The organism is Gilliamella sp. G0441, assembly GCF_050589305.1.
GTDB lineage: Bacteria > Pseudomonadota > Gammaproteobacteria > Enterobacterales > Orbaceae > Gilliamella.
Map to the genome: position 1 here is coordinate 173,015 of NZ_JBNRJF010000004.1, position 49,850 is coordinate 222,864.

The window sequence follows — 49,850 nt, forward strand, 5'->3', positions numbered from 1 at the left end:
CCATACTATCACCTAATTTATATAAGAAAATAAAGGCTAAAATCAAAAGCGCTTTAATCACTCCATTACGTGTAATAAATTCACTAAAGGGTTTAATAATAATATCTTCAATGGAATGGGTTTTAGGGGTATAACTCTGAGGTTCTTTAACTAAAAGCGTCATAATAACAGCCGGAATCATAAAGAGTGCTGTAATAATAAAAACACTGCTCCAAGGCAAATAGCTGGATAAAATTAATGATAGCGAGCCAGGGACTAGACCTGCTATACGATAAGCATTAGTATGAATACTATTACCTAATCCTAACTCTTGGTCTGACAATAATTCACGTCGAAAAGCATCAAGTGAAATATCTTGCGTGGCAGAAAAGAGAGCAATAATGAATGAAATACTTGCAATCAACCAGATGTTTAACGAAGGAGAAAAGCATCCTAAACTGGCAATGGAAATCACTAATATAATTTGTGAGATAAACATCCATCCACGGCGTCGTCCCAAATTAAATAAAGCAATGTTATCCATAAAGGGAGCCCAAACAAACTTAAAAATATAAGGTATTTGAGTTAACGTAAATGCGCCAATTGTTTTGATATTGACACCTTCACTATCAAGCCAAGCGGGTAATAATTGCAATAAAAGATAAAAAGGTAGACCTGATGCGAATCCAGTAAAAATACATATCAGCATTTTAGTCGTAAAAATGGTCTTAACAATGGAGTCTTGCTTTCTATTCATTATTCAACATTATTGGTTAGTTTTTTAGCAAAGTGCTATCATAACATATCATTGTCAAAATAATCACTAAGGTCAAAGCAAACAATTCATCCATTTTGGCATTTGGCTGAAATTATTTTATTTAGGTTTACAATGTCTGTATAGTTTTAATGAAACTATAAAAAACAGAGACAACTAAACATGCGTTAATCACCATGAACAGAGGTGCAACAAAATGAAACATTCAATCAAAATTGCGGTTTTCAGTAGCAAACACTACGACAAAGAACATTTAGAGATTGCCAATAAAAAATTTGGTTTTAATATCGAATACTATGACCATAAACTCAGTCATAAAACAGCGGTAACAGCCCAAGGTTATGATGCCGTGTGTGTATTTGTTAATGATGAAGTTGATAAAACCGTTTTACAAAAACTTGCGCATTGTGGGGTAAAAATCTTAGCGTTACGTTGTGCAGGATTTGATAATGTTGATATTGCTGAAGCCAAAAAATTAGGCATTACCGTTGTCCGTGTACCAGCTTACTCACCTGAAGCAGTAGCCGAACATGCCGTTGCACTCATGATGACGCTCAATCGACGTACACATAAAGCCTATCAACGTACTCGTGATGCAAATTTTGCCCTTGATGGCTTAACTGGATTCAATATGCATAATCGTACTGCAGGCGTGATTGGTACCGGAAAAATTGGACAAGCAGTTATCCGAATTCTAAAAGGTTTTGGCATGAATATTTTAGCTTATGATCCTTTTCCAAATGATATTGCTGTCGAATTAGGTGCGCAATATGTTCAACTTGATGAACTCTATGCCAAATCTGATGTGATTACGCTTCACTGTCCAATGAGCCCAGAAAACTATCATCTACTTAATAAAGCTTCATTTGAAAAAATGAAAAATGGCGTCATGATTATTAACACCAGTCGTGGTGGATTACTGGATGCCACAGCAGCAATCGATGCCTTAAAGCAAACCAAAATTGGTGCATTAGGGATGGATGTTTATGAAAATGAACGAGACCTCTTTTTTGAAGATAAATCGAATGATGTTATTTTAGATGATGTATTCCGCCGATTATCATCGTGTCATAATGTCATCTTTACGGGACATCAAGCATTTTTAACTCAAGAAGCACTGCTGAATATTTCTGAAACCACCCTGAATAATATAAAACTCATTACAAGTGGTGAATCTTGTCAAAATATTGTTTAATAAAATAAAATACATTATCATGTTGTCTAATTTTTAACTCTTTAAATATGGATAGATTATGCGACGTATTGTGATTTTATTTAGCATGTTATGTTTGCTTGTTGCGTGTCATAGTAATAAGTCAACAACATCTCCAATGCAACAACATCGAGGTCATTCAAATGTAAAAGGTGGTGTTTATCTCGAAAAAGAGCATGATCTTGTTATTGTTAATAATGCACCATTAGCTATTGAGCAGGAAAAGTTTATTGATAAAATGGTCAATAAACATCGGTTTGACCGAGAACAACTTCGAGAAGTACTAGCACAAACCACCAAACTCGATTGGGTTATAAACTTAATGGATAAACAAGCACCACAATCAGGGCCTTCGACTGGCCCTAATGGTGCATGGCTGCGTTATAAAAATAAATTTATCACGCCAAGTAATCTGCCAAAAGGGGTAGAGTTCTGGCATAAATATGAAAAAGAGTTAGCACGAGCTTATAAAGAGTATGGTGTCCCACCTGAAATTATTGTTGGAATTATTGGCGTTGAAACAGGCTGGGGCAGAGTCATGGGAAAAACAAAAATTATCGACGCACTCTCGACACTTGCCTTTTATTATCCAAGACGTTCAGCTTATTTTGCTAAAGAACTGGAAGACTACTTAATCATGTGTCGAGATGAAGGCGTAGATCCGTTTGATTTGACAGGATCATTTGCTGGGGCAATGGGGTATGGTCAATTCATGCCATCAGCATTTAGAAATCATGCGGTGGATTTTAACCATGACGGTCATATCGATTTGTGGGATCCTGTAGACGCGATTGGTAGTGTTGCTAACTATTTTAAAGCCTATGGTTGGCAAAAAGGAAAAAAAGTGGCTGTAAAAGCGGATGGGGAAGCATTATCGCTTGAAACAGGGTTTAGTACCAAATATTCGATCGAAAGATTGGCCAATGCAGGATTGAAACCAGAAAGCACATTAGATGGCAATAAACAAGTTAGCTTATTACGGCTTGATATGGGCGATCGTTATCAATACTGGTATGGATTACCTAATTTTTATGTCATTACGCGTTATAATCACAGTAGCTATTATGCCATGGCGGTATGGCAGTTAGGCTTAGCCGTAAAAGCGGCAAAATAAGATTACAACCTAAAGACAAATATAAATGTTTTGCTATATTCAGGTCACCAAAGGGTGACCATTTTTAATGGGTAAAGATAGCCAAGAATGAAAATATGATTAGACTTATCAAGAATCATTAAAGAATTTGCATGAAATATTCCTTAAATTTATTGATATCAAACAATTATCATCAGTATTAGCCCGATACAAAAATTTATTAAACTTAACATATTCATTTGTCAATTATGGTCAGTTGATATATAATGCCCCGTCGATTTCAACCGCCAAATTTTCATGTTCCTTGCTTTCAATGGGTTGCGGTTGCCCCGACAGAAAGCTGATTAATCCGTAGGGAGCGATAATGCGTCATTACGAAATTGTTTTTATGGTTCACCCAGATCAAAGTGAACAAGTACCGGGTATGATCGAACGTTATACTGGTACATTAACGACTGACGGTGGAAAAATTCATCGTTTAGAAGATTGGGGTCGTCGTCAATTAGCCTATCCTATCGAAAAACTGCACAAAGCACATTATGTGTTAATGAATGTTGAAGCGACTCAAGAAGCTGTTAACGAGCTTGAAGATAACTTCCGTTTCAATGATGCAGTCATTCGCAGTTTAATTATGCGTACTAAACATGCTGTAACTGAAACTTCACCAATGTTAAAAGCTAAAGATGAGCGTCGTAACGCTGAAGAAGATTTTAGCGAAGTAAACATGGACGATGATTCCGAAGAATAATCGTTTGGTGTTATCGGGTATTGTTACCAAGACCCCGATAAGAAAGATCAGTCCAAGTGGAGTGTCACACTGCCAATTTTATTTAGAACATGTTTCTGAACAAATTGAAGCAGAACTCACAAGGCAAGCATGGTGCGTAATGCCCGTTATTGCCAGCGGACAACAAGAGTTAAGTTACATAAAAAAAGGCAGCAAAGTATTAGTGAGTGGCTTTATTAGTACACACACTAAACGTAATCAAACAAGTCAACTTGTGTTACATGCTGACCAAATTAAACTATTAGGAGAATAGCCAAATGGCACGTTATTTCCGTCGTCGCAAATTCTGCCGTTTTACTGCAGAAGGCGTTAAAGAAATTGATTATAAAGATGTTTCTTTATTAAAAAGCTATATCACAGAAAGTGGTAAAATCGTACCAAGTCGTATTACTGGTACTAGCGCAAAATATCAACGTCAATTAGCTCGCGCTATCAAACGCGCTCGTTACTTGGCATTATTACCATATACTGACAACCATCAGTAATTAGCAACAGAGGGAACATATAATGCAAATTATTCTACTCGATAAAGTTGCTAATTTAGGCAGCTTAGGTGATCAAGTTAATGTTAAAGCGGGTTATGCGCGTAACTTTTTGATTCCACAAGGTAAAGCAGTACCTGCGACTAAAAAGAATATCGAATTCTTTGAAGCGCGTCGTGCTGAATTAGAAGCAAAACTTGCTGAGACATTAAAAGCGGCTGAACAACGCGTTGCTGAAATTAATGCACTTGGTAAAGTGACTATTACTTCTAAAGCTGGTGATGAAGGTCGTTTATTTGGTTCTATTGGTACACGTGATATCGCTGATGCGGTTAAAGCTCGTGGTATTAACGTATCAAAAAGCGAAGTTCGCTTACCAAATGGTGTATTACGTAACACAGGTGAATTTGAAGTGTTATTCCAAGTACACAGCGAAGCTTTTGCTAAAGTTATTGTTGAAATTATTGCAGAATAATTATCTTTAAATCGCGATAAAAAGCCTGTCAATTAGACGGGCTTTTTATTGACTTAATTCAATGATAATCTTGATAAAATCGAAATACAATTCTAATCATTTAATAGCAAAATTGAACCAACTCATTTATTGTCAACATTACTTTGATGTTCAATCTATCATTTAGTTAACGATAATCGATTGACCTCTACCACGAATATCTGACACTGCTTCGGGTTTATTATCGTGAATTTTAATTACTTGAATATCACCGCTAAAATCTTGTTGCACAAAGCGATATCCCATGTTTTCTAACTCTTTTTTAAACGCTTTCGGTACTGTTTTTTGAAAACGTTCAACATAAATCACATTATCGGGCAATAATTGATGATGATAACGTACTGTATCGACTGCATCTTTTAATGACATATGATTATCAAAAACATTAGCCACAACTTGAAAAATAGAGGTAAAGATGCGCGAACCACCAGGGGTGCCTATCACCATTTCTACATTATTATTTTTGATAAATAGAGTTGGAGACATGGATGACAATGGGCGTTTATTGGGTTCGATGGCATTTGCATCATTACCGACCACACCAAATTGATTGGCAATACCAGACTTGCTACTAAAATCATCCATTTCATTATTGAGTAAAATACCTGTACCCTTAACAACAATAGCCGAACCGAACCAACCATTTAAGGTATAAGTATTTGATACTGCATTGCCCCACTTATCAACAATTGAAAAATGCGTAGTTTGTAACTTTTCATGTTCCCAATCTAAACCAGGTTTCACTTGCTCAGTATTCGAAATCACAATAGGATTAACTTGTTTGGCTCGTTCAACTAAATATTGTTGATCGATAAGTTTTGCAACGGGGACACTGACAAAATCAGGATCGCCCATATATTCAGCGCGATCAGCAAAAACACGTTTTTCAATTTCAGCTAATAAATGGATATATTGCGCAGAATTGGGTTTCACATCTTTAAACTTGTCTGCTAATGTTTGCTTCATTAATAATAGTTGGATTAATCCAATACCACCTGAACTTGGTGGAGGAGCGGTTATGATTTGCATATCATGCCAATTGGCAATCAAAGGATCACGCCATTTAATCTGATAATTTGCTAAGTCAGTTTCAGTAATTAAACCGTTATTATCTGCCATTTGATTGGCAATCAGTTTGGCTATTTCACCTTTATAAAAACCATCACGTCCATATTGAGCAATTTTATTTAAAACATGACCCAATTCAGGTTGTTGAAATAGTTTATTGGCTTTCATACTACCAAAATATTGCTTGAAATGACCATTGTTTGGCGCAGACACAGCCGCTTCTTGATAACGTTCAATAAGTTGTGGTGGGACAATAAAACCATCATTAGCAAGGCGGATTGCTGGTGCCATCACTTCTTGCCAGGTTAATTGACCAAAGCGTTGATGAACAGCCCACATACCGGCAACCGTACCCGGTACACCAGAAGCTTGATGAGAATAAAGACTTAAACCAGGGATCACTTCATTATTACTATCTAAAAACATGGTTTTATAGGCATTATGGGGGGCAACTTCACGATAATCGATAAAATAAGGTTTTCCATCCATCCAAAGTGTCATAAATCCACCACCGCCAATATTGCCAGCCTCAGGATAGGTCACGGCAAGGGTAAATGCAGTAGCCACGGCGGCATCGGCTGCATTTCCGCCTTTTTCAAGTATTTCCTTTGCTGCCATAGCGCCATAATTATCCGGTGAAGCAACGGCGCCTGCTTTAAATGTTTGTTGATGAGTCTCAACAGCAAGCACTTGCTGATAGACCAATAAACACAAAGTAAAACAGAAATACTTAATGAACAGATTTTTCAAATAGGACATACAACACCTCCTGCTAAATACATGATAACTTCCCCCACTTTTGTCGCTAGGCATCGTTATTATTAATGTGAAAAGCGAGTCAAAAATTGAAGAGGAGGAATAGATGAATATAGCATAGAAGATTTATACATTGAGTAAATTATGTTCAGTGATTGTTAATGGACGTATTGATAATTCAACACAATTTTTAGTTTGCAAAACCTCATCAAAAAAAATCACGATTAATGAATGATTAATCGTGACTTAAATTAACACTTATAAATTGATAAAACGGTTATACTTGTTTATTTTTAATGGGCTTCGCCAACTTCTTGAACATCATCAACAGGTTTGCCTTGTTCTTCTTTAAATAATTTATTGTCATAAAGTTTAACAAACGGAAGATAGATAAATAGCGCTAAAATAGCAGACAGTATCGCAACAATGGCCGCCTTATAATCTCCACCTGTCCCGATAAAGGCGCCTAATCCCATTGGTGACGGCCAAGGAACTAAAGCAATAATGGGATTCATAATACCCGAACTAATAGCAAAGTATCCTAACGTTCCACATGCCATTGGCGCTAAAAAGAAAGGTAAAGCTAAATAGGGATTATAAACAATGGGCATACCAAAAATAATCGGCTCATTAATATTAAATATGGCAGGAACAGCGGACGCACGACCTAAAATTTTTAACTGGCTTGATTTAGCAAAAAAAGCAATAAAAAACGTCATTAACAGTGTCGAACCTGAGCCACCTAAAATGACTAATGAATTATTAAATTCACCCGCGAATGGAATATGTGCACCTGCGGTATTTTCGGTCATATTGGCTAACATAATTGGCGTAATAAACGCCCCAATAATGCTTGCCCCGTGAATCCCTACAACCCATAATGCATGGATTAAAAAAAGAATAACCATAATCCCTAACCAACTTTTGGTTAAGTTAGTCACAAACGTAAACGGAATACTGACAATATCAAAGATATCTGTCCCCATAAACACTAAAAAGCCATTTAAAATAATGATACAAAAAGCAATAACAAACGTTGGAATCAACGCCGTAAAGGAGCGTGAAACACCTAATGGTACGGTTTCGGGCATTTTAACAACCCAATTTCGTCTGACACATAAAAAATAAAGATGCGTGGCGACTATTGCCATGACAATAGCAATAAAGATCCCCGATGTGCCTAAGCGAAACACGAAAGGCGTTAAACGTAGACCATTAAACACAAGGTTACTTTGATCACTGAGTAATGTAATCACTCCATTTTGCATGACTAATTCCGGTAAAGTCATAAAAAATGCAAAAGCCGATAACATTGCACCGTTAAGGGCATTTACTTTTAAGCCTGTCTCTTCAGCTTCAATTTTTGTTAATTCATAGCCCACAACAAAATTAAAATAGAGCGCTAAAATACCGATTGTAGCGGTATTGGCAATCATATACAGATCACTGACCCGAAAAAACGTATTTTCAAAAAAACCTTCTAAACCCGTGAATGTCATTGGCAAGGTATTAAAAACTAAAAACATAGAGCCAACAATTGAAAAAGGTACTGATGCCATACCGGCAGCCATTACCGCGCGCACAATTTTAAATTGTGATATTTTTGCCATTGGTGTCATTAAATACTTTTGTAAAAACACAAATCCGGTATTCATTTTGTTTTCCTCATCTAATTAATAATTTCTTCATAAGCTTGGATTCGTTTAAAATGTTTATCCTCGTTACGTTGAATTTTTGCCAATCTTTTAAGCATTAAAAAAGCCATTACACCACTCCCAATTAGTAGCCCCATGATCGTATTTAAAACAGGTTGCGAATCTTTTAAAAATGGAAAAAAGAGATGAAATAAAGATGTATAAAGGGTGATAACTAACACGCCACACATTAAAAGCATCATTTGAAAAAATAACTTAGCAAATGGCAGAAAGTTATCATGATTGCGATAAAGCTTTACTTGTTCAAAAGCGGTTAATGCACCCAAAATAAAAAGCGTAATAGGTAAAATAGCGGTGTAAGACTTCGAGCCAAGCAAAAAAACAGCCCAGTAAAGATTCAAAAATAGCAAAAAAGCAGTCGAGTAACGAATCGCTAAAAAACGATTAAAATAAAGATTGGTTAAACTCAATTTTTTAGACTTATCTAATTGGGCGTTTATCATCATTGCTTAACCTCTTTAGTTAGCCGATAGCTGATCACATCTTTGGTATAAAAATGACATCTCAATTGCAATTTCACGCATTGTCATGGTTGTCATTAAATGGTCTTGAGCATGCACCATAATAATTTCCATTTCGATTTGCATACCATTGGCATAAGATTGCAGTAATTCGGTTTGAGATTGATGGGCTGCTAAAATTTCATGATTAGCCTCTTCAAGAAGTTGATTAGCCTGGTCAAACTTGGCTGTTCGCATTGCCTGAAAGGCTTCATGGATTTTGGTTTTGGCATTGCCACTATGCAAAATAATATTAAAAGCGACTAGTTGAATATCTTCTGAGCTCATTTTTGAAATCATTGTTACGCTCCCTTTTCTATAAGTTTAATAAACAGTGATTTAAATTCGGAAAAAGTTTGGCATTGTAATAACTGGTTTTGCATCGCTGAATCATCAATCAAATTAACGATTGCTTTTGTCATCATTGCTAAAGAAGGATTTTGATAAACAGACGGTGAAATAAGAAAAATAAAGCGAATATCAGGGTGATATTTATCCCAATAGACACCATGAGGAATCAGCGCAATCCCCATTTTAGATAATCTTCCGACAGGAACAGCAGGATGCGGTACCACAATGTTAGGACTAAAAAAGATATCCCCCAACGCCATTCGTTTAGCCATTTGTTTAATCATCTTTGATTTATAACAACAGGCTTCATTGACCGCTAAACGCTCCAATAAAAGATCTAAAATATCGTCTTTCGTTAATGGACATTGGCAATAATAAAAGTAATCAGCAGTCACCTCTTCAACGACTTGCTCAAGATAGGACAAATGACTTTTTTCATTGACGATATGAGTCGATGACATCGTGTTCAGATTGGATGAAGTTATGACATGACGTGAAGAAAGATAACGCCGAATTTTTTGCACATCTTCTTCAGTAAAAAAAACAGAAACATGAAAAACCGGAATTTTAAAGACTTTAGCAGAAAGATCGACTGAAGAGATAATAAAATCCACTTCGTTTAACATGTCGGGTTCAATTTCATAATAGCCTCGGGTATCAATAATTTTAATACGCTCATCAAATTCACACTCGACCCGATTTTTTAAAAGCTGAGCGCTACCCAATCCGGTTGCACAAATAATTAATACTCTCATTTTTTGCGCATTTTTCAGTTTTTCAACGGAAGCCAAAAAGTGCAGGGCTAAATAACCCCATTCATCATCAGAAACAGTTAACTTAGTTAAATTAGGGAGTTGTTTAAAATAGTGCTTAACTAAGTCAAATAATTCGGGCGAGCAGGTTTTGATCTCATTCAGTAATGGATTTTCAAGTTTGATATTTTGCGCTAACCTTACTAACATCGGTTTTAAATGTTGAACCAAGCCATTTTTTAATTGCTCATCTTTCAAAAATTGATAGCCTGTTTCAAGCTGAATCTTAAGTAATAAATCGGTTAACATTAAGCTGAGTTGCGCATCTAAATCTTGTTGGATAAAGTTAGATTTACTCATCAAATGCAAGGTTAAATACATCTGTTCTTCTTTCGGAAAAGCAAAACCAATTACTGTCTCAATGCGATCAATTATTTTTTTCGCAACGTGAAATTCCAATGAACTTTTAGTTGTTTCTGGCATATCCAGATTTTGAATGGTCAGACCCGATTGTAAACGTTTAATGCTTAAAGAAAGATGCAACACAATATTTTGCATCATCACATCGGACAATTTTATGTTTGCTTCACGACACTCATCTAAAATAATAATGGTTAACGTGTCAAAACTGATTGCATCACTAAACTTATTTAAATAAGTTAAACGCTGCAAAAAGTTCATGGATTCCTCGTGAAAAAAATAGCTCATAATAAAATGACGTTTGGCTTTTTCTGCACCGTCCACATAAAACAACTGTTTATTTTTCTTTAAAGTCAGTTCGAAGGGTTGAAGCTGATTTTTTATTTCCAGCATATCTTTATTGAGTTGTGATGAACTAATAAATAACTGTTCGGATAATGCTTCAATATCGATTTTTTGACATTCCAGTAATAGCAGATTAAGAATGTAGTGTTTGCGGTGACAGACTTCCCGTATATTGGCTTGTTCTTCATGCCGATCTAATAAATGATGTTCAATCAAAAACGAATTAAACGCCGTTCTATCCAAGATTTGCAATTGATAACCATAGCCTTGTTTACTTACAATTTTGGCGCCATTACATTCAATCAATGCTTTTAAATCGTTAAGATAAGTACGAACAGTTCTATCGGATAATGATAACTCAGTTGCTAGCAACGCACTGCTTTTAAACTGATTTTTTGAGCCGACTAATAGGCTAATAAGATCGCGTTGTTTATTTTTAATCATTATCATCCACACCTATAACAGCTAAAAAGATAAAGAATAGTGTGGTTGCTTTAGTTGGCTAATCAGACACACCCTAAGCAACATCGCCGGGCGCCGACCCTAAAACGGTCAAAAAACGGCGCCCAATACTGAAAACAGCAATGATCTAAAATTATTGGATATTTTCCTCAATCAATTTCGCTAATTGTTCAATCCCCGAAGGGGTAGGGATATAAGCTTGAAAAGGAATACTGACAACAGGCTTACCGATTTCATCGCCCAATTTTTTGAATTTATCTAACATCATCATCGTTTGTGGACTAATTAAAAACAGGGAAAAATCACTATTTTTAATCATATTACTGCCTTCGGTTGCTGAAACAGCATCAACTGAAATCGCCTTATTTTTATTGGTAAAATGTTCGGTTGCTTTTTTTGCCATTAACGATGAAGACATACCCGCAGCACAAATAATTAACGCTTTTTTCATAGCTTCTCCTAAAAAGTTGTTATCCATAAAATGGGTTATAAATCAAAATTCTTATAAAATTTCACCATTTGACTCAATCACTTTTTTATACCATGCAAATGAATCTTTGCGACTACGTTTTAACGTGCCATTGCCTTTGTTGTCCTTATCGACATAAATAAAACCATAACGTTTTTCCATTTCGCCCGTGCCTGCTGAAACTAAATCGATACAGCCCCAAGGGGTATAGCCCATTAAGTCAACACCATCTTGCAAAACAGCCAACTTCATTTGCTTGATGTGTTCACGCAAATATTCAATACGATAATGATCATGTACTGCACCATTAGCCTCGACTTTGTCATAAGCACCAAAACCATTTTCCACGATAAATAACGGCAAATGATACATATCCGTAAACCAATTTAATGCGTATCGCAATCCTTCAGGATCGATTTGCCAACCCCAATCCGATTTTTTGACGTATTGATTACCGATCAAATCGGTTTTTTCATTAAATTCATAACGATCGTTGCCTGCTTTATGTCTGATCGCATTGGACATATAATAACTAAAACCAATATAATCGACGGTGCCGTTTGCCAGTACCTCTAAGTCTTGGCTGGTTACATCTAACTTAAAGCCTTTATGCTGCCAATATTTGATAATATGATTTGGATATTGACCATGGACATGCACATCGGTAAAAAAGTATTTACGTTCCATGACTTTTTGCGCCATTAATATATCACTCGGCTTACAGGTTTCGGGGTAGATAGGTACAAAAGCAATCATACAACCGATTTGAAAATCGGGATTGATTGCATGACCAATTTGCACGGCTTTAGCACTGGCAACTAACTCATAATGAGCCGCTTGATACATAATTTCTTCACGGTTATCGCCTGCTTGATAATAAATACCTGAATTGGTAAATGGCGCAAAATCCTCATCAAAGTTGGCTTGATTATTAATTTCATTAAACGTCATCCAATATTTGACTTTATCTTTATAACGATCAAAACACACTTCGGCAAAACGAACGAAAAAATCGATTAATTTTCGATTACGAAATCCACCGTATTCGGTGACTAAATAATAAGGCAATTCAAAATGTGAAAGGGTAACAACTGGCTCAATATTATATTTTAAACATTCATCGAAAAGATCATCATAAAACTTCAAGCCTTCTTCATTTGGCGCAAGTTCATCACCTTTAGGAAAGATCCGTGTCCAAGCAATTGACGTTCTAAAACATTTAAAGCCCATTTCAGCAAAGAGTTTAATGTCTTCTTTATAATGATGATAAAAGTCGATGGCTTCATGATTAGGATAATACTCACCTTCAATAATTCCTTCGGTAATTTTACGATAACTTTTTGGCGAACCAACGGTCATGACATCGGCAACACTTATTCCTTTTCCACCCGCTTGCCAAGCCCCTTCTAACTGATGAGCAGCAACCGCTCCTCCCCATAAAAAATCTTTTGGTAAACCTTTATTATTCATAATCAAGCACCTATGTTTGTTGACGATTCAAATTTAGTATAAAAGGAAAAATAAAGAATTACTAACCAACATTTTCCGTATTGATAAGGAAAATATCAGCGCAATATGGCAGGTTTAGCAAAACAGCAAATACAAGAAAGGAGAAGATAAAGCATGAGGAAAATAAATCAATTATAGTTGCTAGATATCAACCACAACGCTAAAAGAAATTCACACTATATATTGATCATCACAATAGAAATCGGTATTAACCATAAAAGAGTCAATTTGACTGAGTAAGAGCTTCAGATTTGACGAAATATCACACTAGATTGAACATATGAATAAGCCAACTATCATAGTTGGCTTTTGTATTGTTCTAATACTCAAATCATATTGATAATATTATTTAGCAACCCATTTGCCGTTTTCATCTTTATGATAAAGTTTTTCAACTGCCGACCAAGCAACACGAAAGGCAACTTGCTCAGGCGGACTATTGTCTCGGCGTTTTTTCGGATCTTGGTATTCCTTAATCGCACTATTAAATGCCTCTTTAAATATATCTTGAGCATGTTCTGGCAGTACATGACGTACGGATTCAGGTAAATCATTGCGTGTTTTGTATGGCATATCACATCCCCTTTAAAAATGAATCATACATAATTGCAAAATTAATGGTAATGATGGGTAAATAGCATTTAAAACGACTTACTAAGAATTTAGATGTTTTTATAGTCAAACACAAGCAGATTTTAGCAATACATAATCAATATTTAATATTTTGCAGTTGTTTATAAACAAGATTAATGTTAATAAAAAAGTAAAATTAAACACAAAGTATTAGATAGGTAATAATCTGTGTAATATAATGATTAATATTGATTATTTTGCGATAATTAAATAAAATTGCCTAAATAAAAAAATTTTAAACGAAAATCAATCTTTACAAAATAAAAAAGTTTTTACTCAAAGTTATGTATTTATTGATTAATTAAATTAAAAAAGTTATTTTAATACTATTTTGTTTTTTATTTATCCAGATTTTTTAACACTATTAGAATTATTATAATAATTTATGGTGGTAAATAAGTGCTATTTAGGTTGTAGAATTAATAAGGAAAGCAGATGTCATTAACGGATATAGTTTCAGCAGGGCTTGATGCTCTAACCAGTACGGTGTCTCATAATCGTTACTTACTCAAACTTGATGAACTTGACACGACCGATACGATATCGGTTTTTTCGGTCGTCATTGATGAACAGTTAAATCAGCCTTGGCGCTATACCATCACTTTCACAAGTCCCAATCGAGCTTTATCCGTTGACAGTATTTTAAATAAATCTGCTTCATTCTCTTTTTTGCCAGAAACAGAAAAACTAATGGATATGATATTTGATTCATCATCTATTACAAAGCAAGTTTTTGGTGTCATAACTGCCTTTAGTTTAATATCAATAAACCAAGAAGAGGCACATTACCAAGTTGTGTTGGAACCAAGGCTTGCGCTACTTAACAATAGTCGAGGTAGTGCAATTTATCAAAATCAAAGTGTAATAAGTGTCGTTGAACATCTATTAAGACAACACGGTTTAAATGGTATTGATTATCGACTTGATTTAAGTGAAAGCTATCCTGCTCGAGAACTGATTACTCAATGGCAAGAAAGTGATTTGGCTTTTATTCAAAGATTATTATCGGATGTTGGAATTAGTTTTTACTTTGAAACGCATCCAGAACATAATTGTGATGTTGTCGTATTCAGCGATCAAGACCAACATTTTAAAGAATATGGCTCAATTATTCATCAAAAACCAAGCGGAATGGGCGATGGTGGTAATTTCAGTGTATGGGCGCTCACACAACAAAGTAAAATGGTTAATCAAAATGTTATGGTTAATGACTATAACTATCGTAATGCAAAACAAGACATGTTTTCGCAAGTCAATACGGCATTAACTGAAACTACCACTTATGGCACTGAGTACCATTACGGTGAAAACTATAAACATCTATCAGAAAATACAGACAGCAATGAAATTGAAAGCGGGCAATGGTTTGCTACTATTCGTCATCAGCATAACATATCGCATCAACGTATTATTCAGGGTAAATGCAATAATTATAATCTAGCACCCGGTCAACGATGGTTTATTATAAACAGCCAAATCGATGGCATCGATGATGGGATAATTATCTTAGCGATTACAGGTAATGGTGATCGGAGCAACGCTTACGAAATAGAGTTTACCGCTATTGCGTTTGATGTTTTAAAACCCTATCGACCACGTCCATTACCTATGCCCAAAATTGGAAATACCTTGCCAGCCCGAATTACAAGTCCAGATAATGATACTTATGGCTATATCGATGAGCATGGGCGTTATCGGGTCAAATTCAACTTTGATTTAGCAAACTGGCGTAGTGGTCAAGAAAGTTTATGGGTCAGATTTGCCAGACCTTATGCTGGAAGTCAATATGGTTTTCATTTTCCGTTAATTGATGGTACTGAAGTGGCTATTGCCTTTACAGATCAAAATCCAAATCGCCCTTATATTGCATTTGCATTTCATGATAGCGCGCATCCTGATCTTGTTACAAATCTTAATAAACATCGTAATGTGATTCGCACACCCACTAACAACAAATTGCGAATGGATGACAAACGAGGTCAGGAGCATATCAAACTCGCAACCGAATATGGCAAAACACAATTAAATATCGGACATCTTGTCAACAGTAATAAAGAGCAACGAGGGGAAGGATTTGAACTTCGTACCGATATGTGGGGAGCGATTGCAGCAAACCGTGGATTGTATCTGACCAGTCAAACAAAACCCAAAGCGCAAGGCAAACAGCTAGACATGCAAGGGGCAATTTCTGAACTGGAAAATGCGTTATCGATAGCTAAAGCACTTCAAAATGCGACGGAACAAGCACAAAGTCATGTACCTGATGTTGATTCCCAGCAACAATTACAAAGCGCAGTATCTAATATGTCACAACCGGGAATTCTCGCTTATGCACAAGAAGGGATGGCTTTAACCAGTTCGGAAAATATCCAACTCACAACCAAAAATAGTGTAACAGTGACAACGGCAAAACAGACGGATATTTCGGCGTTGAAAAATATTACCTTAACTACCTCCGAAGCGATTAGTTTAATGGCACAAAAATCGGGGATGAAAGTTATTACTAATCAGGGTGATATCGATGTGCAAGCTCAAACAGACCAAATAGCGTTAGCGGCAAAACAAAACATTCAAATTGATAGTGCTAACAGTCATGTCGACTTTTCTGCCGCAAAAACACTCAAGCTTATTTGTGGTGGTTCGTATATCAAAATAAGCGAAGCTGGGATTGAGTTAGGCACCCAAGATAATATCTATCTTAAAAGCAATGCGATGCAAAAAATGTCACCAGCAACCGAAACCAGAACTATTAAACTAAAATCAAGTAATTTAGATATTAAAAGTTGTTCCGAAATGGATTAAATATGCTTAAAGAATTAAATAAAAGAGCCAGTTTTAATAAATATCGTTATCTTTTAATTGATAATTTAGTCGCTCTAAATTCGGTCAGTCCATTATCACGTAGAGGATTACAGAGTTTATATGGTGAAGATAAATTATTTGGCGAAAAAAAACTTACTACGGTTTTACGTACTGATCTAGATTATGATCCAAGCGTATGCCCGACATTAGTTATGCTTGCTGAACCTTATCAATTTTTAGAACAAGCAGTCATTGATAAAATCACAATGCAAGCCTCGGTTGAATGTTTTTGGTCAAAACGATATATCTGTGCATTTATTGTCACTGACCTTAAACCGTCAATATTGGCAAAACAGATTATTAATATTGGAAATCACATCGCTAAAACATTGCGACGACATTATTATCCCTTTTTTGAACCTTTCCGGATGCAGTTTTTACATGAACTTGGTTCAAACCAAGACAACGCATGGCTCAAAGCGCAATTTTCACAATTTGAAAACTATTATTATCCGTCAATACACAATGGCGAATTTATTCCTTATATAAGCGATCACGAATCAACAATAGAACACGGTTGGAGTACGGAATACTGTGAGCGTTTAAAAAAATTAAGGGTCATTCGCACGCTTGTTAATGCATGGGCAAATAACCGCACACAATTTGAAGAACAAAAAAATGTGCCACTTGAAAAGCAGGTAATTATACAGGCAACGCAATTGATTGAACAAGCTGACAGATTAGGCTTAACCGATGCTGCCGATATCCTTTTTTGGGGACTAAATGGATTAAGGTATCACTATATGTTTACTACACATCCAGAAGTACTGAAACAAATACCTAAAGCCCAACTGGCGCCCGGTACATTTTCTAAACATGTCATTGACGCCAAGATTAACCTTGAAAGCCAAATCCATTTATTAACAGAATAAAGAAAAAATAAAGAATTAAAGAGTATAAGATGAATAAAACAGAAAACATCGCCATAGAAAATAAAAACGAAGCCAGTGGTAATTGCCTTGCGTGTGGTCGAAGAGGAATACCGGTATTTTTATTGCGTCAGGCGGTGATAAAAATGAAAGGTCTTAAAACGGATGAGGCGAATCCCGATTATCAAGAATTGGCAAATTATACAAAAAATTTAAATTTTAAATCACGTATGCCCGATGAAGAACTGATCGAATACGGTTATATTTTACGGACTTTGCGAAACGGTTACATCTATGTGATGCAACAACAAGGCGAAGATATAAATAGTCGAATGATGCAAACCTATGAATGTGTTGAAGGGGCGTTAAGATTAAGAAGCCATCACCAACTTACTTATACCGAACCAAGACCGATATCAAAAGCCTGTAAAAACTACTGTCACACTATTCCGGCAGCATTTATTCATCTACAACAAGACTATACTCAAGCATGGGTAGCATACAGTGCGCAACCTTGGAGTAAAACAGCCGTTGAAGATTATCTAAAAGAGCAAGACAATCAAGTGTTATCCCGTTTTACCAAAATAGATATTACTAATTTAGCTCAGTCACCGGCAGAAGCAACCGGTAACCGGGCTGTCCCGTTTACCGATATCTTTGGTCAGGTAAATAATACTAAAACCCCCAGCAAAGTATTAGAGTTTCGTTTTGATGATAATAAATTACCTTTCTTTGAATCGGCGCATCCCTTTAACAGTTTTAAACAGCAAAAACAACAATTTGCAACGCATGTGAGCAACTTATACGCAAAGGGAAAAGCAATATCGTGTGGAGTGGTATTAGAAGACACCTTTGGCATTGCCGAAGAACTTAACACACAGCGCATTGTGCATCTGCATATATTTAATGAAACGCCTTTAACACAAAACGAAATATCGTTAGCAGAACAGCAAATTGATAGTTTTGAAAGCTTAGAACACGCAACCGAAATTTACGAGCAACGCGCAAAAAACATGTTCAAAACCATTAATCCTGATTTACAGCGACAATTTAATTATTATAAACCGGTTATGTTCAAAAAACGCATAATATTGCAATTAATTGAACAATACCGATCTTCTATCATATCCGCTTATAATCAAGAAATGGCAAGAGAATTAAGAAGGATTGAAAATTTTAAAAATTCGGGTCTGGACACTGTAGGCTATAATGGCATTCCCGAATCGACAAGAATGCTCACTCGTGTAAGCCGTTTAGGTGAAGAAAAAAGGGAAAAGCTTAAGGATTTTGATGAATGCATCGATCAAGGTAAAATTGAAAAATTCACTATTAAATTAGAAGAAGCATATAAAGAAGTAGTTAACTACCATAAAGAGTGGTCAATAGACTATTTTACGTATGCACGTTGGTTATTTGGCAAAGACGGCTTTACCTCAACATTTACTGAAACAAAACCGCTTAGTGTCAATACCAACCATTTTTGGCAACGTGAATTTGATTTTAGCAGTCAAGAAACGCAGGTAGTCTATCAATCGCAAGTGACAAATATGTTACTCGATACCACCCATTCCGAAATAAAATTGGATGAAGATAGCGCATTATGGGACGAACTACTTAGTAATTCTGAAAGCATTTACTATATCAGTGAATATAACAACGTTAAAGGTATCAATCGTGATGAGACTGTTTACGTCGATTTAGAAAACAACCAATTGTTAACACCTAAAGATGTGGTATCGAATGCAACCAACTTTTTGGGGACGGTTTATAATGCCTCGGTAAAACATAAAATTGAAACAGACACCAATCAAAAAATCAAAATATTAGAAAAAAACAAAGCTGAGCTTGAAATTAGAATAGAACGAAACAAACAGAAAATAGACGAACTTGCTCAACAAAAAAAACAAATTCCAGTTAGTGATCCTATAGCGCAAAATGAACTTAGGCGCCAAAAACAGGTTTATGAAAAAAAACTTATTGATTTAAAGAGGAATCTCGAAGCGATCAATAAAGAGTTAGCCAATATAGCCGATCCAAACTCATCGTCAACTTTCATGGCTGAGTCAGGCGAAAGTTTACTCAATCGTACCGCATTGAAAAAACAAGCAATACTAGCAAAAGATATCAAACGCAAACCGATCGAATCTCAGTGGATGCGATTAAACGCTTTTGACGAACTAGCTAAACTCGGAGCGCTACCGGTTGAGATTAACGTACAGATTAGACCTGAAAATATTGTTAAAATCCAAAATCTTTTTACGCAAATGCATCGTGGATTTTACAACAGGGGCATCTATCACCCGCATGAGTTGGAACTTTTACACAGTATTGAAATTGATGAACAGGTCACCAAAACTGGAACAACCAAAACTAAAAAAGTGAAGTTTACACTATGTTTCCCCGATCAAGCCAGTAAAACCGTGTTTGTGGACTTTATTAACAGCACTAATGGTACATTAAGTCCGCATAACTTAAAACAATTTATAGAACAGAACTACAAACAGTATTTCCAATTAATTTATAAACAAAAAAACCTGTTAGAAAATATAGACATTAATGAAAAAGGAAGAGCGACAACCGCTGATATATTAGAAAAAACCAGTGATGAAGCCATTGCCAAAGCTAAAGCTGATATTGAAAAGCAAAGTTCAGCTGCAACAACAGCAATAAACCAAATGGAACAGAAACAAGACACAATTGACAGTAAAATTAGAGTAAAAACAGCGAGTAAAGACGTACGAATTGGTCAAAAAACCTTTAAAGTGAATTTGGCGGTAAGTGGTATATTAGGCACCATTACCCTAATGAATATGAGCGATATGCTTAAAGAGTGGGATGAGTTTAAAGAAGGTAATGGCGAACTTGATTTAAGAGCACAAATGGTTAATTCACTAATTTCTCTGATATTGACTGGCATAGATTTAACCAGTCAATATAAAAATATTCATCTCAATATGCAATTAATTAAAGGCATCAATGCAGGAAAAGATGTAGCAAGCTTAGATGCTAAAATCAGATTGAATTCCATGATATCTAAAACGGTTGGTGTTGCTACAGCAGCGATTACCGTACTCGAAGCTTTTGGTGAAATAAAAAGTTCATTTGATATGAGGAATATGGAAGCCAAAAGATATTTTGTAATGCGATTAGTAGGAGCATTTATGCTAGGAACAGGAGCTATAATAGCAGTAATGGGATCCTGGATAACTCTTATCATTGGAATTGCTTTAGTGATTGCAAGTAAATTAATGATTCTATTTAGCAAAAAATACGACAATTTTACTGATATTCAACATTGGTTAAATCGCTGTTGCTTTGGTGTACAACAAGAATTTGACTATTTAGGCTATCAAGCTTACCACGAAGACGAATTATACACTCACAGTGGTTTTGGTTTGGCGCTCAATGACTATGCGGTTATGACCTATAATATCCAAACCTTTGTTCGTTTAAAACCGCTGTATCATCCACCAGGAACGTCATCCGAGCCAGGTGCCCCTAATCTGTTTCAACGCCATATCTATTTTTATTTGGATATTCCTAATTTTGCGAAATACCATCAAAACGAAAGCGCCACTGCGCTAATTCGGATATTTATTAATGATTACCCAAATCTAAAAACCGAACCAGACCCAATACCTGAAAAATATATCGACTTTAAGTACCGTATTACGTCAAATAAAATAGAGTTAATAGCAATCAGCAAAAACTATGGCAATCTTAATCTTATTTGGACAGACAAAGCCGCCTATTTTGAAAGGTATGATCGTAACCGCGATATACTAGGGCGCCCGATGCCCGACTACTATAAACTTGACGAACCTGACGAATTTACACTAAACCTATCAACGGCTGGCTTAACAGCTGAAAAACAAAATGATGACACGCCATTAGCCAATGAATTAATCATAAATAAATGGATGGCAGGAACTATAGGTGCAATTAATATTCCAAAATATCAGATAATTATTCAATATAATAACCGTGAAGATGTGCCTTTAATCATAACCAAAAAAAATAAGATATCATAAGGAGTAAAACCATGCCATCAAAATATAAACCCCAAATCCTTGGTTGGATAGGTGATTTAGATAAAGGCGGTAACTATTTAACAGGTGCCGATCAACGTTTATTGTATGCTAATGATAATTATTGTGCTTTTATCCGTAAAACGAAATCAAATCAAATTTTTTATTTATTTATCAGTTTGATTTTAATTATTTTGTTAATTCCTACGATGGTGTTATTAATACTTTTATTTTTTGTATATAATACTGAAAATGAATCAGAAATAGCAATTCTATCTATTTCGTCATTTATTCTTTGTTTTTTTGCAATCTACATTATTATTCCTGAATTTTACCACAACTTGTTTACTCGCCGAGGTAGCCCCATTATTTTTAATCGTAAAACGGGTAAAGTATATGTCAATGAAAGCTATTTTTTCAATTTTAAGGTATTACGTAACCCTTTAACATTTTTGCATCCCAATAAAAAACGTATTAAAGAATACGATTGGGCGTATTTACAAGGGGTAGTGGTGCATAACTATTCCCGATATTCCCTCAATAGCACCATATTAATGGTATGCAAACCCAATACCTATAAAACCATTGACCATATAATGTTAGATCCGCTACGCAATGGCATTGGTAGTTATCTGGTCTGGGGTTGGGTCAATAATTTTATGTGTGCGAATGATTTAATCAGCTTGAACGATGGCAAATACAAATGGGAACAAGAAACCCAATTCAAAAAAGAGATTATAAAAGGTCAAGGTTGGCCAGACTGGATGGTCGAAGCGTTTAATGCTACCACGCATGAGGAGCTAGCCAACATCAAACAAAAGTATAATATTGAAGCGTCATAATAAGCTTGGATATAACGCTATACAATAAGGAATCAGGAGTAAAACCATGCCATCAAAATATCAACCCCAAATTCTTGGTTGGATAGGCGATTTAGATAAAGGCGGTAACTATTTGACGGGTGCCGATCAACGTTTATTGTATGCCAATGATAATTATTGCGTTTTTATACGTAAAACTTTATTCGATCAACTTTTTTATCTTTCATTATGTTTCATATTGCTATGTATAAGTAGTCTAATTCTTTTTTTTGGCGCTAAATTATGTCATCTTCTATTAGGGTTCACAATGAAAGAAGATCTAACTGTATTCATTATTATAACAATCGGTTTAATCACTTGTATTTTTGCTTTATACGCAATAGTTATTCCTTGTTTATTCCAAAACCTTTTTACTCGTAAAGGATCCCCCATTATTTTTAATCGTAAAACACGTAAAGTGTACGTCAATGAAAGCTATTTTTTCAATTTTAAGGTATTACGCAACCCCTTAACCTTTTTGCATCCTAATAAAAAACGTATTAAAGAATACGATTGGGCAGATTTACACGGGGTGGTCGTGCATAACTTTTCCCGATATTCCCTCAATTCCACTATCTTAATGGTATGCAAACCCAATACCCATAAAACCATCGACCATATTATGTTAGATCCGCTTCGCAATGGCATCGGTAGTTATCAGGTCTGGGGTTGGGTTAATAACTTTATGTGTGCGAACGATTTAATCAGCTTGAACGATGGCAAATACAAATGGGAACAAGAAACCCAATTTAAAAAAGAGATTATAAAAGGTCAAGGTTGGCCAGACTGGATGGTCGAAGCATTTAATGCCACCACGCATGAGGAGCTGACAAACATTAAACAAAAGTATAATGTTAAAGCGTCATAATAAACTTGGATATAACGCTATACAATAAGGAATCAGGAGTAAAAGCATGCCATCAAAATATCAACCCCAAATCCTTGGTTGGATAGGTGATTTAGATAAAGGCGGTAACTATTTAACAGGTGCCGATCGGCGTTTATTGTATGCCAATGATAATTATTGCGTTTTTATACGTAAAACTTTATTCGATCAACTTTTTTATCTATCATTATGTTTCATAATGCTATGTGTTAGTGGTGCAGTTCTTTTTTTTGGTACTAAATTATGTCATCTCCTTTTAAGGTTCAAAAATAAAGAAGATTTATTCGTATTCATTATTATAACAATCTGTTTAATCACATGTATTTTTGCTTTATACGCAATAGTTGTTCCTGGTTTATCCCAAAACCTTTTCACTCGTAAAGGCAGCCCCATTATTTTTAACCGTAAAACCGGTAAAGTGTATGTCAATGAAAGCTATTTTTTTAATTTTAAGATATTACGCAACCCTTTAACCTTTTTGCATCCCAATAAAAAACGTATTAAAGAATACGATTGGGCGTATTTACAAGGGGTGGTGGTGCATAACTATTCCCGATATTCCCTCAATTCCACCATTTTAATGGTGTGCAAACCCAATACCAATAAAACCATCGATCATATTATGTTAGATCCGCTACGCAATGGCATTGGTAGTTATCAGGTCTGGGGTTGGGTCAATAATTTTATGTGTGCGAATGATTTAATCAGCTTGAACGATGGCAAATACAAATGGGAACAAGAAACTCAATTTAAAAAAGAGATTATAGAAGGCCAAGGTTGGCCTGACTGGATGGTTGAAGCATTTAATGCCACCACGCATGACGAGCTAGCTAAAATCAAACAAAAATATAATATTGAGTCATAATAATAAGTTGGATATAACGCTATATAATAAGGAATAAGGAGTTAACATGGCATCAAAATACCGCCCACAAATACCCGGTTGTATTGGCGATTTAGATAAAGGCACAAAATATATATCGGATGCCGATAATCGACTGCTTTATGCTAATGATAATTATTGTGTTTTCATTCGAAAACCGAAAATAGAACAGATTGGTCATACATTGGGTTATTTATTAGCATTTATTCTTTCGATTCCAGCAACTATTTTATCGATACTGTTAGTTTTTGTATTCAATACTTCACCATATGATGTGAAAACTGAAATTTTAGGTATATCATGTTTTATATGTTGTTGTTTGGGGATTTATGTTATTTTACCTGAATTATACCAAAACTTATTTACTCGCCAAGGTGCCCCAATCATTTTTAACCGTAAAACAGGTAAAGTGTATGTCAACGAAAGCTATTTTTTTAATTTTAAATTTTTAAAAAATCCGCTTACCTATTTACACCCGAATAAAAAGCGTATTAAAGAGTATGATTGGGCATATTTACAAGGGGTAGTGGTGCATAACTTTTCCCGATATTCACGCAATAGCGTCATCTTAATGGTGTGTAAACCCAATACCTATAAGACAATCGATCATATACTGTTAGACCCATTACGCGTTGGTGTAGGCAGTTATTTTGTCTGGGGTTGGGTTAATAATTTTATGTGTTTTGATGATTTAATCGACTTAAACGAAGGCAAATATAAAACTGATGAAGAGCTCCAATTTAAAAAAGAGATTATAGAAGGTCAAGATTGGCCAGACTGGATGGTCGAAGCATTTAATGCCACCACGCATGATGAGCTAGCCGACATTAAACAGAAGTATAATGTTGAAGCGTCATAATAGACTTGGATATAACGCTATATAATAAGGAATCAGGAGTTAACATGGCATCAAAATACCGCCCACAAATACCCGGTTGTATTGGCGATTTAAATAAAGGCCCGACATATTTAATGGGGGAGGATGATCGACTACTTTATGCCAATGATAATTATTGTGCATTTATTCGTAAAATAGAGGAGGATCAGATTTTTTATTCAGTGATATTTACTGTCGTTATTTTATTCTTACCTATTGCAATGTATATGTCTTTTCAATTAATTTTATTATGGGATAGTAAAGATGAGATTTATTTTTTGATTCTACCTATATTTGCAGAGGTCATTTCAGTAGTCGCTATGTATCTTATAATTCCTGAACTTTATCATAATTTATTTACTCGCCGAGGTGAACCAATCATTTTTAACCGTAAAACGGGTAAAGTGTATGTAAACGAAAGTTATTTTTTTAATTTTAAAATACTACGCAATCCGTTAACCTTTTTATACCCCAATAAAAAACGAATTAAAGAATTTGATTGGGCGTACTTACAAGGGGTAGTGGTGCATAACTTTTCTCGAAACTCACTGAATAGCACCATATTAATGGTATGTAAACCTCATACCCATAAGACAATCGACCATATACTATTAGACCCATTACGCGCTGGTGTAGGCAGTTATCTGGTCTGGGGTTGGGTCAATAATTTTATGTGTTTTGATGATTTAATCGACTTAAACGAAGGCAAATATAAGACTGATGAAGAGCTTCAATTTAAAAAAGAGATTATAGAAGGTCAAGGTTGGCCAGACTGGATGGTCGAAGCGTTTAACGCCACCACGCATGACGAGCTAGCCGACATCAAACAAAAATATACTATATAACGAAAGAAAAAATAGAGATAAAAATGTTTAAACAGTACAGTTTATTAAAAGGAACGATCAGCCAACTGCAAATATTCGATGACCCAAAAGAGTCTCAATCATATTATTCCAGCTTAATCGATGAAATAGCTTCTAATATTGTAATGGTAATTCTATTTTTAATTTTAATACTTTTCCCCTTCTTGATGATGTTTTCATTAGGTAGCATTACATTGAAAGGGAAAAGATTTTGTTGTTTTGTTGGGCGTAAATTTGTCGAAGGCAAATTAACCCATATTAGCTTTAAAAACGGTGACTATGTGGAAATGGTTGTGGATAAAAGTGATGATAACTATTATCAATCTTATGCTGTCAGAATACCGAAAACCCACGCTTTATATTTTCCTCACTCAGTAGATATGCCGACTTTGTATCAATTAAAGAATTCAGCTAAAGTGGTAGGGGTATTATGCTTATTAATTTATATGATTTGTATGTTTATGTTCTATTCTAATTCTAGTCTGGATAGCGATTTATTTCTGTTTTTTACTTTTTCAATCTTTTATATGTTTTTGAGTTTTACAATTTTATTTTTTTTCTTATTGGGTGGTCGTTATTCTTTTATCGGTAATCGCATTTTTGCCACATTAGGCTACCCCAAACCTTGGTCTCATAATACGTCAGCTGAACATGAGCGTTTTAAAAAATTAAACCGTTCGGGCGATCCTGAACTGTATGGCGATCCACAAACCCCCGAATTTGAACGAATCAAAATACGAGACGCCAAAGCCACTTATTACTGCCGAACGCCAATCGTACCGGATTGGGTCGAGGTGATTGATGAACGGGGATTTACGCCTGATCTTGATGATCAAAAATCACATTTTAATTAAATATAACATGATGAAATATAAAAGATGCGTTATCTATTGAAAATTAGCTAAACAATTTTGTTTAGCGTTTAAGTTTTCGAAAGAATAACGCCTAGGTTTTTACAAATAAAATGCTAAAGTATTTGATCATTATTACTGTTTTCGCGGATGTTGATTAATTCAATAAAACATTCTTTAGCGGCTTGCTGATATTCATGCACCTCTTCATTTGACAATTTTTCGATCGTTTTTTCTTCAAACAGTTTAATATTACCTAAAAATGACCAGCGGGGAACAGATATTTGTATTTCATTGTTAACAAATACCGCAAATAGTGTGACATCATCATTCCCAATATTTTCTCGGTAGGTGATATTTTTGATGTTTTTTACATCTACGAGCAAACTTTTACCGACGAATAAATCATTGGGTAAAACCGTTATTTGCGTATTATTTAATTTTAAACTTTCTCCTACTGATAATTTATTCGGTAATTGAGAAATCGAAGTATTAGATAAATCAAGGTCACCCCTTAGCGTAAGGTTATTTGGTAATGTTTTAATCTGACTGTAATTCAATATCAAATCCTGTTTAACTGAAAGCGTTTTAGGAAGATGAGTTATTGGGGTGTTCATTAAGTTCAAATTATTGACTACCAGGTTATCTGGTAAATTGGTTATCAACGTGTTATTTAACCTTAAATCTTTTACTGATAAATTATTTGGTAGTTTTTTTAGCGGAGTATTACTGACATCTAATTCGTTGTGAACATATAAATTATCGGGTAATTCGGTTAATAGGGTATTACTTGCATCTAAGTTTAAACTTACATGTAGATTTTTGGGGAGCTGAGTCATTTTACTTGAATTGATATCCAAAAATCCTTTTATATATAAATTATCAGGCAATTGGAGTAGGGATGTTTCATTTAGTTCAAGATTATGATCGATAAAAATCGTATCGTGTTTAATGAAGTAATTATATTTTTGTTCATTTAAAAGTTTGAATAACTCTTTATATTTTTCTTGTATCTTTTCATTGTCTAAAGTGGTTTGATTAACAGTGTCAACGTTTGTTTTATTTTCATTATTATTGATTAAGTCAATATTATAAGTTTCAGATCGGTTTTTTCTTTTTTCAGACAACTCTTCTACACATTCACGAGCCGCATTAAGATATTCTTCATTACTACTGGTTGAAAACCTCTCATTAAGTTTTGACTCAAAGGATTGTAGATTACCAAGAAATGACCAATGTGGTACAGATACTTGTATTTCACCGTTGATATATACCGAAAATAAAGAAATATCTTCTTCCCCAACGTGTTCACGATAAACAATATTTTTTATATTATTTACATCTAAATGTAAACTTTTGCCTACTGATAAATCCTCTGGTAGTTCAGTAATTAATGTATTATTTAAGATTAATTTTCCACCAACTTTGAGATTGTTCGGTAATTTTTTTACTAAACTGCGCTCAAAATCTAAATCATTTTTGACTGTAAAATTATCAGGTAATTGGGTGATAAAACTTTCACTTAAATTTAAATTATCAACGCTCAAATCGTCAGGTACTGATGTGATAAAGCTATTATTCAGATCTAAAAATCCTACGGTTAACTGGTTTGGTAAATCTGTGATAAAACCACAAAACATGATATCAAAAGTCCCGTTAATCGATAAATTTGAGGGTAGGGTGGTCAGTGAAGTTTTATTGTTACAAGTTAGATCGCCTTTGACAGATAAATTAGAAGGTAGTTGACCCGTATAATCTCTTAAATAAAAATTTTGATTGATGACAATCTCATTATTATTTATTGAAAAATTTATATTTTTTTGTGTTAAATAGTCAATGAAATCTTGATAAGGAGTTTTTATATTATCATTATTTTCAATATTGATATGATTGATATTTTCAGTTGTTTCAGTAATGGTTTGGTTATGCGTAGCCGTTTTAGCAGATAAGGATGATGTGATTAAAATCAGACTGAAACTAAATATACTCAATAGCTTTTTGTTTTCGAGAATATCCATATTTAAGATCCTCAAGAGTAAATAGCTTACTCCTTAATTTACTAAAAGAAGTTAAACCAATTAGTGTTATTAGTAATCGAAATGGATTAGATGTATAGATTATTGTAATAAGTTTTATTTTATATTTCAATGAGTTCAGAACGGTGTGTAACACACCGTATTAATTTGTCGATTATTGATAAGCTTTCTCAAATTGGGTTGAATGCTTTTAAGGCGTTAACATTAACTTTATTGTTTTACATCAACCACATAACGACCTTTTATTTGACCAGCTATCATTTTAGTGGCGATATCATTACAGTCGTTTAAAGTTATGGTCTTGCCAATATGAGACAGTATTGACGCATCAAGATGTTGGGATAATAACTGCCATGCCGCAACACGATTGTGATAATTTGCCATCACACTATCAACACCGGCTAATGTTACGCCACGCAAAATAAACGGCGCAACCGTAGCTGGTAAATCCATACCTTGTGCCAATCCACAGCAAGCCACTATGCCACCATATTGTGTTTGTGCACACGCATTTGCGAGTGTGTGTGATCCAACGACATCGACAACAGCAGCCCATTGTTCTTTTTGGAGTGGTTTGCCCGCTTGTTTTAATGGTTGGCTATCAATAATAGTGGTTGCACCAAGTTTGCGTAGGTAGTCTTGATCATCCATTTTGCTGGTCGAGGCTGTCACGCTATAACCTAATTTGCTTAGCAGGGCAACGGCAATGGAACCCACGCCACCACTTGCACCCGTTACAAGTATAGCGCCATTTTGCGGTTTGATGCCGAAATCAAGTAGTCGTTTTACACATAAGGCGGCGGTATAGCCCGCAGTACCCAAAACCATTGATTGATAAGGGGTGATATTTTGTGGTAACGGAATTAACCATTCTGATTTTAAGTAGGCATATTGTCCTAAACATCCCCAGTGGGTTTCACCACATCCCCAACCGTTTAAGATGACCATATCCCCTTTTTGATAGTGACCATTTGCACACTCAATGACACAACCCACGCCATCAATACCCGGTATCATTGGCCATTGCCTGACAACGGGACTTTTGTTAGTGAGTGCTAATGCATCTTTATAGTTAATGCTTGAGTAGTGAACTTCGATTAATGTGTCACCTTGTTGAGCAAGTAATTGCTGTTGGGAAACGGTTTTTATAGAACTTGTAAAACCGTGGTTTTCATCTTTTTCTAACAAAATAGCTTTGAATGACATGGTTATTCCTTATTACATTTGGCAATCTAAGGTATGTTTACTCACTGAATTGGTAGAACAGGTAGTCAGTGAACAGGCTGATTTAATGTTGCTAGACAGTCGGTCTAAAAATTATAGACCGATTGTCTAGTCTATTGCAACAGATATTAATCAAGCTATTGAAGCGCTAAAATCGCCATCAATCGTATTAATCAATCGGGTTAATTTTAGGGTTATTTCAGTCAGCCTAAACTTGTATAACGGCTTTAATATAAAAAAACCGATATTTGTTTGATCACATAATATCGGTTTTAATTGGGTTGTTATATTAATTTACCAGTTGGCCTTGATGCCTATTGACCCATTTATTGGGGCTTTGACTCTGGCATTGCCACCATTTGACCAAGTGTGACCCAATTCACCGTAGGCGGTAAATTGCGTGTTGATGTCAACGCTTCCACCAATCGCTAATTCGGTACTGGTATGTGACGCACCACTACGGATTGTCTTGGTGTAACTTGGTGTAGCGAAGTGGGTACGATCAGCACCATTTGGCGAATAGAACAGATTTACTCGCGCATAGGGTCTTAATGTGCCAAAATCCATAGCAAAATCGTTTTCGAGTCTACCCCCAATACGGAATAGCCAAGCATTATTATTACTATGTTTGACGGTTGTGTTACCATTTATATGGCTTTTATCCAGATCGAGCCACTGGTGTATAATCTGTGCTTGAGGTTCTAGCTTCCAACCCATATCACTGAATGTAAACGGTTTACCTAATTCGAGTGAAGCGGTGGCGCCATAGCCTTTTTGTTTGCTGTTGGTGTTACTGTTTGGTTTGATATTGACTTTATGTCGTGCAGCTTGCACCACTAAATCCAGATAACTGCCGTCATCATGCGTGTAAGTCCCATAAGCACCAACAAAATACGTGTTAGTCGTATTTTTTCCAACATGTCCATTTACACCACTAGCAAACCCGTTAACTTTTAAATCACCGTATAGATAACCAAAATAAGCGCCTATACGCCAGTCATTATCTTGCCAGATATCACTACCTAATTGTAAACCGGTGTAATTTCCTTTGCTGTGAGTATTTAATACGCCGTTTTGTTTGATATCATTGCGTGCTGCAATGAATCTACCCCATGTGTTAGTGACATCGTTGCTTGGCGTATTACCAATGCGTTGGTGCAGATTGCTAAGCATGATAATATCCGCTTGACGTAATTGCTTACTCACCGCTGAATAAAGTGGGGCCTCTTTTCGGTAAGTTAAACGTTTGTTGTTGGCATTATTCTTCTGATCTTTTTGATGATTTGAATCAATAATAGGGTTTAAATCGTGATTATTTTCGTCATCGTTAGAATCAGTTGTACCCGAGTTATTTTCTTCATTCTCTGAATGAGTATTATTCTTGTCGGTATTTTGATCTTCATTTAGGTTGTCCAAATAGGAGCGTAAATACCAATTATCATTTTGATGATTGAGATCACCTTTATAAAGATAATATTCGAAAGCGCCGACATCTAAATGTCCACCTTGAAGATTGAATGCGTCATTGGTACTACTACCGGTCACATTTACCACTTTAATGCCATTTGTATTTGTGGTGTCCGCCCCAATTCCATTGACATTATTTATCTGTAATTGTGTTTGTCCAGTTACATGACCATTCACATTTAATCTATCGGTATCACTTTCACTACCTTGTACCACGGTATCCAGTATTAATTTACCATTGTTGCCGACATAGTCACCGTTAATTATTAAATTTTCGCCAGCCTTTGAATTACTCAGCGTTATGGTACCTGCGTTATTGATGGTACCGTTTACCGTAGCTTGATTTAATGATGTTTGTAATTTCAAAACAGAATCAGCGTTTAAGGTAAGGTTTTGAGTATCTAAATCGCCTGTTAATGTAAATGTTATCCCTTGCCCTACATTGATATTTTCCCAATTTAGCACAGATACATCGCCACTACGCCCCGTACTTGTTGATGATCCTGTCAGATCTTGGTAAAGATTCAGTGTATCGGTTGACGATGATTGTGAACTGCGCATTGTATCACTACCACCATCAATAATCGTGAGGTCGGTAATATTCGCATTTTTATGAATGGTGAGGGTATCATTACCCGTGCCAAGTAGGATTTGTCCACTGATTTTTGAACCATCATTGAGGGTAATTATCGCATCACTAATTTCATTTTTAATTGATGCGCCTACTAGGGCTGAAACATCCGATCCTGCATTAAGATTGATATAGGTTTTTGTCCCAACATTACCTGATGAGTAAATGCCAGCACCAGGAAGGTTAAGTTGATTTTGCCCTTTACCAACTACCGTACCTGCGATATCAATTTTAGTTATGCCTGTCCCGTTATTGGTGACATTAATCCCACTATTTAGTCCAATTATTCTACCAGCCTTTTGGGATAAGATGAGATCGCTTGATGTATTGCCGTTTTTAACTAATATTCCCGAACCATTATCACCATTAATATTTCCTGATACAATAATAGATGAAATCCCTGTTCCTAAATTACTCACATTGATACCATTATCTGAACTGGTTACGTTACTGGTTGCCCTTTGTTCAATATATAAATGTTGAGCTTTATTTTTATTGGACGCTGAAATCGCATCTCCACGTCCAGCTTGAATGTTACCTCCGACAGTAATGGATGTCGATCCTAATCCTTGGTTAGTCAGATTGACCCCATTTTTACTTCCTTGAATATGTGCCTGATTTTGGAGCGAAAAGATTAAATCTTTTGTTGTAACATCATTAGCCACAATGATTGCATCTAAAGAATGGCTTAGGACAGATCCATTAATGTTAATAGAGGTTGAACCACGACCTTTATTCACTAAATTGATGCCATTGAGTTGTCCTGTAATGGTGGCATTATTATCAAGTATTACCGATAAATCATTAGCGGTTGAATCATTTGAAGCAACGATTGCATCATAAGTTGAACCGGTTACATTACCGGTTAATGTTATATAAGATGAACCTTCACCTTTGTTGGTAATATTGATACCGTTTTTTTGGCCTGTAATGTTACCTTGTATATGATTTATCTTCATATCTGTTGTATGGACATCGTTAACAGCATATAACCCATCGTATTTTGCACCGATTACATCTCCCGACGTGGTAATGTTGGTTTCACCTAGACCACTGTTCGCCATATTGATACCGTTTAATGCACCATAAATATTTCCTGATGATTGCTTAACGGTTAGATCATGTGAATTGGTGCCATTTAAGGCGTACATACCGTCATTTTTCTGTCCTTTTATCACACCTGATGTTGAAATAGAAGTCGATCCATTACCATGATTGGCAATGTTGATTCCATTGGCATTCCCGTTAATGATGCCTGCCGATTGTGTAATAGATAAATTTTGAGTGTTTGATTGATTCGCCGCATATAAACCGTCGTTATTATTGCCAAATACTTCGCCTGATGTGGTAATAGTGGTTGAACCTTTACCGCTATTGGCCATGTTTATTCCATTTAAATTACCAGAAATTTTTCCACCTTTTTGGTTGACGGTGATGTTTTGTGTGTTGATATCATTAAAGGCATACATGCCATCATTATTTTTCCCAATGACTTCACCCGATGTGGTAATTTGGGTTGAACCGTTGCCTTTGTTCGCCATGTTTATGCCATTTTTATTACCTTGAATACTTCCGTCTGATTGTTCGACGGTGAGATTCTGAGTGGTAGTATCATTAAGGGCAAACATACCATCATTTTGGTTGCCTAACACTTTTCCTTGTGTTGTTATGAATGTGGATCCCTTTCCTTTATTAGCAAGATTAATCCCGTTCGTATTGCCACTGATTTTGCCACCGTTTTGTTTAATCGTCAGATCTTGCGTGTTGACATCATTCGCCACATACATGCCATCATTATTTTCGCCTATGACATCACCCACTGAGTTAATGGTGGTTGATCCGTTTCCTTGGTTGGCAAGATTGATGCCATTAAGCTTGCCATTTATAGTGCCCCCAGATTGATGCACAGTAAGGTCATGCGTATTGTTTCCGTTATAGGAGTACAGCCCATCATTTTCAGTACCAATAATATTACCTAAGGTGGTGATAAAGGTTGAGCCTTTACCATTATTCGCCATATTGATCCCGTTTTGCTTACCTTGAATCTTGCCGGATAACTGATTAAGTGTGAGGTCATGGGCATTGGCATGATTAGCATTGAATAACCCGTCATTTTGATCACCAATGACATCACCTGAAGTCGTAACCAGTGTTGAACCGTTACCATTATTTGTCATGTTAATACCATTTGTACTACCATGAATCGTGCCTTCTAATTGGTTAACGGTGAGATCTTCTGTATGTTCTTTGTTGACGACAAACATGCCATTTGCTGTTTGACCTTCAACACTTCCTGATGCATTAATCAACGTCGATCCTATACCGTTGTTTATAATATTGACACCATTTGCGTGGCCTTTAATACTACTGCCATTCATTTGTGTAACGGTGATGTCTTTGGCTGTGGTATCATTAAATATGTAAATTCCTTCATGTTGGCTACCAATGACTTCGCCAGAGGTAGTGACCGTTGTCGAGCCCGTTCCGCTATTGTTTGCATAAATACCGTTTGTTCTGCCCGATATACTTCCTATCAGTTGGATAACCTTAAGATCCTTTGCACTTGTCGCATTATCAGCTTGTATTCCGTTGGCTGCTTCACCAACAACGCGTCCAGAAGTGGTTAGTGTTGTGGTTCCGTTACCTTTATTCTCGACTTTGATCCCATTTTTTTTACCCTGAATGGTACTGTTACCCATTTGTGATACTTTTAAATCTTTTGTGGTTTCGGTATTGTTTACCGCGAGCCCATTCTCAGCTTTTCCTGTAATCACGCCTGATAGCATGATGTTACTTGAACCAATACCGCCGTGAGTAATATTCACTCCACTGGCTTCACCAGTTATGGAGCCAGCCGCTTGGTTAAAAGTAAAATCACTGGTGTTACTGTCGGTTGTGTAATCGTATCCATCACTCGAGTTGTTAATGTCGTTTGATATAGTGATGTTTTTTGAGGTGGCAAAAATACTTATGCCAGCGCTGTGATTAATAAAATTCTGTAGAGGATTACCGCCGTATGGCAAATTTAATGATTGATTAATGTTGTGTTTTTGTAAAACAATTGCATTATTTAAATCGTTTGCCGTGTCACTTGCATAACTGTAATTTGTTAATACCATACTTAAACTCACAACAGTAAGCAATTTGACCGAAAAACTTTTCCCTTTTGTTTGGGTATTTTCCGAAGTTGGTACATAACTTTGACGTACTGCATCCCAAATAAGCCTATAAATTTTGTTCATTATTTCCTCTCACTTAATCAGAGATATTTATATTTATGTAAAATATAGCTTTTAATTTAAATGAAAATGCTGATAGAAAATTAACCAAATGAATATTTGTTATTAATGTAACGAGATACAAAAAACTTATTAAAATTTAATGCATTATGTAAAGATATTTATGAATACAAATAAAATCGCTTTATTTACAAATAAAATGATGAAACGAAGTACAAGGTGAAAAGATTGTCTATTGAAATTATCGATTATTTTTTGCTTGAAAAGATAGTACGATAATTCGCTATTATTTGTATCATATTGCCTAATGATAGGCAATCAAAATAATATAAATTGTCTTTTAAAGGTTATTTAAGCGTGCGTAACATGAATTGGTTAGGAGGGAATAAATCAAAATTAACCATTGGTATTATTGAATTATTTTATCTAAAAAAAGTTGAATAAACAGATCTAAAGGTGCCGATTTTTTTATTAATTTGCTACGAGTTACGGCGCCTTCCCAACCAATCCAAAAAAATTCTGCAAGGGCTTTACAGTTTACCGCTGAACTCAGTTCTCCGCATTGTTGTGCCTGTAATAAACAGTGTTCTAGTTTGGTCTGCCAATTTTGTAAAATCTGTTCAAGTAGTTGTGCATACCCTTCCGGTAATAACGATTCTTCTTGGATTAGTTCGCCAATTAAGCAACCACGATTAAAATCATATTTTGCCATGCCTTGTTTAGCATCTTCATAAAAAGCTTTGATTCTCGCGAGTGGTGATGATATCAAGCTGTCGGTTAGATGTTTATCTAATTTATGACTAAAAAAGCTATCATAAGACGCGATAATGGCTCGCCCAAAATCTTCTTTACTTTTGAAGTAGTAATAAAATGACCCTTTGGGTACACCAACCTGTTTCAATATACTTTCTAGATTTGAGGATAGGTAGCCATAAGTTGTCATTAACGCCATGCCACTACGGATCAATGCTGCTTTAGTGTCGTTACCTTTTTTTGAGAATGACTGTGTTGACATAGTGATTTATAGGGGGTTGTCAAATTGTTAAAAAGATTCTCATAATAATGAGTCGTTTTAATAAAAGCAATCTTATTGTGCATGTGGGTTATAGACACCATCATGAATGGTGTCTATAACATTGTTAAAATGTGACTTTCATCGCAAAGCATGATAATGGTTAGATTATCATGCTTTTGGGAGGTATTTAAGCAGAGAAGTATTTTGTTTGATTAACTTATTGTTTAAATAATCCTTCATGAAAAAATAAGATGTCAGTTTAATGCCGATTGTTTCTTTTGCGCTGCTGATGATACAGCACCGATAAACACCACATCACTGGATGAGTTTAATGCGGTTTCAACGGAGTCTTGAATGACACCTATTGCAATGCCGATACCAATCACTTTTGCTGAAATCTCATTCGGTATGCCAAACATACTACAGGCAACCGGAATAAGAAGCAGTGAGCCACCGGCAATACCTGATGCACCACAAGCACATATAGAAGTAATAATACAGAGTAAAAGTGCGGAGTAGATATCGACATGGATATTAGCACTTGCTGGCATTGAGTTGACAGTGGCCAGTGTCAGAACGGTTATGGTAATTGCCGCCCCAGACATATTAATCGCAGCACCAAGTGGCACAGCAACCGAATAGGTATCTTCATCCATTTTATATTTTTTACAGATTTCAATATTAACAGGAATATTGGCGGCAGAACTACGGGTAAAAAAGGCGGGGATCGCACTTTCTTTTAAAGATGTAAATACTAATGGATAAGGGTTTTTACGCATAACCAGAAATGCGAGTAGGGGATTAATCACTAATGCAACAATCAGCATACAAGCGACTAATACAATCAGTAAATGCGCATATTTTAATAATTCACCAAAGCCTGTTTCTGCCAGTGTTGATGCTACAAGTCCAAATACACCAAGGGGCGCAAAACGGATGATAATTCTCACAATAAATGAGATAGCATAAGACAAATCGCTCATCATGGTTTTGGTTGTTTCACTTGAGTGCCTTAAGGCTAAACCAATGCCCACACCCCATATAATTAAGCCAATATAGTTGGCGTTAATAAGGGCACTAACAGGGTTATCGATCATCTTTTCTAATAAGGTTTTTAATACCGCTGAAATGCCATTAGGTGGAGTAAGGGTTAAATTTTCAAGCGTATCACCAAATGAGATTTGCGACGGAAATAGAAAGCTGGCAACGGTGGCTAATAATGCTGCCAACATCATTCCAGTCAAATAGAGCGCAATTAAGGGTTTCATGTTTGCTTGTTTACCTCGTTGGTGATTGGCAATTGAGGCAATAACAAGAATTAAAACCAGTATTGGCGCAACGGATTTAAGCGCATTAATAAAAAGTCCTCCAATCAAAGACATATCTAAGGCGGTTTCTTTTGAGACGGCAGCCAAAATAATGCCTAAAATTAATCCTAATAGTATCTGTGGTATTAATCCTACTTTCAGATAGAAACGAACTAATGGATTGGATGATTGACTCATAATTGTTTTCCTATTTTGAAACAAAATCTGTATAACAAGCCGAAACAGTACCATAATTCATTAGTATCTTTATAGAAAATAATCATTATCATAATGTTTTTTTATATAGCGCTTAAGATAATTATTAAGATTAATTATGAAGTGATGTGAAAGCGATTTTAAATCGTTGCTAGAAGACGATAATTAATATCACAAAAGTCTAAAAATATAATTTTAGTTTTTATCGATTTGGAAGCGTGATTAGATGAATGATTGGGGTTTAATAATAAAATTAGTAAACAAATATAAAGATAAAACCGATAGGAACAACTTTATCGGTTTTATCTGTTTTTGAATTAGGATGCTAAGTAATATTACCAGTTGGCTTTAATACCTATTGAACTACTGAAAGGCGCTTTAACTCTTGCTTTTCCACCATTAGTCCACGTATGCCCAACTTCAGTGTAAATACTCATTTGATTGTTTAATTCATAACTGCCACCGAGTGCAATTTCTGAGCTGAGGTATTTTGCGCCATTACTGAATTTTGTTGATGCACTCTGGCTGGCAAAGTTAATACGATCGGCGCCATTAGGTGAATAGAATAAATTCGCCCTTGCATAGGGACGTAAAATACCGGTTTCGGTTTGGAATAGACCTTCAAATCGACCACCAACACGGAATAACCATTTATTGATATGACTTTGTTTAATTTTAGTGTTTCCACTCACATGACTATCATCCAAATTTAACCATTGGTGAATGATTTGAGCTTGTGGTTCTAACTTCCAGCCACTATCCGATAAGTTAAAGGGTTTGCCTGTTTCGATCGATGCACTGAAACCGTATCCTTTTTGTTTGCTGTTTTTATTTCCATTCGGTTTTACATCGGTATGATGATGCGCACCTTGTAAAACAATATCCACATATGTGCCATTGTCTTGCATATAGGTACCATATGCACCTAAAAAGTATGAATCGATTTTGTTACTTCCCACTCGACCATTTTTGCCACTCGCAAAGCCATCAACACTTAAATCTCCACGCAAATAACCAAAATAAGCCCCCATACGCCATTCTTTATTCTGCAAAATATCACTACCTAACTGTAAGCCTGTATAATTCCCTTTGCTATGCGCGTTAGCTATACCGCTCTGTTGTAAATTAATCCGTTTATTGATGAATCGGCCCCAAGTCATCGGTGAATCTAAAAATGGCGTATTGCCGATACGTTGGTGCATATTGCCTTGCATAATATTATCAGCTTGACGTAATAGGGCGGGAATGGCAGCAAACATTGGGACTTCTTTTCGGTATGTTATTGTTCCAGGGGTTACATTAGGATCTTGCGGATCGGGGTCGATAATCGGGTCGGTAGGTTCTGTATGGTTATCTGGATTGTTCGGATCATCCGGATTAGTCGGATTTTCGGGGTCGGTTGGTTTGTCCGGATTAATTGGTTGCTCTGGATCTTTAATCAGAAATGATCGTAAATACCAATTATTATTTTGTTTATTAATATCGCCTTTATATAGGATATATTCGTAAGCGCCCACATCGATATGTTGATTTTCAATGCTAAATGCATCATTCGTGCTCGTACCATCAACATGAACGACTTCAATGCCATTGGTATTACCTGTATCCGCACCTAATCCATTAATATTATTGATGCTGATAAATGTGTTGCCCGACGTGTTACCGTTTACAATCAATTTATCTGTTGGACTATTACTATCTTGAACAACGGTGTCGAGTATTAATTTACCATTATTACCTATGTAATCACCACTTATTGTCATGTTATCGCCGGCAAAAGTGTTACTTAAAGTGATTGTTCCACCATTGTAGACGTTACCATTAACTTTAACTTGATGAAGAGAAGGGTGCAGGTCAACTACAGCACCAGATTCAAGCGTTAGCTTGTTGGTGTTAAGATCACCAGTTAATGTTAATCTACCTGTATTTTTCAGTGTGATATCTTCCCAATTATAAATAGCAACATTATTAATGGCACCATCAGAGGTTGAAGAACCTGTAAGATGTAAATTCAGTATGAGCGTATCAAGTTCAGATGCGCGCCTGATTTGATTTTTTTTCTCGCTACCATCAATGATAGTGAGTGCAGAAATATCGGCACCTTGATTCATGATCAAGGTATCATTGCCCGAACCTAATCTGATTTCTCCACTTACTTTAGAACCATTATTTAGTGAGACGATGGAATCGGTTGATTCATTTCTTATCGCAATATTATTTGCTGATGAAACATCAGCACCTTGATTAAGATTAATATAGGTTTTCGCGTTTTCTTTACCTGAAGTATAAATACCATTCCCAGATACATTATCTTGGCTAATCACTTTGCCCGATATATCAATTTGCGTGAAGCCTGAACCATTATTTATCGCTTTAATACCACTATCAAAACCTGAGATTACGCCATTTAATTGAGTAATTGTCATATCGGTTGCTGTTTCTCCATTAATTAAATGAATTCCTGAACCCATGTTAGCTGTAATATTTGATGAAGATGATAATGAGGTAAAGCCTTTTCCTTCATTTAGGGCATTAATACCATTATCAAAACTTTTAATATTACCAGACGATTCAATTTTGAGGTTTTGTGTCAAATTTTTATTTACCACGAAAATACCATTACCACCATTAGAAAGAATTGAACCTTCATTAACAATATGCGTAAATCCACGTCCCTGATTGGTGAGGTAAACACCATTTAAAGCGCCTTCTATATTGCCTTCTTTCTCTTGTTTAAACGAAAGATTGTTCGTGTTGGTATCATTAACCACAAGGACAGCATCTCGGGTTTGGCTATTTATTTTCCCTGCCACTTTTAATCCTGTTGAACCTTGTCCATTATTTAATAAATTAACGCCGTTAATATATCCCTTAATTTCACTGTTTTTTATCTGTCCAAATATCAAATTATTGGTTGAAGACTGTCCTATAACTTCTACTCCATCAAGCGAGTTACCGGTAACGTTACTGGCTATACTGACTAGGGTTGAACGTGTTCCATTGTTGAGCATTTTAATGCCATTTAATTTACCATTAATTTCGCCAGATGATTGAATCACGGTCAGATCTTTAGCATGAGAATTATTGATAGCATTAATACCATGACCTTCTAATCCATTAACCTTGCCTAATGTGGTAATGGTACTGGAATTTTGACCATTATTTAAAATATTAATGCCATGATTTGATCCTGTGATATTGCCGTCTAATTGACCAATTTTTATTTCTTGTGTATTATCATTTCCTACTGCATAAAGGCCGTCTTCTTGACCGCCAACAATATCTCCAGATGTATTAATTGATGTTGATCCTGTTCCATTATTTTCAATGTACACACCATAAAGTAACCCTTTAATCAATCCCGATGTTTGCGAAACAACAAAGTTAGTACTTGATTGATCATTTAATGCATGAATACCATTTTTTTGGCTACCAACCACATCACCCGATGAAATTATTGATGTTGAGCCACTGCCTTTATTTTGTATATTGATTCCATTTAGATATCCATTAATGCTACCTTTCGTTTGCATAACATTCAAATCATGTGTATGAATATCGTTAATTGCATATATACCATCATTTTCTTCACCACTTACACTGCCTGAAGTTGTTATATAGGTTGAGCCATTACCAGAATTGTTATAATTGATACCATTCTCTTTTCCTTGAATCATACCCGAAGATTGTTTAGCGGTTAGATTTTTAGTATTAGTATGATTATTAACAAATAAACCATCTTTACTATCGCCAGTAACGTTGCCAGCTACAGTGATAGAGCTTGAACCATTACCGTTATTATCAAGATAAACACCATAGTTTTTTCCAGAAATGCTTCCAATTGATTGAATCACATTAATATCTTTCGCATTGTTATAATTCATCGAATAGATACCACTTGATGAGCTTGAGGTTATTTCACCTGCAGTTGTAATTAGCGTTGTGCCATTACCCATATTGAAAGTTTCAATCCCATTTAAATTCCCATGGATTGTACCGGATGCTTGGTTTATGGTGATATCATGCGTATTAGTATCATTCTGAACAGATATTCCGCTTAAATTTTGCCCTGTTACGTTGCCAGAAGTGGTTATCAGTGTTGAATTTGTGCCGCGATTTTGAGCAAAAATACCAATAGTGTAACCAATAATATTGCCTTTCAATTGATTGATAGTTAATTCTTGAGTATTTGCAGCGCCAAAAGCGGCTATACCATTTGATTGTTGACCAATAATATCCCCATTGGCGGTAATTGACATAGCATCATTACCAGTGTGGATTAAATTAATACCTTGATGATAGCCAGTTATACTGCCTTTTAATTGGTTAAATGTAAGTTTTTTGGTATTGCTTAAATTATCGATTATTATCCCATCTCCTTCCTGACTAATAATATCCCCCGACGTGGTTACGACTGTTGAACCATTACCATAGTTTTCCAATTTCATACCGTGGGATTGACTAGTGATATGTCCATTAGACTGGGTAACTGTTAAGTCATGAGTATTGTAATCATTATGAGCGAATATGCCATATTGTGTTTGTGCTGTTATGTTTCCAGCCGTTGTGATTGTAGTTGAACCGTTGCCTGCATTATTAGCAAAAATCCCATTTAGAGCACCTTTGATTGAACCGCCATATTGACCAATAGTAATATCACTTGCGTTTGAATTGTTGATTCCGTAGACTCCATCTCCTGAGTCAGAAATGACTTCTCCCGACGTTGAGATGTTCAATGAACCTTTACCATTATTCATAGCTCTAATCGCTAATATACCATGAATGACGCCAGCCGATTGCGTGATATTTAAACCTTTAGTATCAACATTATTTTCCACATTAATAGCAATCCCCTTATCAGCGATCACGGATTCTGAGGTGGTAATTGTTGTTACCCCACGCCCGTTATTTATTGCCTGGATACCAAATTCTTGTCCATGAATATTAGCACCAACTAATTCTGTAATATTTAAATCTTGGGCATCAATTGCATGTGTGACTTGTATCCCCGCATTTGTCTTTCCAATAACACTGCCAGAAATGGTAAGATTTGTAGAGCCTTTACCATTATGATTGATGTTAATGCCATATTTACCGCCAATGATTTCACCCGCTGGCTGATTCACAGTTAAATTATCGACATCAGAACTACTTGAGTAATCATAACCATCGTCATTCGATTCAATATGATTTGGCAGTGTGATTTCCACCGAATTGTTTAAATTAGTTATTGAGTAAGGATATTGAAAATATTTTGGAGTTTGCTGGCTAACTTGATGATTGTCGTATGGTTGTTGATCACTCTGCTGCTGGCAATTCGTATTAATGTCTGAAAGATTATCAATACATTGTGCATAGCTTATGGAAATCGAGGCTAACGTTAATGTTGTTATTGACAGTAAATTGGTGAAAAATAATTTACTCTTAGATTGTGCTTTTTCTGAAGTTACGATAAAAGCTTGACGCTGTGCATTCCATACCAACTTATATATTTTATTCATGGTAATCTCTCATTTATATTAACAATTAAACAGAACTCTGAATCGACAGAGCAAATAGTTGAAAATGACAGCTGAGAACTCATTACGTGAATCTGGCAATTATGTTAAAAAACAAAGAGGGCTTAATTTTTTGAACATATACCTACTTATATAACTAATAATTGGAAACGATTTTTTTGACTAGCAACAGATTATTGTTAATGCTAAATATGAAAACAGTTTATATTACTAAAAATGGGAAAGTGTAAAATTGTAATTTGTTTGTTTTTTTACTTAAAAAAATAAAACTAAAAAAGAAGTAACTAAGCTTTTTTTACCATATAGCAATAAAATTGGCAATCAAAAAATAAGCAATCATGATTAGTTAAATTGTTTACTTTTGATATTCATTTAAATAGTTTATTTTTTTATCCAATAGATTGAATCCATTTTCTTAGTCATTTATTTTCGTTTAAATGATCATTAATTTTATAAAAAACATATCGTTGCACACTAAGATAAAATACCTAACACAAATGAATAAATTAAATTAGATCAAATAATTATTAAATTTACATTATTCTGCTTTTTGTTTATTATTACACGTTTTTACATAAAATAAATTATCTGTTTAGGCTATATTTTAGAAATAAATAATAAACATAAGAAAATATGAGGTTTAGGAATGCAACACTATTATGAGTGTTTAGATGAAATAAATAATAAATTTTGGTATATCGATCAAAAAGACAATCTTTACACAGTGCTTTATGGTGAAATTGGAACCGAAGGACAAAAGCATACCAAGACCTTTGCTTCGCAGGAGGAAGCAGAAAAAGAAGCAATAAAAATAATAAAATCAAAAATTAAAAAGGGCTATCAAGAAAAAACCATACCAGCAACGCTATTGCCAGCGATTTCCCGATTGAGTCAAATTATCAAAATGCCCGATGCCCCAAAACCGAAATACCACCCAAAACCGATTCCACCCAATGATGTGATTGATGATGGTAAAGAAAAACCATGGTTTGACCTCGATGAATGGGCTGATGAAGGTGAACCGAATCCATTTGATTTTGAAGAGTTACGTAAAACAAACATTAGCAATACGTCTAATTCAACTAATAGTCGAAATATTAATGAGTTTAAAAATCTAAAAAATAAAGTACAAATACATATAGAAGAAGGTAATCGCTTTGGTTATCAATTCGAAGTCGTTGCTACTTTAGACAGGCTTAAAGCGTTAAGTTCGTCGGAAAAAGAATTTCAAAATTTAATTAAAGAATTTCTTGAAATGATATTTTCTGATTCTGATTCTATTTGGCGGGTTTGCCCAATCCATTTACAGCTATTAGCTTATCTTTTACCACTTAAGGAAGCAAATATTATGGTAAAAGGAAAAAATGCGCAAGGAGTTCTGAAATATCTTTTCTCTCATAATCCAAGCGATTTGAACATGATAAATATGTTGATTGAAGAGTATTTTAAAGGATTATGTGAAAATATTTCCGCTCAAATAATTCACTTTTTGAAAGAAATAGTGAATTGCATCCGTTCGGGAGGAAAAGGTAATATCCCCCCTTATAAACTTTCTAAAAAAAGCTATGGCTTCGGTATAAAAATAGAAAATTTCAGTATCAGGGATAGTGGTATTTATAATTTAGTTCATAAGAACGATCCAACTTGCTATGCTCAATTCAGCTTAGATACACAAAACCATGAGTCGAAGTTAATTATAAAATATTTAACCCCTATACTTAAACATAAACTTGAAACTATGCTTAATGAAGGTTTTTTTGATGGATTAGCGACAAATTATTTTAAAATTACATTTATAGGCGAAATAGAGCCATTAATTGAAAAACGCATTAACGAAAGTTATCTCAAAGAGCAGTTAGAAAAAATAGATGAATATCTTCAACAACTCGAAAAATCCGATCTGTATGATGTGACGCTATTGTCTATATTATTGAGAAAATATTTAGATACTTCCTGCCTTATTCAAAAATCTTTTACCGATAGGATTCTAGCGTTATTAAAAAAATATCTTTATTCAGGCGATGAAGGTATAGAACACCATACGTGGTCTTTAATACCGACTTATGGATACTCTCAAACAGATTTTGCTAACGAGCTCAAACTCATTTCAGCTCAATATTTGTGGGAAAATTGTCGATATGATCATGCTATAATGGAAATTAATGAGCTGGTTCAACGAGGATACCTTCCAGCAATTTATCAAAAAAGAGCATGGGAAAAAAAATTCATCACCGATGGATATAATTATTATAATTATGCTAATCAATCTGAAATAATGTATGATTATGAATCGTTGATAGAACAAGATATTTTTTGTGAAACGGATGCTATTATCGCTCGAGCCATGCCTGATGGTAATATCTATTTACGCTTTAAGTCAGAAAGTGAACAAGCATATTCAGAGGCACTTGATTATTTAAATAGCTTAATGGCAAAAGGCTATTCAAAAATATTTGAGGGTTATTGGCTAAGAATTTATTTCGTCGCAAAACCTCAATTCTACAGTGCATTTAACAATATTATTGAAGAATACCCAGCATTAGCCAGTGACTCTCATGCTTTTTTCCGAAAAGCAGCCATGTACGAAAGTTTACATGATAAAATACGAGAGTTTATTGAATTAACAATGGAGAAATTTCACCATTGTTTAGATCTCCAAGATGAAGATAATTCTGTCGCAGGTACATTCGCTGCCATTGCTTTGGCAATGACGGATGTAAAACATATGGATATGGCAATAAAATTTGCACTTGAGACCGATGATGAACACGAATTTTTGGCAAGTTATTTTGGCAAAATATTGCAAAGACACTGGGGGATTACTCCAGAAACAGCGGTTGCGATTGCATTATTGCAATTGAGCTATCAAGAACAACCTAATTTATCCAGTCAATTTTATAAAATACCGCAAAATCTTGCGGCGCTGACTGATTATTTTAATAGTGATGATATCCCTCATAAAAGTCGTAAAATTATTACTCTCGCTTCGAGCCTTTTTGGTAACGAAAAATATAGCTTAAAAAAACTAAAAGAGTTGTTTAGTGATGCGACTGATCCTTTGGCAAAAGAAATTTATGCTGATTTTCATAATTTAGTTTTAGACGCTCTTAAGGAGGAAGGAGAAGCTAGCGGTCAGCGAATTATTTATAATATCTCACCTAAACCAAAAAGCGATTCCGAACCGTTAATTATAAATGAGCAAGATTTTATCGAAAATCCAACTTGTATCATTACACCATTACAAGCTAAAAAACGCGGGTTTGATGTTGGTGAATTGGAAACGTATGATTCCCCATGGAGAGCAATTATTTTTGCACCATTAACGATAACGAATCCCTACATTTTCGACGCTATTATCCAATTTTATAAAGTGCAGAATAAAATAAATCCCGACTCTACTATTATTTGGGGTGCAGAACAGGCGTATTGCTTTGGAAAAAAAATCGTGATTGATTTCAGTGGCGCTCCCTATCAAGTGGGTATGGGAATTTATGGTAAAAACCAAGCTCAGCTAATTTATGGAGTAATGGATTTTGCAAAGATTGCTGTTGCAATGAACAAACAAGCGCCGGATAAAGAGAAATTATTCGCACTGCGAAAACAATATTATTACTTCGATAGTCCCAAAGGAAGCCCAAACATTGATAAATCCAAGCCTGGTATAATGTATTTGGATGAAGCTTTAGTCGCCGGAATTTATAATGATAATAATTATCGGGCAATCAAACAGCTTGAAAAAATTACGCCGGATATGGGTGAAGTCTATGATGCCTCACTACTTTTTAGGGCATACATGATGCAGAAAAAACAAGATTATGCCATGGAGAAACTGCAAAGAAAACTCGATACTACTGAACTAAAACAGGTATACCAAACAGCACAAAAACGCCTGCCACAATATCAAGAATACTGGCAGGAAAAGTTAGCCAAATTATAATTAATAAAAAGGCTTACTAATTGGGGCTTATGCCCCAATAAACAGGATAAATTCAAATTATTCTGATAAATATAAAAAAGATAAGTATAAGGAAAACATAACACAATGAAAAAGTATCTAGAATATAGCGATTTACAATCAAACAAATTTTGGTATATCACCCAACAAGACGAATCCCTAACAATCGTATTTGGTAAGATAGGGACAAAAGGACAAACACAAGTTAAAACGTTTTCTTCGCCTTACGATGCGGAAAAAGAAGCCAACAAACTGATCAAATCGAAAATCAAAAAGGGCTATGAGGAAAAAGCGATCCCACCAACGCTTGAACAATCAACCTGCACAGAAAAAACAATCATCAAAATGGCCGACGCCCCAAAACCGAAATACCACCCAAAACCCATTCCACCCAAAGATGTGATTGATGATGGTGAAAAAAAACCGTGGAGGGATCTTGTAGCATTTGATTTTGAAGAGTTACGTAAGGTTCCGCCTAAAGAAGTTGTTCCAGTTAAACAACCACCAAAACAAAGTAATACACCAATTAAAAAAGAGACTTTAACCAAAACACCACAAGAACAAGAATTTGATAATTTAAAAATATTGTTACGAAGTTATATAAAGCAAGGTGTGCAGTTCGATATTGAAGCGACATTTGAACAATTAAAAGCATTAAGCCCCAGCAATAATGAATTTCAAATTTTCATCAAAGATATGCTTCAAATGATATTTTCAAAATTTATGAAGAAAATATCACCTATTCACTTTGATTGCATTCCTTATCTTTTGAGAATCAGAGATCCAGAAATTCTTTTCCAAGAAATCTTTGCACAAGGTGTGATGAAATATATTTATGACCGTTATCAGACTCATTCCGAATCAATCCATCAACTGGCTGAACAATATCTAACCGATTATCCAATACAAATGGTGGATAAAATAGTTAACGCATTACAGAGTATTTTTGAAACTACCAAATTTCCTGAAAATGTTTGTGGCTTTAATATCACCTTTGATTATAAAACGCTGGAAATATATGCTTTATTCAATGAACGAAATTCCAAACGCTATTATTCAGAAAGTCTAAATGAGCTAGAATATGATGGGACTAGTTATGGCGTTGAGATAAATAATCAATATTTTGTTCCATTACTTACCGAAAAACTCCAGAAAATGCTGGATGATGGTTTTTTTGGTGATATGACTAATAAATATTTCAAAATTGCCCTTTTCCAAACAGATAATATTCTTATTGAAATACCACTAGAGCAAACCTACCGACAAACAAAGGTATTTGAGCTTGAAAGAGACCTAAAATATCTCGAGCAATCAGATGAATATTATGCAGATTTGCTAACTGACACGGTTGAGGAATATTTTGCCTATAATGGCATTATTGATAATTATGATACCGATAGAATTTTAGCATTATTAAAAAAATATCTTTATTCATGTGAGAAAGAGGCTGAATCGGAAGGACGTTCTCTGTTAAGGAAATACAAAGATTTTGATTATAACAAATGGTGGTTAGTTTATTTACAGTTTGAATGGGAAAATTTTAGTTATAAATATGCTTATAACGGTGTTGAATGCTTAGTTGATAAAGGATATGAACCAGCAATTATACAAAAACAAGCGTGGGATAAGCTGGGCATTATTGATAGCAAGTCAGAAAAAAAAGACGATTCACGCTATCAATCAGCAACCGAACGTTTTTATAATACTTTTACTGAAAATGATGTTTTTTGTGAAACTGATACTATTATCGCCAGAGCCATGCCAACGGGCGGTGAAATTTACTTACGCTTTAAACAAGAAAGTGAACAGGCATATTCCGATGCGCTTGATTATTTAAATGGAATAATGGCAAAAGGTTATTCAGAAATATTTCATGGGCATTGGCTTCATATTTATTTTGTTGCCAAGCCTAAATACTATTCTGAATTTGCTAAATATGTTGAAGACTTTGAATACCTTAAAGACATTGAAGAATCAGAACTAGGGCTAGCGATAGGAGGTATAGTCTGTGGTTCACATGCCTTTTTCCGCAAAGCAGTGATGTACGAAAGTTTACATGATAAAATAAGAGCGTTTGTTGACTTAACCATGTATCAAGATCATAAAAGTTTTGAAATACAAAATGAAAGTTCAGTCGCCGGGACATTCGCCGCCATAGCCTTAGCAATGACGGATGTAAAACATATGGATTTGGCTATTAAATTTGCTAATGAAATCGATAGTTACTATGAAGATTTGGCTAGTAATTTTGGTATTGTTCTTGAAAAATATTGGGGCATTACGCCCGAAACAGCGGTTGCGATTGCGTTATTGCAATTAAGTTATGAATGTCATACGGCTAAATTATCTAGTCAATTTTATAAAATTCCGCAAAATTTAGCTAGTTTGACGGATTATTACAGAAGGAATGAGCCAAAAAACCCAAATTGTAAATTGACT

The 49,850-nt window shown here is 35.2% G+C and carries 32 protein-coding genes (1 of these 32 cut by a window edge); 17 read left to right on the forward strand and 15 right to left on the reverse strand.

Features of this window, described 5'->3' with window-relative positions:
- Nucleotides 1-736, reverse strand: partial view of an AmpG family muropeptide MFS transporter gene (locus tag ACKJXD_RS05550; protein ID WP_430875760.1) — the 5' portion only. 527 nt of this gene lie to the left of the window's left edge; 736 of the gene's 1,263 nt are visible here — the first part of the coding sequence; the start codon lies at nucleotides 734-736; the stop codon falls past the left edge of the window.
- 226 nt (nucleotides 737-962) lie between these two features.
- Between ACKJXD_RS05550 and ACKJXD_RS05555 the strand changes: the two genes are divergently transcribed.
- The 6 genes from ACKJXD_RS05555 to rplI all read left to right on the forward strand — a co-directional run bounded on the left by ACKJXD_RS05555 (nucleotide 963) and on the right by rplI (nucleotide 4,804).
- Complete coding sequence (locus tag ACKJXD_RS05555) at nucleotides 963-1,949, forward strand: 2-hydroxyacid dehydrogenase (RefSeq protein WP_430875783.1); 987 nt, start codon at nucleotides 963-965, stop codon at nucleotides 1,947-1,949.
- A 58-nt stretch (nucleotides 1,950-2,007) separates the two neighbouring features.
- A complete protein-coding gene (gene mltB, locus ACKJXD_RS05560; protein WP_294827224.1) occupies nucleotides 2,008-3,081 on the forward strand; it encodes a lytic murein transglycosylase B in 1,074 nt (357 codons plus the stop codon).
- A 343-nt stretch (nucleotides 3,082-3,424) separates the two neighbouring features.
- Nucleotides 3,425-3,808: a 30S ribosomal protein S6 gene (rpsF, locus tag ACKJXD_RS05565; protein ID WP_065559156.1), complete on the forward strand. Its 384-nt coding sequence runs from the start codon at nucleotides 3,425-3,427 to the stop codon at nucleotides 3,806-3,808.
- Entirely contained in the window at nucleotides 3,795-4,100 is a 306-nt protein-coding gene (gene priB / locus ACKJXD_RS05570) for a primosomal replication protein N (RefSeq protein ID WP_363317378.1), read from the forward strand. The genes rpsF and priB overlap by 14 nt, the downstream gene beginning before the upstream one ends.
- Nucleotides 4,101-4,104: 4 nt before the next feature.
- Complete coding sequence (rpsR, locus tag ACKJXD_RS05575; RefSeq protein ID WP_025314965.1) at nucleotides 4,105-4,332, forward strand: 30S ribosomal protein S18; 228 nt, start codon at nucleotides 4,105-4,107, stop codon at nucleotides 4,330-4,332.
- A gap of 22 nt (nucleotides 4,333-4,354) precedes the next feature.
- Complete coding sequence (gene rplI / locus ACKJXD_RS05580) at nucleotides 4,355-4,804, forward strand: 50S ribosomal protein L9 (protein WP_220216678.1); 450 nt, start codon at nucleotides 4,355-4,357, stop codon at nucleotides 4,802-4,804.
- 162 nt (nucleotides 4,805-4,966) lie between these two features.
- Here the strand turns inward: rplI and ggt are convergent, their stop codons facing one another.
- The 8 genes from ggt to ACKJXD_RS05620 all read right to left on the reverse strand — a co-directional run bounded on the left by ggt (nucleotide 4,967) and on the right by ACKJXD_RS05620 (nucleotide 13,763).
- On the reverse strand, nucleotides 4,967-6,670 hold the full coding sequence (ggt, locus tag ACKJXD_RS05585) for a gamma-glutamyltransferase (RefSeq protein ID WP_430875761.1): 1,704 nt from the start codon (nucleotides 6,668-6,670) through the stop codon (nucleotides 4,967-4,969).
- A 290-nt stretch (nucleotides 6,671-6,960) separates the two neighbouring features.
- On the reverse strand, nucleotides 6,961-8,322 hold the full coding sequence (gene celB / locus ACKJXD_RS05590; RefSeq protein ID WP_220216680.1) for a PTS cellobiose transporter subunit IIC: 1,362 nt from the start codon (nucleotides 8,320-8,322) through the stop codon (nucleotides 6,961-6,963).
- Nucleotides 8,323-8,336: 14 nt separating this feature from the next.
- Entirely contained in the window at nucleotides 8,337-8,828 is a 492-nt protein-coding gene (locus ACKJXD_RS05595; protein ID WP_430875762.1) for a hypothetical protein, read from the reverse strand.
- 12 nt (nucleotides 8,829-8,840) lie between these two features.
- The gene (locus ACKJXD_RS05600) at nucleotides 8,841-9,182 is read right to left on the reverse strand and encodes a PTS cellobiose transporter subunit IIA (protein ID WP_411603952.1); all 342 of its coding nucleotides are present in this window, start codon (nucleotides 9,180-9,182) and stop codon (nucleotides 8,841-8,843) included.
- A gap of 2 nt (nucleotides 9,183-9,184) precedes the next feature.
- Entirely contained in the window at nucleotides 9,185-11,194 is a 2,010-nt protein-coding gene (locus tag ACKJXD_RS05605) for a BglG family transcription antiterminator (RefSeq protein WP_430875763.1), read from the reverse strand.
- 151 nt (nucleotides 11,195-11,345) lie between these two features.
- Nucleotides 11,346-11,663, reverse strand: a complete 318-nt coding sequence (locus ACKJXD_RS05610; RefSeq protein ID WP_430875764.1) for a PTS cellobiose transporter subunit IIB — start codon at nucleotides 11,661-11,663, stop codon at nucleotides 11,346-11,348.
- Nucleotides 11,664-11,714: 51 nt separating this feature from the next.
- On the reverse strand, nucleotides 11,715-13,151 hold the full coding sequence (locus tag ACKJXD_RS05615) for a 6-phospho-beta-glucosidase (protein ID WP_430875765.1): 1,437 nt from the start codon (nucleotides 13,149-13,151) through the stop codon (nucleotides 11,715-11,717).
- Nucleotides 13,152-13,535: 384 nt separating this feature from the next.
- On the reverse strand, nucleotides 13,536-13,763 hold the full coding sequence (locus tag ACKJXD_RS05620; protein WP_220216686.1) for a ChaB family protein: 228 nt from the start codon (nucleotides 13,761-13,763) through the stop codon (nucleotides 13,536-13,538).
- A gap of 495 nt (nucleotides 13,764-14,258) precedes the next feature.
- Between ACKJXD_RS05620 and ACKJXD_RS05625 the strand changes: the two genes are divergently transcribed.
- Genes ACKJXD_RS05625 through ACKJXD_RS05665 form a run of 9 tightly spaced genes read left to right on the forward strand, consistent with a single transcriptional unit; the run spans nucleotide 14,259 to nucleotide 26,805 of the window.
- Nucleotides 14,259-16,625, forward strand: a complete 2,367-nt coding sequence (locus tag ACKJXD_RS05625) for a type VI secretion system Vgr family protein (protein ID WP_430875766.1) — start codon at nucleotides 14,259-14,261, stop codon at nucleotides 16,623-16,625.
- 2 nt (nucleotides 16,626-16,627) lie between these two features.
- Nucleotides 16,628-17,557: a hypothetical protein gene (locus tag ACKJXD_RS05630; RefSeq protein WP_430875767.1), complete on the forward strand. Its 930-nt coding sequence runs from the start codon at nucleotides 16,628-16,630 to the stop codon at nucleotides 17,555-17,557.
- A gap of 29 nt (nucleotides 17,558-17,586) precedes the next feature.
- Nucleotides 17,587-21,585, forward strand: coding sequence for a toxin VasX (locus ACKJXD_RS05635; protein ID WP_430875768.1), 3,999 nt, complete (start codon nucleotides 17,587-17,589; stop codon nucleotides 21,583-21,585).
- Between the two features lie 11 nt (nucleotides 21,586-21,596).
- Nucleotides 21,597-22,424 carry a DUF6708 domain-containing protein gene (locus tag ACKJXD_RS05640; protein ID WP_430875769.1) on the forward strand — a complete coding sequence of 276 codons (828 nt, stop codon included), beginning with the start codon at nucleotides 21,597-21,599 and terminating at the stop codon, nucleotides 22,422-22,424.
- 46 nt (nucleotides 22,425-22,470) lie between these two features.
- Nucleotides 22,471-23,310, forward strand: coding sequence for a DUF6708 domain-containing protein (locus tag ACKJXD_RS05645; protein ID WP_430875770.1), 840 nt, complete (start codon nucleotides 22,471-22,473; stop codon nucleotides 23,308-23,310).
- 46 nt (nucleotides 23,311-23,356) lie between these two features.
- Nucleotides 23,357-24,193 (forward strand): DUF6708 domain-containing protein, encoded by an 837-nt coding sequence (locus ACKJXD_RS05650; protein ID WP_430875771.1) that lies wholly within the window; start codon nucleotides 23,357-23,359, stop codon nucleotides 24,191-24,193.
- A gap of 46 nt (nucleotides 24,194-24,239) precedes the next feature.
- Complete coding sequence (locus tag ACKJXD_RS05655) at nucleotides 24,240-25,070, forward strand: DUF6708 domain-containing protein (protein WP_430875772.1); 831 nt, start codon at nucleotides 24,240-24,242, stop codon at nucleotides 25,068-25,070.
- A 44-nt stretch (nucleotides 25,071-25,114) separates the two neighbouring features.
- Nucleotides 25,115-25,933: a DUF6708 domain-containing protein gene (locus tag ACKJXD_RS05660; RefSeq protein ID WP_430875773.1), complete on the forward strand. Its 819-nt coding sequence runs from the start codon at nucleotides 25,115-25,117 to the stop codon at nucleotides 25,931-25,933.
- 23 nt (nucleotides 25,934-25,956) lie between these two features.
- Nucleotides 25,957-26,805, forward strand: coding sequence for a hypothetical protein (locus tag ACKJXD_RS05665; protein WP_430875774.1), 849 nt, complete (start codon nucleotides 25,957-25,959; stop codon nucleotides 26,803-26,805).
- Nucleotides 26,806-26,918: 113 nt separating this feature from the next.
- Here ACKJXD_RS05665 and ACKJXD_RS05670 read toward each other — a convergent pair whose 3' ends face one another.
- The 6 genes from ACKJXD_RS05670 to ACKJXD_RS05695 form a co-directional block, all read right to left on the reverse strand.
- Nucleotides 26,919-28,820 carry a hypothetical protein gene (locus ACKJXD_RS05670; RefSeq protein ID WP_430875775.1) on the reverse strand — a complete coding sequence of 634 codons (1,902 nt, stop codon included), beginning with the start codon at nucleotides 28,818-28,820 and terminating at the stop codon, nucleotides 26,919-26,921.
- Nucleotides 28,821-29,048: 228 nt separating this feature from the next.
- Nucleotides 29,049-30,044, reverse strand: a complete 996-nt coding sequence (locus ACKJXD_RS05675) for an MDR family oxidoreductase (RefSeq protein WP_430875776.1) — start codon at nucleotides 30,042-30,044, stop codon at nucleotides 29,049-29,051.
- A gap of 312 nt (nucleotides 30,045-30,356) precedes the next feature.
- The gene (locus ACKJXD_RS05680; protein WP_430875777.1) at nucleotides 30,357-35,402 is read right to left on the reverse strand and encodes an autotransporter outer membrane beta-barrel domain-containing protein; all 5,046 of its coding nucleotides are present in this window, start codon (nucleotides 35,400-35,402) and stop codon (nucleotides 30,357-30,359) included.
- A 406-nt stretch (nucleotides 35,403-35,808) separates the two neighbouring features.
- Nucleotides 35,809-36,414, reverse strand: a complete 606-nt coding sequence (locus ACKJXD_RS05685) for a TetR/AcrR family transcriptional regulator (protein WP_220216702.1) — start codon at nucleotides 36,412-36,414, stop codon at nucleotides 35,809-35,811.
- Nucleotides 36,415-36,668: 254 nt separating this feature from the next.
- Complete coding sequence (gene sstT / locus ACKJXD_RS05690; RefSeq protein WP_220216703.1) at nucleotides 36,669-37,919, reverse strand: serine/threonine transporter SstT; 1,251 nt, start codon at nucleotides 37,917-37,919, stop codon at nucleotides 36,669-36,671.
- A gap of 353 nt (nucleotides 37,920-38,272) precedes the next feature.
- Nucleotides 38,273-43,438, reverse strand: a complete 5,166-nt coding sequence (locus tag ACKJXD_RS05695; RefSeq protein ID WP_430875778.1) for an autotransporter outer membrane beta-barrel domain-containing protein — start codon at nucleotides 43,436-43,438, stop codon at nucleotides 38,273-38,275.
- Between the two features lie 664 nt (nucleotides 43,439-44,102).
- On the opposite strand from ACKJXD_RS05695, the gene ACKJXD_RS05700 reads away from it, so the two are divergent.
- Nucleotides 44,103-47,393 carry a DUF6138 family protein gene (locus ACKJXD_RS05700; protein ID WP_430875779.1) on the forward strand — a complete coding sequence of 1,097 codons (3,291 nt, stop codon included), beginning with the start codon at nucleotides 44,103-44,105 and terminating at the stop codon, nucleotides 47,391-47,393.
- 105 nt (nucleotides 47,394-47,498) lie between these two features.
- The coding region (locus ACKJXD_RS05705) for a DUF6138 family protein (protein WP_430875780.1) at nucleotides 47,499-49,850 on the forward strand (2,352 nt) is incomplete at its 3' end.

Bases quoted from the DNA above. Each gene is read 5' to 3' on its own strand.
- mltB (WP_294827224.1), top strand. From the start codon at position 2,008: ATGCGACGTATTGTGATTTTATTTAGCATGTTATGTTTGCTTGTTGCG.
- rpsF (WP_065559156.1), top strand. From the start codon at position 3,425: ATGCGTCATTACGAAATTGTTTTTATGGTTCACCCAGATCAAAGTGAA.
- rpsR (WP_025314965.1), top strand. From the start codon at position 4,105: ATGGCACGTTATTTCCGTCGTCGCAAATTCTGCCGTTTTACTGCAGAA.
- rplI (WP_220216678.1), top strand. From the start codon at position 4,355: ATGCAAATTATTCTACTCGATAAAGTTGCTAATTTAGGCAGCTTAGGT.
- ggt (WP_430875761.1), bottom strand. From the start codon at position 6,670: ATGTCCTATTTGAAAAATCTGTTCATTAAGTATTTCTGTTTTACTTTG.
- celB (WP_220216680.1), bottom strand. From the start codon at position 8,322: ATGAATACCGGATTTGTGTTTTTACAAAAGTATTTAATGACACCAATG.
- ACKJXD_RS05595 (WP_430875762.1), bottom strand. From the start codon at position 8,828: ATGATGATAAACGCCCAATTAGATAAGTCTAAAAAATTGAGTTTAACC.
- ACKJXD_RS05600 (WP_411603952.1), bottom strand. From the start codon at position 9,182: ATGATTTCAAAAATGAGCTCAGAAGATATTCAACTAGTCGCTTTTAAT.
- ACKJXD_RS05605 (WP_430875763.1), bottom strand. From the start codon at position 11,194: ATGATTAAAAATAAACAACGCGATCTTATTAGCCTATTAGTCGGCTCA.
- ACKJXD_RS05610 (WP_430875764.1), bottom strand. From the start codon at position 11,663: ATGAAAAAAGCGTTAATTATTTGTGCTGCGGGTATGTCTTCATCGTTA.
- ACKJXD_RS05615 (WP_430875765.1), bottom strand. From the start codon at position 13,151: ATGAATAATAAAGGTTTACCAAAAGATTTTTTATGGGGAGGAGCGGTT.
- ACKJXD_RS05620 (WP_220216686.1), bottom strand. From the start codon at position 13,763: ATGCCATACAAAACACGCAATGATTTACCTGAATCCGTACGTCATGTA.
- ACKJXD_RS05625 (WP_430875766.1), top strand. From the start codon at position 14,259: ATGTCATTAACGGATATAGTTTCAGCAGGGCTTGATGCTCTAACCAGT.
- ACKJXD_RS05630 (WP_430875767.1), top strand. From the start codon at position 16,628: ATGCTTAAAGAATTAAATAAAAGAGCCAGTTTTAATAAATATCGTTAT.
- ACKJXD_RS05635 (WP_430875768.1), top strand. From the start codon at position 17,587: ATGAATAAAACAGAAAACATCGCCATAGAAAATAAAAACGAAGCCAGT.
- ACKJXD_RS05640 (WP_430875769.1), top strand. From the start codon at position 21,597: ATGCCATCAAAATATAAACCCCAAATCCTTGGTTGGATAGGTGATTTA.
- ACKJXD_RS05645 (WP_430875770.1), top strand. From the start codon at position 22,471: ATGCCATCAAAATATCAACCCCAAATTCTTGGTTGGATAGGCGATTTA.
- ACKJXD_RS05650 (WP_430875771.1), top strand. From the start codon at position 23,357: ATGCCATCAAAATATCAACCCCAAATCCTTGGTTGGATAGGTGATTTA.
- ACKJXD_RS05655 (WP_430875772.1), top strand. From the start codon at position 24,240: ATGGCATCAAAATACCGCCCACAAATACCCGGTTGTATTGGCGATTTA.
- ACKJXD_RS05660 (WP_430875773.1), top strand. From the start codon at position 25,115: ATGGCATCAAAATACCGCCCACAAATACCCGGTTGTATTGGCGATTTA.
- ACKJXD_RS05665 (WP_430875774.1), top strand. From the start codon at position 25,957: ATGTTTAAACAGTACAGTTTATTAAAAGGAACGATCAGCCAACTGCAA.
- ACKJXD_RS05670 (WP_430875775.1), bottom strand. From the start codon at position 28,820: ATGGATATTCTCGAAAACAAAAAGCTATTGAGTATATTTAGTTTCAGT.
- ACKJXD_RS05675 (WP_430875776.1), bottom strand. From the start codon at position 30,044: ATGTCATTCAAAGCTATTTTGTTAGAAAAAGATGAAAACCACGGTTTT.
- ACKJXD_RS05680 (WP_430875777.1), bottom strand. From the start codon at position 35,402: ATGAACAAAATTTATAGGCTTATTTGGGATGCAGTACGTCAAAGTTAT.
- ACKJXD_RS05685 (WP_220216702.1), bottom strand. From the start codon at position 36,414: ATGTCAACACAGTCATTCTCAAAAAAAGGTAACGACACTAAAGCAGCA.
- sstT (WP_220216703.1), bottom strand. From the start codon at position 37,919: ATGAGTCAATCATCCAATCCATTAGTTCGTTTCTATCTGAAAGTAGGA.
- ACKJXD_RS05695 (WP_430875778.1), bottom strand. From the start codon at position 43,438: ATGAATAAAATATATAAGTTGGTATGGAATGCACAGCGTCAAGCTTTT.
- ACKJXD_RS05700 (WP_430875779.1), top strand. From the start codon at position 44,103: ATGCAACACTATTATGAGTGTTTAGATGAAATAAATAATAAATTTTGG.